The sequence below is a fragment of the Flavobacterium chryseum genome (assembly GCF_004362015.1).
In the GTDB taxonomy this organism is placed as follows: domain Bacteria; phylum Bacteroidota; class Bacteroidia; order Flavobacteriales; family Flavobacteriaceae; genus Flavobacterium.
Map to the genome: position 1 here is coordinate 173,015 of NZ_SNWW01000008.1, position 57,671 is coordinate 230,685.

The following is a 57,671-nucleotide window of genomic DNA, read 5'->3' on the forward strand; positions in this document are numbered from 1 at the left end:
GGTCATCAATTAAATTTGTTTAGCGGGCCGTTGTATTTTTTATATAAAATTATTTCAACGATTAATTTAACGAAAGAATTAAAATCAAAATATCCAACGTATAATTTTGTTCCCATTTATTGGATGGCGACGGAAGATCATGATTTTGAAGAGATTAATTATTTTAATTTTAAAGGAAAAAAATTCAGATGGAATAAAGAAAGTACAGGTCCTGTTGGAAGACTTTCTACCGAAGGTTTAGCTGAATTCTTCGAAATTTATTCTAAAGAATTAGGTTCGAGTACGAATGCCAGTGTTTTGAAAAAGTTATTTGAAGATGCTTATTTAAAACATGATAATCTTGCAGACGCTACTCGTTTTCTGGCCAATGGCTTATTCGCTAATTATGGTTTGGTAATTCTGGATGCTGATGATAAAGATTTAAAACGTGCATTTATTCCTTACATAAAAGAAGAACTGGAGCAGCAAACTTCTTTCAAAGCGGTTCAGGAAACGATTTCACAACTTAAAGATTATACCGTTCAGGTAAATCCACGCGAAATCAATTTATTTTATATTGAAGATGATTTGCGTGAAAGAATTATTTTTGAGAATGATAAGTACATTGTAAATAATACCAGAACTTCATTTTCTAAAGAAGAAATTCTAAAATTATTAGATAGCAATCCCGAAAAATTTAGTCCAAACGTTATTATGCGTCCGCTCTATCAGGAAATTATTTTGCCCAATTTATGCTATATTGGCGGAGGCGGAGAAATCGCTTATTGGTTAGAATTAAAATCTTTTTTTGATGCTGTCAATATTACTTTCCCAATACTTTTAGTTCGAAATTCTGTTCTTTTAAATACCGAAAAACAAGCTAAAAAAGCAGACAATTTAAATTTAAGCTGGGCAGATTTATTTACTAAACCTGATGCTTTAATAAATGCGATCACACATAAATTATCTGATTTCCCGATTGATTTAACACCTCAAAAAGAAACATTAGAAAAGCAATTTGAATATCTTTACGAATTAGCGCAACAAACTGATAAATCTTTTACAGGAGCCGTTAAAGCACAAGAAGTTAAACAGAAAAAAGGTTTAGAAAACCTTGAAAAAAGATTATTAAAAGCTCAAAAACGAAAGCTCGATAATGAATTACAACGCGTTGTAGATTTGCAATGCGAGTTGTTTCCAAATCAAAGTTTACAGGAACGTCACACGAACTTTTCTGAATTTTATTTAGAAAAAGGAGAACAATTGATTCCGCTTTTAATCCAAAAACTAAAACCATTAGAAACTAATTTTAATATCATAACAATATAAAGTTTGCCACGAATTTACACAAATTTATTCGCACAAAATACAAAAAGTAATTCGTGAAAATTCGTATAATTAATGGCAAAAAAAATAAAAATAAAGTAATAATCATCAGAATAAATAACCGCCTCTTCTGAAATTATTGCCTCTCTAAACCAAATAGTAACTTTTAAACAAAAAACTAACCTATTACAAAAACTATGACCAGAGAGCGCTTGATTTCATTAGATGTCTTTAGAGGATTAACGATTTTATTAATGACTATTGTAAACAACCCCGGCGACTGGGGTAATGTTTTCCCTCCACTTTTACATGCTGAATGGCATGGATGTACACCAACTGATTTGGTTTTTCCGTTTTTCATTTTTATCATGGGAGTTGCTGTTCCTTTAGCAATGCCTGATAAAATATACGATGGTACAACTTTTAATAAAATTTTAGTTCGTTCGTTACGCATGTTGTGCTTAGGCATATTTTTTAACTTTTTCGGAAAAATTCAATTATTTGGCCTTGACGGAATTCCACTTCTTATTGGGCGCTTAGCCATAACTATTGCAGTTGGCTATGCTTTAATGGGTAGTTTTAGTTCGAAAGTCAAAAACATTTTAGCTTTTTCAATTCTGTTTATTTATCTGTTTTTAGCTTACAGCGGTATTGAAGCTTATCATGATGTACGTCTTCCGGGAGTTTTACAACGAATTGCCATTGTTTATTTTGTGGTTTCTCTTTTATACTTAAAAACCTCTCAAAAAACTCAAATTGTTACTGGAGTTGTTTTACTATTAGGATATTGGGCGATAATGACTTTAATTCCAGTTCCCGGAATTGGACCAGCAAATTTAGAAAAAGGAACTAATTTAGCTTCATGGCTGGATTGTGTTTTACTCAAAGGACATATGTATCATGAAACTTTAACTTGGGATCCGGAAGGAATTCTAAGTACAGTTCCGTCAATCGTAAATGGAATTATTGGATTGTTGATAGGACAGTTACTTCAACGTGAAATATCTAAAACACAAAAAGCGCAAAAAATGCTAATTATTGGTGTTGTACTTATCATTGCTGGTTTACTTTGGAATATTGTTTTTCCACTAAACAAATCACTGTGGACAAGTAGTTATGTTTTATATACAACAGGACTTGCCACAACATTTTTAGCTATTTTATATTATGTTATTGATATTGCAGATTACAAAAAAGGATTTAAACCATTTTTAATTTGGGGAGTAAATCCTATGATTGTGTTTTTTAGCTCGCAGATTATTCCACAATCTTTAGTAATGATCGAATTTCAAAATCCACATAATACATCTGAAAAAATTAATCTTTTAGAGTATCTATACCGTTTCGGAATTGCACCCTTTTTCAATAATCCAATGGCTGCTTCTTTAGCGGGTGCATTGGTTTACGTTTGTATCTGGACATTTATTTTATGGATATTCTACAGAAATAAATTAATCTTTAAAGTATAAAAATTCATTATATAAAATGATATAAGTTCATTTTAGAAAATACATTAGTTTGCGGAGATTTTATTCACATTACTGTTTAAATGAAATTATGTGACTATATAGTTTAAAAAAGACCTTTTATTAGTTAAAACATCATTCTGCTGTGTTTTAATTATGAATTTATTAAAATCAATTCATAAAAAAGTCTACTTTTGCACAAAATTTAAAAACACAAAAATGGCAACAAATAGAACTTTTACAATGATTAAGCCGGATGCTGTAGCAAACGGACACATCGGGAATATTTTAGCAATGATTACTAACGGTGGTTTCAAAATCGTTTCTTTAAAATTAACTCAATTAACTGTAGCTGATGCTCAGGCATTTTATGCTGTTCACGCTGCAAGACCTTTTTACGGAGAATTAGTTGAATTTATGTCACGCGGACCAATTGTTGCTGCTATTTTAGAAAAAGATAACGCAGTAGAAGATTTCAGAACTTTAATTGGAGCTACAAATCCAGCTGAAGCTGCTGAAGGAACTATTCGTAAAGCATACGCAACTTCTATTGGAGAAAATGCAGTTCACGGTTCTGATAGCGATGAAAATGCTGCTATCGAAAGTGCATTCCATTTTGCTGGAAGAGAGCAGTTTTAATTTATGATTTTAGAGTTCAGATTTTAGATTGCTGAACTTAACAATCACAATAAAAAAATCCATTTCAATTGAAATGGATTTTTTTATGGGATATTCCGAAAAATCTAAAATCTAAAATCTAAAATCTAAAATCTAAAATCTAAAATCTAAAATCAGCGCAGCACTACATCCTTAACCACTTCGCGTCCTAATTCTTCATTAATCATTTTAACTATTTTAGACTTTCCGTGACTCAATTCTTCTCTTAAAACTGCTGATCCAAGCTCAACATAAAGCGTACTTCCTTTCAAAACAACGTTTTTTGTATACGTATTTACACCATTCCCCATTAATTGCCTCCACGCTTCTTTTACATCAATCTGATCCATTCCGGGTTGAAGTTTATTCACCTGAATGATTTGTTGCAAAACAGCCCCAATCGTACTTTCGTTATTTAGTCTTTTTGCCATCGTTTACTATATTTATTGGTCCTGCTTTTTTATAGTGATATTCTTTATTCTGATTGTTTTTTACTACAAATGTTTCATCAGAAATCGAAATTAATTCTTCACTCCACTTTGCATAATCGGTTTTATAATCTAAAAATGTTCCTTTATCTGTAGATCTAACTGAAACATTTTCAAAAGTATTAGTAGTCAAAAAAGTTCCGTCAAGCTGTGCCATAACCTTCGTTCTGGTTCCTTTTGTACCTTTAATTTTAAAAAAATCAAAGTTTTCATTCATTCCGTAAGCCTTCTCTTCTCCTCCATCAAAAACTACTTTTTCAATTTCCCAATAACCATTTAATTTTGCAATGTCAGCAGGTTTAATTTCTTGTTTGCAACCCACAAACAAAAGAGACAAAACCAAAATCATAAAAGTGTTTTTCATAAGTAATAAAATTATAAGGAGACACTTCCACTGTCCACTGTATCTCTTGTTCTGTCAGAGCAGATAAAAAGGATACGGCTGCCATCAGGGCTAGGACTCCCATTTTAAAAAGAAATTTAGTGAACTACAACAAAAAGTATTTCATAATAAAATACGTAAATCAATTATCGCTTCGTACGTAATCGCTGTAAAATTCCCATAAAAAAGAAAATCAATCCTAAAACTAATAAAACGTAGTAAAAAGACAGACTTTTATCTCTCAATACATTGGCTAAAACAAAAGAAATAACGCTCGCGAAATAAAACACAACAGGCGTTATATTTTTTAAAGAAGAAAAACTCATTATAAATTATTTAAAGAAACTATCTACGAATTCATATTTATTAAAGACTTGTAAATCTTCGATTCCTTCGCCAACTCCAATATATTTTACCGGAATCTGAAACTGATCTGAAATACCAATTACGACACCACCTTTTGCAGTTCCGTCTAATTTGGTTACCGCAAGCGATGTTACTTCGGTTGCAGCAGTAAATTGTTTGGCTTGTTCAAAAGCATTTTGACCTGTAGAACCGTCTAAAACTAAAAGTACATCATGAGGTGCATCGGTAATAACTTTCTGCATTACACGTTTTACTTTTGTAAGTTCGTTCATCAGATTTATTTTGTTATGCAAACGTCCGGCAGTATCAATAATAACTACATCGGCATTTTGCGCTACGGCTGATTGTAAAGTGTCGAAAGCAACAGAAGCCGGGTCACTACCCATATTTTGTCTTACGATTGGCACATCTACTCTATCTGCCCAAACCTGTAGTTGATCTATCGCTGCAGCACGAAAAGTATCTGCCGCACCTAAAACCACTTTATAACCTGCTTTTTTAAATTGATAGGCCAGTTTACCAATGGTAGTTGTTTTACCAACTCCATTTACACCAACTACCATTAAAACGTAAGGTTTTTTATCTTTCGGAATATCAAATTCAGTAGCCTCACCCCTATTGGTTTCAGATAATAAACCGGCAATTTCTTCGCGAAGGATTTGGTTTAATTCTTCTGTTCCTAAATATTTGTCTTCGGCAACACGTTTTTCAATTCTTGAAATTATCTTTAGCGTTGTATTTACGCCAACATCTGAAGCCACAAGAATTTCTTCTAAATCATCTAAAACATCATCATCGACTTTAGATTTTCCGGCAACAACTTTGCTTAATTTTGAGAAAAAGGTAGTTTTTGATTTTTCAAGACTTTTGTCTAAAGTCTCTTTTTTATCAGTAGAGAATAATTTTTTAAAAAAACTCATTTTTGTTGATTATTAGATTGTTAGACTTCTAGACTTATTAGATTATCTGAAATCCTAATCTTTAAAGAATGTCATTATTTTTACACTAGTGTTATAGAATCAGTATTCTTTGCTTATTCTGTAAGACGAACAGTAAAGATATAAAGTATAGTACAAATTATTGCTTAAAAACAAGCCAATTATTGTGCTTCTATAAAATTTCAGACAAATATAAAAAATAAAAAAGCTACTTCCGAATGAAAGTAGCTTTTCTATATAATGTGATTGTAATTATTTCTTTTTCAAGAAAGTATCAACTTCTTCAGGAGCCATAATAGATTCTACGAATGTATATGCACCAGTTTTAGGAGATTTCACCATTTTGATGGCTTTTGATAATCTCTTAGAAGATGTTTGTAACGATGCTACGGTTTTCTTTGCCATGATTCAAATGTTATTTGAAGTTTTTATAAAACTCTAATGGCAAAACCATTGAGATCTATAAAATCTCTAATTATTACTTAATTTCTTTGTGAACAGTTACACGTTTCAAGATTGGATTAAATTTCTTAATCTCTAATCTATCCGGAGTATTTTTTTTGTTCTTAGTTGTAATATATCTAGAAGTTCCTGCTACACCAGAAGTCTTGTGTTCAGTACATTCTAAAATTACCTGGATTCTATTACCTTTCTTTGCCATCTTGCTATATATTTATTTAGGAAAAGATTATTTGATAAATCCTTCTGACTGTGCTTTTTTCAAAACAGCAGAAATTCCATTTTTATTAATTGTTTTTATCGTAGATGCTGCTACTCTAAGAGTAATCCATCTATCTTCTTCTGGAAGATAAAAACGCTTTTTAACTAAGTTTACAGAAAATTTTCTCTTAGTTTTGTTCATAGCGTGAGAAACGTTATTTCCTACCATCGCTCTTTTACCTGTAAGGTCACAAACTCTTGACATTATACTTATCTTTTATCGTTATTCAAAATCAGGGTGCAAAGAAAAGAAAAATAAACCATTGTAGCAAAAAATTATTGCACAATTTTTAAAATTTCTTTCTGTAATATTTCCAAACTCTTAATCGTCGCTCTATCTATCACTTTCTCACGTGGTTGGCCAAAATTAAATTCTTCAACAATTATATCATTTGGAGTTGCAACAGCGATAAAAACAGTGCCAATTTCAGCATCTGAGTCACCTTTTGTCGGTCCGGCGTTACCAGTTGTCGCAATTGCATAGTCAGTTTTAAGTATCTCTTTCACATTCAAAGCCATAGCCGAAGCTACTTGCGCACTTACTACCGAATATTTATCTATTAAATCCTGCGAGATACCAAGAACACTAACTTTAGCATCGGTTGCGTACGAAACTACACTGCCTCTAAAGTAGTTAGAAGCTCCTGGAACAGCTGATAAAATTGAAGCAATTTTTCCACCCGTAATACTTTCGGCTGTCGCAATTGTTTTATTTTGCTTTGTAAGCATCTTTCCCACTACAGATTCTATAGTTTCATTTTCTTCGTATCCTACTATAATGTCATGAATTATAGCATCTAAAGATTTTACATTTTCCTCAATTGCTGCTTCTAATTCTTCTTTATTTGTTCCCCTTGCTGACAAACGCAAACGTACTCTTCCAGGATTTGGCAAATAGGCTAATTTGATAAAATCAGGCAAATTATTTTCCCAATCCTCGATACGTTCTGCAACAAGACTTTCTCCTTGACCGTAGGTTAAAATAGTTTTATGAATGATATACGGACGTTTATATTCACGTACTATTTTAGGAATTATCTCTTCTTCTACTAAATATTTCATTTCGTACGGAACTCCGGGAAGCGAAATAAAAACAGTATTTTCTTTCTTCATCCACATTCCCGGTGCGGTTCCCATTTTGTTGTGCAAAACGGTACATTTTGACGGAACTAATGCCTGATCTTTATTTAATTGTGAAATTGGTCGTTTGTAAAAACCTTCTATCAACTCTGTTACATGAGCCAAAACTTGAGGATTTACAACTAATTCATCATCAAAGTAATCGCAGAATGTTTTTTTAGTAATATCGTCTTTTGTAGGACCTAATCCGCCCGTGATTACGACCACATCGACTTTATTTTGCAGTTGTGCGAAAGTATCTAAAATATGTTTTTTATCATCGCTGATCGAAATCATTTCATGAACTTCAACTCCAATGCGATCAAGTGATTTGGCAATAAATGCAGAATTTGTATCTACAATCTGACCTATTAAAATTTCATCTCCAATAGTAATAATAGTTGCTTTCATAGGATAAAATATTTACTTACTCTACTTATTGTATGAGAAGTTATTATTAGAAAGTAGGTTGTTGTGAAACGATTTGCGTGAAGGGCAGAAACAGCATCCTTTTGTGACATACGAAAGATACTTATTAAACAAAAAAACTCTGGAACAAAAGATATAGTATCCCGAAACTTCGGATGACTCTATTTTTTTACCTTAATTTTAAAAGTAAAAAACAGAGTCACACCTAATTAAATATCAAAATCTTTTTTAATTTCTTTGATAGCTTCTTTCACTTGTATTTTAATACTTTTAAAAGTTTCGACAATTTCTTTTTTCTTGCCTTCTGCTTTTGTCCAAGCTTCTACCTGAAGAATTTCTTCAAAAGCTACATTTAAGCCCATTAAATCTAATGTTGGTTTAATTTTGTGCGCATAAGCGTAGGCATATTTATGATCCTTTTTTTTGATTCCTTCTTTGATTTGTTTCAAATCTTCAGGAACTTCTGTAACGAACAATTTAAGAATTTCGTTTACAAATTCAGGATCATTATCTGAAAGTGCATACACTTTCGAAAGGTTATATTTTAAAGCCATTATTTTACTTGTATTCTAAATAATTTTTTATCTTCTAAAAAGCCTTCTAAAACGTCATTTGGTTTTACGGCAGCAACACCTTCCGGAGTTCCAGTAAAAATTATATCTCCTATTTTAAGCGTAAAGAATTGCGAGACATACGAAACAAGTTCATCAATTTTCCAAAGCATGTGACTTGTATTGCCTTTTTGAACTGTTTGCGCGTTGTTTGTGAGCTCAAAACTAAGATTTTCCATTGAAACAAAATCAGTTTTAGGCAAAAAATCTCCAATAACTGCAGAACCATCAAATGCTTTTGCTTTTTCCCAAGGTAACCCTTTTGCTTTTAATTGAGCTTGTAAATCTCTGGCAGTAAAATCGATACCTACGCTAATTTCATCATAATATTTGTGCGCAAACTTAGGTTCAATGTACTTTCCTACTTTATTAATTTTAACAATTATCTCTATTTCGTGATGAATATCTTCAGAAAATTCAGGTATAACGAAAGGATGTTGTTTTAATAAAACAGCTGAATCCGGTTTCATAAAAACAACAGGTTCCGAAGGTCTTTCGTTTTTTAATTCTTCAATATGATTGGCATAATTTCTACCGATACAAAGTATTTTCATTCTTTTTTTGTTGCTGAGTTATTAAGTACTAGATCATTAAGAAACTATGCAGAACACTTAGCATCCTAGAACCTTAGAGACTTAGAACCTTATTTCGTATTTAACTTTCTTAATTTAATAGCTGTTAAGACTTTCTTCGTATACAGCGGAAAATCAGCATTTTGAATCCAACTGAAATAGCCAGGTTCTGATTCTAACACTTTTTCTACTTTTGCACCTTTGTGTTTTCCAAAGGTAAAAATCTCTTCGTTGTCTTTATCAAAAGCAATCATTCCGGCAAAATCTGCGATTTTTTTACGAGTTGTAAATTCAGACAGTACTTTCATATCATTTTCCAGTTCCGGGTAACGATCTAATTGCGCTTTCAAAATTTCATAAGTCGCCATGGTATCTGCTTCTGCAGAGTGCGCGTTTTCTAAACTTTTTCCACAATAAAATTTAAAAGCAGCGCTTAATGTACGCTCTTCCATTTTGTGAAAAATAGTCTGAACATCTACTGAAACTTTATTTTTCATATCAAAATCAACTCCCGCGCGAAGTAATTCTTCAGCCAATAACGGAATATCAAAACGATCTGAATTAAATCCACCCAAATCACTATCCTTAATCATATTATGAATTTGTGGCGCCAGTTCATTAAAAGTAGGTTCGTTAGCTATTTTTTCATCGGTTATACCATGAACGGCTGTTGTCTGCGGTGGAATTGGAATTGTAGGGTTTACTAACCACGTTTTACTTTCTTTGTTTCCATTAGGAAAAACTTTAAATATTGAAATTTCTACTATTCGATCTTTTCCTATATCAATCCCAGTAGTTTCGAGATCAAAAAAGCAAATTGGTTTGGTGAGTTTTAGTTCCATATTTAAGTTTTAAAAGTCTACAAATATAAATTTTAAAGACGAAATTTCCCCGTTTTTTTTACAAAGTTCTAGGATTCTTACTTAGAATATAGAATTATCAGAAAAAGAAAACCCTTTCAACATCTAAAATGTTAAAAGGGTTAAATATTTATAAAATTCTTATTTCTTAAAAGTCTCTATCTATATCAAAAGCTTCTAAATATTCTGCAACACGTTTTACAAAACTTCCTCCCAAAGCACCATCTACGACTCTATGATCGTAAGAATGCGATAAGAACATTTTTTGACGAATTCCGATAAAATCACCTTCCGGAGTCTCGATAACTGCAGGTACTTTGCGAATTGCACCCAAAGCTAAAATTCCAACTTGAGGCTGATTGATAATTGGAGTTCCAAAAACACTTCCAAAAGTCCCTACGTTTGTAACAGTGTAAGTTCCACCTTGTGTATCGTCTGGTTTAAGTTTTCCTGTTTTTGCACGGTTTCCTAAATCGTTTACCGCTTTTGCCATTCCAACAAGATTTAACTGATCTGCATTTTTAATAACAGGAACAATTAAGTTTCCGTTTGGTAAGGCTGCAGCCATTCCTAAATTTATATTTTTCTTTTTAATGATATAATCACCATTAACAGAAATGTTCATTCCAGGAAAATCTTTTAAGGCTTTCGCAACTGCTTCCATCATAATTGGTGTAAAAGTTAGTTTTTCACCTTCTCTTTTTTCGAAAGCTGCTTTAACTTTATCTCTCCATTTTACAATATTTGTTACATCAACTTCAATAAACGACTGAACGTGAGCTGAAGTTTGCACAGAAGCGATCATATAACCTGAAATCAGTTTACGCATTCTGTCCATTTCAATAATTTCATCACCTCCGTTTACAGAAACCGGAACTGCTTGCTGGCTTTTTTGAACTGGCTGCTCTGTAACTTGCGGAGCAATTTGCTGCACAACTTCTGTCGGTTTTGGCGTTTCCTGAGCAACTTTTTGAGCTGGAGTAACTGCACCGGATTTACGATCATCAATATATTTTAAAATATCTTCTTTCGTAACTCTTCCGTCTTTTCCTGAACCGTTAAGATTATCTAATTCGGCAACAGAAATACCTTCTTCTTTTGCTATATTTTTTACTAATGGAGAAAAGAATTTATCTGATTCTGAAAAATTTTGTGGAGCGGCAACAGTTTCCTGAGCTACTTCAATCGTTTTTTCAATTTCAGCAACTTCAGCCGGAGCTGCAGCTTCTTGTGTTGCTTTAGCTACGGGCGCATCACCTTCTGTTTCAATTATTGCAATGGTTTGACCCACCTGAACTAAATCATCTTTGCCAAATAATTGTTCAACTAAAATTCCTGAAACTTCGCTTGGTACTTCGCTATCTACTTTATCAGTAGCGATTTCGAGTACAGCTTCATCAGCTTCAATTTTGTCTCCAACTTCTTTCAACCAGTTTGTAATAGTTGCTTCAGCTACACTTTCTCCCATTTTAGGAAGTTTTAATTCAAATCTTGCCATATTGTTAACCTCAAGGGTGATTTTAATTTTCAGATTGCGAAATTACTGAATATTTTAAATATAAATTACATTTAATATAATTTTTTACTCAATTTTTATAATTTGACCTCGATCATTTCTTGAATCACTTCCAATAATAAAATTTGCCTTTTTGGGTAAAATTTTAAAAGTAATGCTCTTATCTTTAAGAGTTTCTATGATTTTGATACATTTTTTGAATGAAACATATTGATTATCCAAAATTATCTCTGTTCTTTTACCCCCAAAAATCTGAGACGAATTTACTGTTTTTTCTTTTTTGAAATCGAAAATAACCACTTTATTTTTGAAAATCTGAGTCAATTTTTCGGATAATTTTTCATTTAAAGAATACAAAACATAACTTTCCGGTAATGGTTTTGCTTTCGTTTTTCCCTGAAACATTTTAACAAGAGAAAATAATATAATTCCGACTTGAATAAAAAGTTCAAAAAAGAATGATTTTTTAAAATGCTTCTGATAAAAAAACCTCATCGCTTCCTGAAAGCGCTTCATATATTTTTCATCTTTTACGGTGCTTTCACCTTTATAATGAATTACAGTGGTTTCATGAAAATAATAATTTGATTTTTGATTTTGTAAGGCCCGATATGATAAATCGATATCATCGGCATACATGAAGCAATCTTCATCAAAGCCTTTTAAATCAAGATATAAATCTCTTTGCATAAGCATAAAAGCGCCAACTAAAATAGCTACTTTTCCCGTTTCATTTTCAGATAAATGCTGGGCATAATATTGATTAAATAGATTTGATTTTGGAAAAATTTTATATAAACTAAAAAACTTAGTAAAAGCAATCCAGGGCGTTGGAATTCCACGCTTACTTTCCGGCAGAAAATTTCCTGTTCCGTCAATTAATTTGCAGCCAATGATTCCGAGATCAGTTTGTTTTTCGGCGAAAGCCAAAACTTTATTAAAAGTGTCTTCTGCAACGACTGTATCCGGATTTAAAATACAAATATATTTTCCTTGTGCTTCTGCGACTGCAATATTATTTCCTTTAGGAAAACCGTAATTTTCTTTGTTTTGAATAAGTTTAATTTTTGGAAATCTTTGCTGCATCATTAAACAGCTATCATCTGTAGAATTATTATCGATGACAATAATTTCAGCATCTAGTTCCGCAATTGCTTCCTGAACACTTAAAACGCATTGTTCGAGAAAGTAACGAACATTATAATTTAGAATAATAACCGATAACTGCATGAAAATTTGGACTGTGGATTTTGCCGAAAGTTAGAAATTTTCTGCTAATCCTAACCGTAATGACCAATCGTTTTTGCTAACACCAAAATCCATAGCTAAATTGCTCTTGTTTTATTTATTCCATTTTATGCGGATTCAAGTTCTAACAGCAGTAATCTATTTCTAAACTGATAGAATTTAATTTTGAAATTCATAAAAAACGGGTAAAAGAACAAGACCCTATAAATGTAATTGAATCTTATATTTATTACATAATCGCATCACAAATAACATTATAGTAGAAAACACTAAACTCCAGATAATTCCGGGAGTTCCTTCTCTAAAATAATCCGGAATAATTTGAATTTTAAAAGCCAAATTGAAATAATAAATAATGCCGGGTAAAATATAAATCAATAATGGATTGGCTGCCGCAGGCATGAAAAAGTCACTCCATTTTGTTTGTTTTTTAACTTCCATCAACCAATAAAGAAAATAAAACAAGACAGTACAAATTCCTGCGGAAATCATTGTCCAGGATGGAGTTCCTTTTATTTTTGAAATTCCGTAATAAGGTCTTAGCCAAAAACCTAGGGCAAAAAACAAAACCGCAAATGCAATAACTCCCCAATTGATTTTAAATGTCATTTTTCGATCAAAAAACAATAACGAAATAATTACTCCTGCAGTTACCAATGAAGCATGCGTTAAATGTCCTGCTATAAAATTAAAAGCGGATAATTGTTGGATTGCAATTCCTTCTGTTAAATTAATACAATTAGCAATAACAGACACAACCAAAAAGACAATCATTGCCCACAATTTTCCTGAAACAAGCCAATAGTAAATTACGGTAAAAAGATATGCCCAACCTATTAGGCCAAGAATTCCCCACCATTTTGGTGTCATCCCAATATCGCCGGTTTCTTCCTGAACATATAAAAAACAGAGCGCCATTAATACTAACATCCCGCCATATTGAAGTGTGTATTTTAACCAAATAGGAAAATCTTTAGGATATTTATTCCAAATTGGAATTGGCATCACATAAGCCAAAAGCCCCCAAAATGCAGGCGTAATTATCATTTTTGAAGCGTCATAACCATATTCAGCATTTACCATAAAAACTCCAATTATGATTAGTGCCAATGCTCTTTTTAAAGTATGTGTCCAAATTGTTTTTACACTATCGCCTTTAAGTAATCGCGCATTAAACGCAAATGGAATCGACATTCCGACAATAAATAAAAATGCAGGAAAAACTAAATCTACAAAAGTCATCGCATCTGCATCTGCCGGCATGTGTTTCATCCATTGTGGCACATTTTTGACACTTGCCAACTCGTTAACAAAAATCATTACAAAAATTGTAATTCCACGTAAAGCGTCTATTGAAACAATTCTTTGATTATATAAATTATCTTTAATTTTCATAAATTATTACATTTTTTTGCAATGCAAATTAAAATATAATTAATTAAATGCAAAATTATCTTCCATTTACTATCTAATATTAATTCTTGTAAATAATACACTAATCAGTAAGAAAATCTCTGCCAATTTAATTACTTTTGTCAAATGCTGTCATTTTTTAAATCAAAACCGTACTTAAAAGATCTTCTGTCTGGCGATTATACAGATATTCATTCTCACCTTTTACCAGGAATTGACGATGGTGCACGAACTATAACTGAAACTACAAAACTTGTTAAAGCGCTGAAAGAAATTGGTATTTATCAATTTATAACCACGCCACACATTAGTCATTATATCTGGAATAATTCACCACAATCCATAATTGCAAACCATTCTGAAACTAAACTTTTATTAGACGATCATAATGTAGAAGTTCCTCTAAATGCTGCCGCAGAATATTTCATGGATGACTGGTTTGAAAATCATTTTAAATCTGAAAAACTACTCACTTTAAAAGATAATTACGTTTTAGTGGAAATGTCCTATATGAATGCTCCAGTTCAATTGTACAAAATACTTTTTGATTTGCAAGTTGCAGGATATATCCCGGTTTTAGCACATCCTGAAAGATATTTGTTTTACCATAAAAACTTTAGTGAATATGAAAAACTAAAAAAAGCAGGATGTTTGTTCCAACTAAATTTATTGTCTTTAGTGGGTTATTATGGGGAGAGAATCACGAAAGTTGCCGATCAGCTTTTAAAAAATGGTATGTATGATTTTTCCGGTTCTGATGTTCATCATAATAATCATATCGCAGCATTCAGTCAAAAATTAAAAATAAAAAATATTGCTCCTTTGAAGGAAATTATAAAAAATAATCAGTTTTTTAAATTTTAAACAAAACTTTTTAAACTCAAAATAATGCATAAAAAAAAAACGGTTCAATTATCTGAACCGTTTTTTTTTTATGCATTATTTTAAATTGACTAAGAAAAAAATTTCTTGTACCAAGGCTTTTTTTCTATTGTACTACCATACCCATACCCGTACCCGTAAGCATATACACTTGACGAGTTTGTATCATTAAGAAGGATACACATATTTGGTAATTTTTTTTCTCTATGAAATGTATTTGCAATAGATATCATACGTTTTTCTAAGACATTGGCACGCATTACGTATACAAAAGTATCAGCATTTTTAGCAATTAATAAAGTATCTGTAACTAAACTAACAGGAGCTGTATCTACAATAATATAATCATAATCCTTTTTTAATGTTTCAAAAAGTTGGTCTACTTTCTTGCTCATTAACAATTCAGCAGGATTAGGCGGAACTATACCTGACGGAAGAATAAAGAAATTCTCGTAACCCGGATGTTTTATGATAAAATTTTCAACATCATTATCACTTGATGATAAATAGTTTGTTAATCCTAAAGCAGGAAGATTAATATACTCACCAAATTTTGGATTTCTAATATCCATACCAATTAATAAAACCCTTCTACCCGAAAGAGCAAATGTTGCAGCTAAATTCACAGATATAAATGTTTTACCTTCTGATGGAAAAGTTGAAGTAACAAATATAGTTTTAGCAACTCCATCGGGAACCTTATTGAGCATAAACTCAAGATTGGTTCTCACAATTCTAATCGCTTCTGCAGAACTCGTTCTACTTTCAGATTTTATTAATTCTCCAATATCTTTGGATGTAGGTATATCACCAATAAAAGGAATTTGTGTTTTTCCCTCTAAATCTAATTTACTTTTAATTTTTGTATCTAATAAATCATCAGCATAAATAATCCCAAAAGGAATTAATAATCCAAATAGCAATCCAGCTAAGTATATTACTTTTTTCTTAGGACTTACAGGAAATTTTCCACCTTTAGCAACATCAATCACACGAGCATTTGGTTCTGTAGCAGCTAATGAAATAGCGGTTTCTTCTCTTTTTTGCAATAAATACAAATATAATTCTTCTTTTACTTTCTGTTGTCTTGCAATTACCCTGAATTGACGCTCCTGAACTGGGATTTTACCAATTTTACTATTCAAAATTCCTTCCTGATTTTTGATATCACGATTTTGAATTTGTAAGTTAGACTGTAAGCGTTTTAAACTTGCAGCCATATTTAATTTTAGGGAAGAAATCTGCTGATCTAATTTTATTACGGATGGATTTTCAGTTGTTGCTGATTTCAAAATACGATTACGATCTAAAACCAACTGATTATAAGAACTGATTAATCCTCCTGCATCACCACTATCAGTAATTAGATTCGTTGGCAATAAATCTGAATTTGTGCTTTTTTTTATAAATTCTAACAAGGACGACACTACATTCAACTGAATTTCAGTTTCGACTCCTTTTTTATCATATTCATTTGAGCCTTCTATAAAAAGTTTTGCTTCTGATTCAATGTCTGTTAATCTGTTTGATTTTTTAAAACTTTCAACATCTTGTTCGACTCCGTCTAATTCTTGTGCTATTAGGGCCAGTCTGCCTGCTATAAACTTGGAAGTATTCTCAGAAATAAAATTTTTATCCTGGGCAGCATCTTCATTATAAATCTGTATCATATTATCTAAAAAGGCTTCTGCCCTTTTTTTGACCGGATCAGAAATAGAAATATTTACTACACTACTAGTCTTACTTATAGGTTCGACTTTTAACCTGTTTTTGTAACTTTCAGCAACATTTTCAACAGGATTTAATAAGATACGAATAGCCTTGTAATTATCTTCAATTACATCGGTTTTATTTATGATTAAAATACCTAAGGTAGTCGGTATTTTTTCACCGTATTTAAATGCTTTTTTAGTTGATAAAATTACATTTTTATCCTCTGATTCATTTGTCAATTCAAAGGTATCATTTTTTAAAAAAATACATTTTAAAACGGCTGTAGCATTGTTAAACAAATCTGTTTTACCAATAAAATTGACACTTATTGGTACATCTTTATAAACATCTCTATCAACTACATTACCTTCAATGACTAAAGCAATATTAAGGTTTAATTTTTTTACAGTACTTTCTACAATAGTTCTCGATCTTAATATTTCGATTTCATTATCTACATTATTTACAGATCCTCCTCCAAGTCCTAAATCTGAAAATGCGGATAATTCTGAAAGCATCCCTCCTTTTTTTTCATCTTTAACTAATATAGTAGCAGTCGCTTCATAAATTGGTGTAGTGTAGCGTAAGTATAGGAAAGCAATTATTAGACAGATGACGATACTCAATAAAAACCATCTCCAATGAATAATATATTTATTTAACTGCTCTCGAAAATTTAAATCTTCAATCTTATCAACTATATCATCATTATAAAAATCTTGTTGTTGCATTTACTATTTAATTTTTATTTAAAGATTAAAACAGAAAGTGAGATTAAAATAGAGATGGCTGATATAATAACAGAAGTATTAGGTCCTACAGCAGATGCATTCACTTTAGTTCTATTAGGTTCAATATACACTACATCATTTTGCGTAAGATAATAAAAAGGTGAACTTATAAAATCAGATTTTGTAATATCTACTCTGTTATACGATTTAACACCATCAATCTCCCTTATTATCAATATATTATCTCTTCTACCATAAATCGTTAGATCTTTTGCCATACTTAAAGCTTCGATCAGAGTGACTCTTTCTGATGTGACAGTATAAGTACCGGGAATATTGACTTCACCTTGTAGGGAAATCTTAAAATTCATGATTCGGATGTTGATAATTGGATTTTTAATGTAAACCTCAATTTTCTTTTTCAAAGTATTTAACACTTCTGTCCTGGTTAAACCTCCTAAATGTAATTTTCCTAAAACAGGAAATTCAATGTTTCCGTCTCGATCCACCAAATACGACTGAATTGTATGTTGGCCTGTTGCAAGTTGTAAATTCGAATTATTTGGTGTCGTAATAGTGCTTAAATTAAAAGGAATAGCAATTTCAGGATCTTCTGCAGAAACAATAATCATCAATAAATCATCGGGCTGAATTTTTACTTCATAAGAATTAGCATTTTGTTGTGCAGCCATAGAATCAATATTTTGATAGTATACTATCTCTTTTCTCGAAGCACAAGAAAAAAGCAAAAACAAAAATGAGAAAAGACATATTGTTTTAATAAAAATAGACAATTTATATTTCATTTGGTTTGTAATTTGACTTTAATAGAAAAGATTAAGAGATTGATTATAATTGAGTTATATTATTTTACCTAAATTAATAAGCGTTTTCTTCTCCTTTAAATATGTTAATAACAGTTTTTATTATAATTCTAATATCTAATAAAAGACTCCAATTTTCAATATACCAGATATCAAATTCTACTCTGTTTTCCATATCAATAATTTCTTTTGTTTCACCACGATAGCCATTTACCTGAGCCCAGCCCGTAATACCCGGTTTTGCATATTGCCGCACCAAATAATTATTAATCAGTTCACTATATTGTTTGGTATGATTAATCATGTGCGGTCTTGGTCCGACTACAGACATATTGCCAATGAAAACATTAAAAAACTGAGGTAATTCGTCTATACTGGTTTTGCGAATAAAGGATCCGAATTTTGTAATTCGATTATCTCCTTTTCCGGCTTGTTTAGAATCAGATAAAGAATTAACACGCATGCTTCTAAATTTCAAACATGAAAAAGCTTGATTATCACGTCCGGAACGTTGCTGCTTAAAAAAAACCGGCCCTGGAGATTCTAATTTTATAATTATTATCACAATCGGAAATAACCACGGAAATATTAATAAAATAACCGCTAGAGAAAAGCAAAAATCAAATACGTGTTTTATTATTCTATTTACCGTGTACTCTAATGGTTCTCGTCGAAACATTAGAACCGGAGTATTATCATAAAATGAAATTTCGACTTTGCTTGATTTTGTATAAAGTTGAAAATCAGGAATGAATTTTATTCGCACCATATTGTGCTCACATATTCGTATTAATTTATTAATGACTGAAATATTTTCAATGTGCAGGGCTATATACATCTCATCGACTTTCCTTTTCACAATGAAACCTTCAAGATCATCAAAATCACCTACAACAGGGCCCGAAATAAAGGCAAACGGATCTACTTTTTCATCAAAAAATCCTAAAAATCGGTATCCGTAAGTAAGATCTTTTGCTAACATTTTACGTATTCTTTCTCCAGTATCATTTGCTCCAACAACAATAAAGCTTTTAAAATTATATCCTTTTGCTCTAATATATTTTAAAAGTTTTATCGATAAATAGCGCGAAATCATTAGCAACAAGAAGAAAAAGGAATAAAAATATAGTAGACAAATTCTTGAAATATCTGTATAATTTAAGAAAACAACAAAAACTGTAATCAAAGCAGAATGTACAATGCATTTTTTTATTGTTCGTTTTAATATCGACTCTATAGGTTCTATTCGTATAATTTTAAAAGAATTATTATACAAAAGCAAAATGATCCAAATTAAATTAGTTAAAAGAGAAATTGTCTGTACTTGCGTTAAAAAAAGTCTATCCAAATTGTCATACCCAATTAATGCAGACAATACAATAGCTATATTTAATAAAACAATATCCCATAGTATGAAAAAAAGTTTGAAATACCTCGAAAAATGGTATTTGGATAATTTATTTAATGTTTTCATTTGTAAAAAATCTTATAATTTTTCATATTATTTTAAATACTGAACGAATGCTAAAATTTTTTTCTGAAAAACAGCTTTTAAAGCTGAAATTTTATGGTATCTGTAGATTCTGTAATCTTCAGACAGTACTTGAAATACTCTTTTATAATTAGTGCTCAAGCCTCCCATTCTCATCTTTACTACATATTCATTTAAATAGATAATATTTATTTTGTGTTTGAATAAATAGCGTAGTAAAAATTCGGTATCTGAAGCTATTTTGAAATCTAAATTGTAATAACCATATTTTTCAACAATGGCTTTCTTCATATAAACAGTAGGATGTAATGGTAACCAACCTGATTTCAGCTTTTCGAAATCATATTGCCCTCCAATTCTGTTTCGAACTATTTTTTCTTTAGCATCATTTGTAACATAAATACCATTTCCATAGACAGCATCGGCAGATGATGTGTTTTTAAAAGCATTTACAATTTTAGTAACCACTGTCGAATCATAAAATACATCATCAGAATGCATTAACCCAACTATATCTCCTGTCGCTAATTGTAGTCCTTTATTAATTGCATCATACATACCTTTATCTGGTTCAGAAATGTGTTGAGTAATTTTATCCGAATAGGATTCGATAATATCCTTGGTACCATCTGATGAATTACCATCTATAACAATATATTCTATATCATCATAATCTTGACTCAAAACGCTTTCGATTGATTGTGCCATGGTTGCTTTTCGATTATAGCAAACCGTAATTAGGGAAACTTTCATAAATATTTTATTATCTGAAAAAAAACAACTTAGTTATTCTTTTTTTGTTTGAGGAGTTCTTCACTTTTTAGAACAATGAAGTATTCGTAAATTGATTGTAAAGTAGCATAGGTAAAACCAGCACTTCCGTCTAAAAATGCTCTTCTTATAATTACCATATAAAACCATTTAATTAAAGGTCGGCCAGGTAACTTGTAAAAAATTCCTTTTTGATGATACCGTTTCTCGGCAAAATTGGAACTAAAGAGGGCTTTCTTTAGAGAAAAAGAAACGCCGCTATCTAAATCTTTTACCCTTGTCAAGGCTTCCATGTCAGCATAACTTAAATGCCGCTGAATCCAAAATTTAAAACCTTTGCTAAAAGGATAATGATCTAAAAAACCTTCAATTTTGCCTGTTGGACCATCAGGTATTGAAACAGGATTGACTAATCTTTCATAATGCATTTTATCCGGACGAAATAATCGTAAATAAAAAGGAGACATTTGTGAATATTTGAGCCATTTTCCGTTCCATGCAAAATCTCTTCTCTGAAGTTCATAAGCCACCATTGAGGATTTATTATCTAATTGTAGCGTATTTATAGCATTTACTAAAGACTCTGAAACTCTTTCATCTGCATCAATATAAAGTACCCAAGGATATTTGAATTTTATATTTTCTAAACCCCAATTTTGATGTGCTGACCAATTATCGAATACACGCTGCGTTATGTTAGCACCCGATTTTTTAGCAATTTCTAATGTGCTGTCCTCACTAAAAGAGTCGAAAACATGAACGTCATCACTCCATGCTACTGATGCTAAGCAACCTGGCAAATCTTGCTCTTCATTTTTAGTAAGTATTAATATTGAAATCATAATTTTCTGTAAGTGTTTAATTTTGCAGGGGAAAAATCAATCTTTTATTATTCTATTTTTAATAAACTTAGCAGGATTTCCGCCAACCATTGTCCACGGTGACACATCTTTTATTACGACAGCTCTGGCACCTACAATTGCTCCTTCTCCAATTACAGTATCAGTCATTATAAATGCTTCAGCTGCAATCCATGCAAAGTCTTCAATAACTATTTGACCTGAAATAAAAGGAAGGTTTATTGAACTTGTGTCGTGGGTAGCACTGCAGAGATATGTTCTTTGCGAAACAGTAACTTTGTTTCCCACAATTGTTTTACCAAAATGTAACTTTACCTGAGGTCCTAATGTGGAATGAACTCCCATGCTTAAATTTCTAGGAGATGGAATATAAACAGAAGCATAAACATTGCAATATTGTCCAATTTTAGCCCCAAAAATTTTTAATAAAAAAATACGCCAACTGTTAAAAAAAGGCAACGAAAATGGCTTGAACAAAAATAATGACGTTAATCTCCAAGCTAATCTATATATCTTATCTGATTTTGGAATCGTATCAATATATTTTGGGATTTGATATTTCATTAATTACACTGATATTAAAATTAATTAACAATCACTGGTTTATTTCGTACGTTTTTTAATAATTCCCCATCTAACATATTTAAATGCGTTGATTCATCATCAAAAGAATCAAAACGTCTTCGTAAAAACTTGGCAGGTATTCCTGCAACAATAGTAAATGAATCTACATCTTTTGTCACGATCGAACCCGCTGCGATGATACTTCCATCCCCAATTTTTACGCCTGCCATTACAATGCTATTTGCTCCAATCCAAACATCTCTACCAATTGACGTTTTTTTTAAATTTGGTCTGCCTGAAAATGTTGAGGGTATACCAGGTATATTATAGTTATGATCTGCTCCTATTATTTGAACATTTTGTGCCAGCATAGTATACCTTCCTATTGAAACACCAGGATATATCAAACAGTTATTTCCAACGTAGGAATACTCACCCGCTTCAAAATCTTTGCTTATTTTACATTTTCCACCTATGTTAAATGTTTTATGTACGTTTTTTAAACCATATATATACTTAATAAAAAGCCTTTTAAAAAACCTGTATACAAAAGCTAAGTGGTTATTTTGCTTTAATTGAAAAATAATATCCATTTACATTTGTTTATCGCTGCACAATACTGATTCAAAAATTTTTAATTGGTAGTCCGGATTATAATAATCATCAATAATTTTATAACAGTCGTCTATAAGAGACTGATTCTTAATGGGTTTTTCTAACAACCAATTTCCAATAACATTTGCCAAATCCTCTAAACTATTATACTTGTACAAATCTCCATTAACTCCCTTATTAATAGCTTCTATTTCCGGCATTTGAATATTTAGATTATCATGAGAAATGACCGGAGTACCATATGCCAGACTATGAATAGCTGTTAATCCAATTTCTCCAGGTGTAACACAAAGATCAGCGTACATTAATGCTTGACTATTTATTTCTTCATCATAAATGGCTCCTAAAAAAGAAACATTTTTTCTTAAATCATTTTGGCCAACTAGCTTTTCGAGTCTTTGCCTTTCTTCACCATCCCCTATTATAAGAGTATTAAAACAGTTTTTATTATGTTTTATTTTGAGATAATTCTGAGCTTCAATTATCATATCAAGACGTTTAATAGAATTCAATCTTCCTATAAAAACAACTACCGGAGTATCCTTATCGTTAAAATATTTAACCCTATAATTACAAATATCTATTTCGCTGATAACTTTTCTAAATTGAAGGCTTTTTTCATAATCTAAAGAATTATAGATTATATGAATATTGTCTTTTGGCTTAACTTTATACTTATTTAATACATTGTATGCTCGTCTTCCGTATAAAAAAAAACCATTAGCTATTTTATAAAAAACAAATAATTTGAGGTAATCAATAAAGGTAATTTTATCCTTATATACTCCATGCATCCAATAAAACACTCTCTTTCTCCTTAATCTTGCCACAACAGCAGCGAACCATGTAGAAATATGATATGGCGATCCTAAAAAAATAACAGAATCATAATCACTCTTGCGCATTAAGGTGATTAATCCGGATTGCCAAAGTAATTTATTTTTTAAAAACCATCTGTTTTTTAAATAAACCCAACGTAATCCTCCCTCATCTATTTTTTTTAAGGAAACATCAGTATCTATTTTTTTTATTTCAATTTCACTTTCTGTTCCTGAATACAAGGAAAATTCAATTTTCTTTGATTGCATAAGTTTAGTAAATACAGGTTGTCTGTATGATGCCAGATAGTGATAAACAATTGTTGTCTTATGCATTTATATTTATAGGTTTTCTAATAATTATACTTTCTAAGCCAGTTTTTGTTGGGATAACAAAAGCCTTTTTTCTTAAACTCAGTGTAAAGGCTAAAAAAACCACAGGAATGTGCTTCATATAGATATATGGATTACCTGAACTAATAGATGCCATGATATTGTATACACAAAGCAGGAAAGCAAAAAGTACAAGACTATTATTTATTTTGAAGTAGCTTTTGATTGGAAAAATCAATATTGATATTACATACATAACGAAACCAAATATGCCCATATCCAGATAAGATTGTAAAAGAGGGTTATCAATCCATCGGGTCATATAACCTGCTCCTACGATATAATTAAAAGCGTCAAAATTATTATCTATATAATTGTAAGCCCATTCTCTGTTTCTATATCTTGCAATCGCGGAACCTGAAGTGTCTCTAATATCTGTGTTTCCAAATATATTAAGTACTCCACTGTAAAATTCATATGTAAATTTATCAATGGTTTTTTGCAAAATTTCAATATTAGTATAAGCAATAATAAACCCAACAATAATTAAGAGCAGAATCTTAAAATATTTAAGAACTAAAGCTTTATTTAGAGAACTAGTTCGATATAAATATAATATTGCTATTAGTATAGCTATAAATACAGGTGTTCTTTTAGTAGACATAAATAGAACATATATATCTAATGCAAATACAACAAATAATAAAATCTTAACCAATCTATTTTTGGAACGTAGACATAAAACACTCGTATAATTAATTATAGCACCATTTGCAATCGTAAAGGCTTCAAGTGCATAATCTTGTTGGTCTTGTCTTAATTGCCAGGCTTCTTCTCCGGTTACAAGACCTTTCCAAATAAAATAAGCCCCAAGAAAGGTGCACAATGATGAAATGCAAAAAGTAAATAATATAATTTTGTCGTATGAAACATTATTTTTATTACTGGCTAAGGCAAAAGCTAGTAAAATAACATAAATATTAAAGCTTAAATATTGAAAAGTTAACTTATCAGAAGATAGACCATAAAAAAGCATTAATAACTGAAAAGCAATTAGAATGGTAAACCATTTATTATACGATGGTAACTTTCCTAAAAATAAATTCTTATATGATACTATTAAAATTACCGATAAAAACATAAATATCGGGGACCACTTAATAAAAGGAAACAAATAATTGAAATACATACCTAACGGCACTCCAATAAGAGACAGCGCAATGCCTAGATAAGTAAAATTTTCTTTTTTTGTCATTTAAAAATCCAATTCGATAATGGGGAAGAAGAAAAAGTCAACAGTATTTTAAGGAGCCAATTTGGTAGATGACATCTGATGATTGAATAAACTCTAATCTTTCAATTCTTCTGTTAATTTCTATTAGTATCGGCTTATTTATAAGAACTCATAATGTTTATAACTGATCTATCTTTTGACCATCGTACATGTTTTTCAATCTTGAATAAATATTATTTGTAGAAAAATTAAAAAACATATGCTTATAAACATTCTCATCATTATTTTGCTTAAGAAGTTTTACTATCTTTTTGCCAATATCATCTATACTATATGGGTTTAAGATTTCTACTGTTTTAATATTAGGATAATATTCTACAGGCCCCTTAAGGTTAGTTATTGCAATATTACATCCGTAAACAGCAGCGTCCATGGCAACTATACCCACTCCTTCATTTAAACTAGGAAGTGCAAAGACTTTTGCCTTTGAGTATATTTCTTTTAATTCTTCATTAGAGAGAAATCCTAAAACCTTTATATTTGTTGCATCACCTATTGCTTGTTGAATTTTTAAGAATTCATTATCAGTACCTTTATTACCTGCAAGTACAAGTTCAAATCCATATTTTTTTGCAGCTTCAACTAACCTAATTACATTCTTTCTTTCCTGATAAAGAGAACTTAAATGAAAACAAAAATTTTCTTTTCTTTCTAAAACTTCATTAATATTTTCTGGCGCTTCTACACTGTAAGAAAGTGGTATGGTGAAAATTTTTTCAGAATTAATCCCAAAAGACTCTTTGTAAAATTTTGCTTCATGTTCACTTCTTGCGCACACTCCTTTTACTAATTGAAGCGCTTTGCGCAGTGCATAATTATTACTGTATAATCTTAATTTCTCAAAACCATTAAATGTTGCCCATTTATAAAGAAAATATGGCTTAGTAGAATCTATAATGGGTGATATAAATATGTTGGGGTTTTTAGATGATAATGCCTTAATAAAAGTATGTATTGCAGTGTCGTAACCATAAATATGAATTGCATCAAACGATTTCCAATCATAATGTTCCCATACGTTTATTAAAATACATTCATCACCAAGTTCGTTTAAAATGTTATGAGTTGATAATGCCTGGCTCCTTACGCCATTAGATCTACCGGATAATACACCAAACTGGTACAAAATAAAGGCAATTTTTCTTTTCGCCATATTCAAAAAATATTTTTTTTGAGTAATAGATCTACAATCTGATCCGCGCCATAAATAGTCATATGGTCATCATCAAACATATATGGTACTTTATTTACGGCATCATAATGCTTAATTGTATTGTTTAAAAAAATATCAATATAGTTTTCTGATGGAATTTGTTTTTTTAAATCATTATTTAATACTACTGATTCCTGATTTACATAACTCTTTCCAAGTTTTTTTTCTAAATTAAATGCAACAACTCTCGGATAGTCAATATTATATTCTTCTCCCTGGCCAATGACGAAAACTTTTTTAATGCCCATTTTTTTCAACCTCTTAACTGTAGCATCAACATCATTAGCTAGTTCCTGATTAGACACATATCTTCCAGAATTAGGATAATTCATCCAATTACATGATAGCAAGATCACATCAATATTGCTTTTATGGTCTACAATAAATTTATTAAATATACTTTTGAATTGTGCAGATGCTCTTTTCTCTCCGTGTGCATTGAGCAATGGGAAATTCCCAACAACTGTATGTTCCATAAAGTGAAATTTTGTACTATCTAACTTTTTTCTAAAAGAAAGCGAAAATTGACCAGCATGACTATCACCCAACAATAAAATATTTTTCTTTTTTATGTTTATACACAAGCATTTTTTATAATTTATTTCACTAACATTATGGCATACACCAGAATTGAATTGTTTTCTCCTGGTTTCATCATAATGCTCTTTGTATTCTGAAAGTAGTACTGCATCCTTAGAAAACAAGTTTTTATTTGGAGTTAAGAAAACTCCAATCAAAGAAATAAGGATGACAAATGAAGAACCTATAATCATCTTTTTTAAAGAAATAAGTTTAGATCTTTTTTCAATAAGTTCATATGATAATCCAGCTAACAGTAAAGAAATACCCATTAACAATGCTGTCACCTCAACACCTTCATAATCAAAGTATTTTGCTATAACATATACTGGCCAATGCCATAAATACCAAGAGTAAGAAATGTTTCCTATATACTGTATAGTTGGATTTTTATAAAAATTATACTCTTTATTTAAGGCTATCACAAAAAAAGAAGCAATAACGGGTAGTAGGGTTAAAGCTGAAGGCCATGCATAAGTTTCATTAAAACAAACAATACTAATTCCTATAACAATGATACTGATAGTAATTAAGACATTTTTAAAAAAATCTGATATTTTATTTTCAAAAAAATCTTTGTACAGGAATGCTATCCCTCCAAACATCATTTCCCAAGCCCTGTGAGTAAAAGAAAAAAAGCTGATTTTGCTGTAGGACGATGGGAAAAAATTATTAAACACAATTACTAAAAGAAAAGATAACAAAGTAATAGACAAAAATATAACATTAAACTTCCTTTTTCTTCTAAGATAATATTCTTTAAATAGCGATAAAAAAACTGGGTAGATTATATAAAATTGCCATTCAACAGATAGTGACCAAGTGTGTAATAATATATTAGATTGTGAAGATGCATCAAAATAATCTGAATTAAATAAGTAATAATAATTTGATAAAAATAAACCTGAAAAAAATGTATATATTGAAACTCGTTTTAAATCTACAGGAAAGTAAAGAAAAAAGGTTATTGCTAAAACACAAATCATCATAACTGTAAGTGCAGGAACTATTCTTTCAAAACGCCTTACATAAAATTCTTTAATAGAGAAAAAATCTCTGTCAAAGCCTTTTAAAATTATACTAGTCATAAGAAAACCGCTTATAACAAAAAAAATATCAACCCCAATAAAGCCACCCTGAAAAAACGGTATTTTATAATGAAAAAAAACCACTATAAAGACTGCTAATGCTCTTAGGAATCCAATATCATATCTAAATTTCATTTATTTATTTTATTTAGTAATCTACTTATAAATCGATGATCAATTTAACTTCTTATTTCTTTAAAACTAATTAGTGAATTTTTGTAATACACTGAATGGAGCTACAGCAATAAGTTTGTCCTGAATAGTTTTTAAATCTCCATTAATATTAGCTACTGCAAAATTTCTTCTAACATTATCTATTTCTCTATCTACATCAAATGAGTCACTTTCTTTCAAAGGAAATGGTTCATATTCATTAATACCAACAGAAGAAAAATAATCTAAGAATTTAATGTTTTCACCATGCCATTTTATTTTAGGATATTCATACCACAAAGCTGGAATTTTATATGCATGCGCCACAATAACACCATGAAGAGATGAAGAAATAATAGTTTCACAGCTTGCAAAATCATCAATTATAGATTCAACATCGCCTATTAAGTTTATAACTTTTATACCAAATTTATTTTCAAAATCAGCAAAATGGTCAAATTGAGTATGGTGAGGCACCAATCCTAATTTATATTTTTTCGTCAAAGTAACCTGATATACTAGGGGTAAAAGTAAAGCTGGATCACCAAAAACTTCCGGATAATCATATCCTAATTCTTTTAATCTATCTTGAGTATACTTACCTCTTACTGCCAAAAATGTTCCATTATCAATTTTTGCATTTGAAAATAAAATACCACTTCCCCAAACTATTCTTTTTCCACTACCCCAACCAATTATACTCCCAACAGATATAATATATTTTCCATTTAAGAATAGTGTTTTTAAAACAGATTTAAAAATATCTATACTGTGATATTTATAAATAACTGCTTTAATATAGGCCAGAATTAATTTAATTGAACTTCTTGGTATTGGTATTTGATAAATTTCTTTGCCTGAAAGCTTACGTATAATATAAGGTCCTAATTCATCTCCAAAATTTCCGAATTTCCCTTTTTTATTAAACCAATATAAATAAATTTTACTCATTCTTTATTTCAATATTTTTTCAAAAAATTATGACACACAACTTTAATTTTTTCTTTAAACTACTGGTATTCCAAATTTTATTTTCTTAAAAAAAGTTTCTTTAAAGGTGCCCCAAAAAGATCTTTCTCAAATTTATTCATACTAAATATCCAGAAAAGTGGTATATAAAAAACACTAAATAGCACTATCCCTAAAGATAAATCCAGAATTGTTTTAATAATGAAAAGTGTAGATAAATAATATACAAATCCTCCTAAAACAAAGGGAACGACAGACATTTTAGCAATCTCTTTCCAAAAGAAAGGGATGTCAATTTTTTGTTTTTTATAATAATAAATGTTCATTATTAATATTTGTCCTAAAAACAAACCTGATGAAATACCTATTGCTACACCTATTCCTCCATATTTTTTCGCTAGCAAAAATTGAACTGCGAGACTACAAAGTGCAATCCCTATATAGAGTAAAGACCTGAATTTCATCTGATTTCGGGCTTGTAAAATGGTAATCCCAACTGTTTGTATTAAAGGAATGGTTAAGGGAATAAAAAAGAATAATGCTATTATGTAAGCCTCAATATAGCTTTTACCAGCCCATAAAATAACAAATTGTTGTCCAAAGACAATAAACCCAACCAAAACAAATGAAATAATAATAAATTGAATTCTGCCAGTCTTTATAAACAAATCTGAAATGACTTTTTCAGACTGTCCTTCAGTAATCATTTTAGTTATTTTTGGTAAAAATACATTTGCAATAGAAGCTGAAAGACTCATATACATATTTTGTAAAGAAATAGCTATTGAAAAGATAGCAATTGCGGCTGTGCCGACATACATACCCAATATAAATTGTCCCGTACCCCAATAAATACGGTCCATTATCATACTTAAAAAGATATAAAATGAATATAATGCAACCTCTTTTAAGAAATCCCAATCAACTTTGTGGAAGTATATCTTTATTTTTATTTTATATCTACAATAAAAATAATTAACCAATAATGTCACTAAATTGAAAATAGTCGTAACAATTACGATACCTATTGCCTTGTAACCAAGCTTTAACAATACTACCATAACAATTGTATTGAGTATTATTCTAACAATCTGTATAACTCTTTGAAAAATAAAATCTTCATAAGCAGTAATAATAGCGCCAAAAATACTTAATGGAAATGTAAATGCTATATTAAAAACCATCAAAAGCATCATAATTTTAGCCTTACCTAATTCATCAATTGTCATTGTTTTACCGAACATAGAATCTACATTATAATACAAACACAATCCTGCAATGAAAGCAATTACTCCAATAATGGAATATAAAATTATAAACATTCCAAACATAGAAAATTGCTCAGTTAATTTACCCTGAGCTCTAAATTTAGAAGTATACCTGATAATAGCATTTCCAAATCCAAAATCTAATATTGTTAAATAGGCTATAACGGACGCTACTAAAGAATATAAACCATATTCACTCTGGCCCATCATACGAAGCATAAATGGAGTATATGCAAGTCCTACTACATTATTTAGGATAAGTACAACATATGATAATAATGCACCAACCTTTAATTGATTTACTGCCATAAATAAAAACCGAGCATTAACATAAATCTTAAATAAAACACTTTTTCGGTAATTATACTACTCAAAATAGTTTAACGTTCTGTAGCCACCATCTTTTAAATACTGGTCTTTTTGCATTAATTTTAAATCGCTTTGCATCATATCCTGAATCAAGGATTGTAAATCATATTTACATTGCCATCCTAATTTTGTTTTTGCCTTAGTTGGGTCGCCAATCAATAAGTCAACTTCTGTTGGTCTGAAATATTTAGGATCAATAGCAAGAACTTCTTTACCAATTTCTATTTGAAATTCCGGATTGTTGCACGCTTTTACATAACCTTTTTCATTAGCGCCTTCGCCTTTAAATTCAAGCTCAATTCCTGCTTCGGCAAAACTCATACGCACAAAATCTCTTACTGCTGTAGTTTTTCCCGTTGCAATTACCCAGTCTTCTGGTTCATCGGCCTGTAAAATCATCCACATCATACGAACATAATCCTTAGCATGTCCCCAATCACGTTTGGCATCTAAATTTCCCAAATACAATTTATCTTGTAAACCCAATGCAATTCTGGCAGCTGCTCTTGTAATTTTTCGAGTTACAAAAGTTTCTCCACGAATTGGCGATTCGTGATTAAATAAAATACCATTACAGGCATACATTCCGTAAGCTTCTCTATAATTTACTGTAATCCAAAAAGCATACATTTTTGCTACGGCGTAAGGCGAACGCGGGTAAAAAGGTGTTGTTTCAGATTGAGGTATTTCCTGAACTTTTCCATATAATTCAGATGTTGAAGCCTGATAAATACGAACTTTTTTTTCCAATCCTAATAAACGAACAGCATCTAAAATACGTAGTGTTCCTAATCCGTCTGCATTCCCAGTATACTCAGGTGTTTCAAAAGAAACTCCCACATGGCTCATCGCTGCTAAATTGTAAATTTCATCTGGTTGAATTTCTTTAATCAAACGAATTAAATTCGTGCTATCTGTCATATCGCCATAATGCAAATAAAAATTACGGTGATCTACATGTGGATCTTGATATAAATGATCAATTCTTTCTGTATTAAATAGTGACGAACGTCTTTTTAAACCATGAACTTTATATCCTTTCTTTAGTAAAAATTCACTTAAATAGGCGCCGTCTTGTCCTGTTACTCCGGTAATAAATGCTACTTTCATATTTTTTTATATCAAGGATTCTAAAAAATCTATTATAATTTTACTTGCTTAAAGTTTTCTATATTTTCTAGAAACCAATTATATGTTTGTTGAATTCCATCTTGTAAATTAACCTGATGTTTCCATCCTAACTCATGCATTTTAGAAACATCCATTAATTTTCTCGGTGTTCCATCCGGTTTGGTTGCATCCCAAACGATTTCTCCCTGATGACCGATAATTTTCTGAATAGTTTCTGCTAATTCCTTAATTGTCAAATCTTCACCAGTTCCAACATTGTATAAATAATCCGGTAATTTATTTTCTAAAGCAAAAACTACTGCTTTTGCCATATCATCTACAAATAAAAATTCACGCATTGGCAAACCACTTCCCCAAAGAGTTACAGGAGCATGATTATTCTCTTTTGCTTCATGAAATTTTCGGATCATTGCAGGCAAAACATGAGAGGTATTTAAATCAAAGTTATCGTATGTTCCGTAGAGATTGGTCGGCATAAGACTTACATAATCTTTTCCGAATTGGTTTCTAATTGCCTGGCATGTTTTCACACCGGTAATTTTAGCAATTGCATACCATTCATTTGTAGGCTCAAGAGTATCTGTGAGTAAATATTCTTCTTTTAAAGGTTGTGGAGCTAATTTTGGATAAATGCAGGAACTCCCCAGAAAAATAAATTTATCTACTTGGTTTTGCAAGGCAGAATCGATTAAATTATTCTGAATTTGCATATTTTCCATAATAAATTGATATGGGAAATTATTGTTCGCTAAAATTCCGCCAACGCGTGCAGCCGCGTCTATAATAACCTCAGGATTTTCTTTAACGATAAAATCTCTTACAGCTTGCTGGTTTCTAAGATCTAATTCTTTACTAGATACTCCAATTAAATTACTAAATCCTTTTTCGGTTAATACTCTCCAAATGGCGCTGCCCACCATTCCATTATGACCCGCAATATAAATTTTCGTATTTTTATCCATCTTCGATTTTAAGGTTATTTGGCTATCGACATTTCTCTAAATGCAACTTCTTTACGTAAGCCGCTGCTTGAAAAACGATGATCGCGTACATTGTAAAATAATTCAATTCCTTTTTCTTCGCAATAAGTACGTCCGGTAAAATCCTTTTCTTTATACTCATCACCTAAAACACGAACATCAATTTTAAAAGATCTTAAAATATCATTTAAATCTTGTTCTGTTGCATAAGGAACTATTTCATCTACAAATTTACAGCCTTTAAGTTGAATATATCTTTCGACAACTGTTTGGGTCGGACTATTTTTTTCGGGACGGTCTAATGTTGGATCTGTCTGTAAACCGACAATTAGATAATCACATTGCTGTTTTGCCTCTTCTAACATTTTAATGTGACCGGCATGCAATAAATCGAAAGCGCTAAAGGTGATTCCTATTTTCATAATCTTACATTTTATTATTAAACAATTTAAATAAAAACCCTATGCACAGCTTCGCTGTTCTAACTCACATCATTTGAGTCAGAAATTGCAATAAAGAGATCAGTAAATTGAAAAACATTGATTAAATCTTAGGCAATTTACTAAAAATCAAACAAATACATATCATTTTCTACGAAGATACGCTTTATTTTTTTGCAAAAGTAATATTTAAAATTAGTTCAAATCAAGCTAAAATGAAGGAAATGTCTTATTTTGATAGAATAAAAACGTAATCCTTTTATTTCCGTTAATTTTTTATATGAAAAATATCATATTGAGAAAATATGCCCAATTCTTACAAAATAAAAAAAAATAAAAAAAAAGTTTACTTTTATAACTATTACGAACTAAGCATCAAATAATGAAAGAAATTATATTATTTTTCTTTATAATAATTACCTCAACTTACGCTCAGTTAAAGGGCTGCAACGATTCTTTATCTAAGAATTATAATGCAACCGCAACATTAAATGACGGAAGTTGTATTTATGAGTCTTTTAAAATAAAACCTGACTATTCTATTATACTGAGTGATTCTATTAAAGAAACTTCCGGATTAATATCTTTTGATGGTTTATTTTGGACCCACAATGATGATCATGATAAAACTATTTATGGATTGGATTCTTTAGGGAAAATCAGGAAAAAAATCATTTTGGAGAATGTAATAAATCACGATTGGGAGGAAATCTCACAAGACAGTTCCTATTTATACATTGGCGATTTTGGAAATAATTTCTCAGGAAGCAGGGCTAATTTGCAAATTTTAAAAATCGAGAAAAAAATCATTCGTAAAAGGAAATCCAATTATAGATACTATTTCTTTTACTTATTCTGATCAGGCAGATTTTAATTTAAAAAAACAAAACACGACTAATTTTGATTGTGAAGCTTTTATCGTTTCAAGAGACAGCATTTATTTGTTTACCAAACAATGGAAATCTTCTAAAACAAGTATTTATACATTATCTAAACAATCTGGAATTCATATTGCTAAACTTAAAGATACTCTTAATGTAAAGGGACTCGTAACCGGCGCTACTTATCTTGAAGAAAAAAAGCTTATTGCTCTTTGTGGTTATTCTAAAACGGGAAAGCCTTTTATATATCTTTTATATGATTTTAAAAATTATGACTTTCTATCGGGAAATAAAAGAAAAATTGATCTTCAGCTTTCTTTTCATCAAATAGAAGGAATAGCTACAAAAGATGGCTTGCATTATTATTTATCGAATGAATCTTTAATTCGAAAACCTGTATTGAATGTTCCGCAGCAAATTCATTATTTTGATTTAAGTCCTGTCTTGAATTCTTATCTCCATAAATAATTCGCAAATCGGAAGATAATAGTTTACTTTTGCAAAAAGTTATGTTTTAAAACATTCATAACTTATAATTTATAACTTTATAATTTACAAAGTGAATTACTTATCTGTAGAAAATATATCGAAGTCATTTGGTGAGAAAACATTGTTTGACAACATATCATTCGGAATCAATAAAGACCAAAAAATTGCTTTTATTGCCAAAAATGGTTCTGGTAAAACAACCATTATGAGCATTATTAATGGTTTAGACGAGCCTGATACGGGACAAGTAGTTTTAAGAAAAGGTATTAAAATGGCCTTTCTTTCTCAAAACAACAATTTGCAGGAAGAATTGACTATTGAGGAAAGTATTTTTGCTTCAGATAATGAAACTTTAAAAGTTATTGAAAAATACGAAAAGGCACTAGAAAATCCAGACGATGAAGAAGCGTACCAAAAAGCTTTTGATGGAATGGACCAGCATAATGCATGGGATTTTGAAACGCAATACAAGCAAATTCTATTTAAATTAAAACTGGAAGATTTTAAACTTAAAGTAAAAAACCTTTCGGGAGGACAAAAAAAACGCCTTTCATTGGCAATTATATTGATCAATCGTCCTGATTTATTGATTTTGGATGAGCCAACCAACCACTTAGATCTTGAAATGATCGAATGGTTAGAAAGTTATTTTGCAAAAGAAAATATTACATTGTTTATGGTAACGCACGACCGTTTCTTTTTAGAGCGTGTTTGCAATGAAATTATCGAATTAGACAACGGAAAATTATATCAGTACAAAGGAAATTACTCTTATTATTTAGAGAAAAAAGAGGAAAGAATTACTTCTGAAAATGCCAGCGTTGACAAGGCTAAAAACTTATTTGTAAAAGAATTAGAATGGATGCGTCGCCAGCCAAAAGCGAGAACCACAAAATCGAAATCGCGTCAGGATGATTTTTATGTAATTAAAGAAAAAGCACAAAGCCGTCGTCGTGAAAATAAAGTCGAGCTTGAAATTAACATGGAACGTATGGGAAGCAAGATTATCGAGCTTCACAAAATTTCCAAAAAATTTAAAGATCACGTTATTCTGGACAATTTTAGTTTCGATTTTCAACGTGGAGAACGTATTGGAATTATTGGTAAAAACGGAACTGGAAAATCTACATTTTTAAATCTTCTTACCGGTACGCTTCCGCTTGATAGTGGTCGCGTTGTAAAAGGTGAAACTATAAAAATTGGTTATTACACGCAATCGGGAATTAATCCGAAACCCAATCAACGTGTTATTGATATTATTAAAGAATACGGAGAATTTATTCCGCTTGCAAAAGGCAGAATGATTTCGGCTTCACAATTATTGGAGCGTTTTCTTTTTGATGCCAAAAAACAGTATGATTTTGTAGAAAAACTAAGCGGTGGCGAATTGAAACGTTTGTATTTATGTACGGTTTTAATTCAGAATCCAAACTTTTTAATTCTGGATGAGCCAACAAACGATTTAGATATTGTAACGTTAAACGTTTTAGAAAGCTTTCTTTTAGATTATCCCGGATGTTTATTGGTAGTTTCTCACGACCGTTATTTTATGGATAAAATTGTCGATCATTTATTTATCTTTAGAGGAAATGGTGAAATTGAAAATTTTCCTGGAAACTATTCTGATTTCAGAGCGTATGAAGATAGTGCTGATGTTGCTCAAAAGGAAGAAAACAAAGCTGAAAAGAAAGATTGGAAACAAAATAATCCAACTGGAAACCTAACTTTCAATGAGCAAAAAGAATATCAAAAACTGGAACGAGAAATTAAAGATTTAGAAATAGATAAAACTAAAATCGAACAATTATTCTCTGAAGGAAAAGTACCGGATGCTGATATCGAGAAAAAAGCAAATGAATTGCAAAATATCATTAACAAAATAGATCAAAAAGAAGAACGTTGGTTTGAGCTTTCAGCAAAGATTGAAGGATAATATTTTTTCTTATTTAAAATCAAATCCCAATATTGAGTGTATAGCTTAATATTGGGATTTTTTTATTTTGCATAATAATCAATAAAAGTGTCAGAAATTTTACAGAATGTTAAAATCAGTATGTAAGAATTTGGAATAATTATATAAATATAACTAAAGTGGTTTGACGAGCTTTGTATTAGTGGAAACGAATTCACAATTTAAATATATACAAAAATGGAAAATTTACATAACCCAGACGGTAATCAACGTACAATGTTAACAGGAATGTTTTCTGATCGCGAAAGCACAGAAAAAGCATACAACACTTTAAATGACAGAGGATATACAAAAGACGATATTAATCTTATTATGTCTGATGAAACCAGAAAAAAACATTATTCAGACAAAGACGATCATTCTGAATTAGGAACTAAAGCAGCTGAAACTGCCGGAACAGGTTCTGCAATTGGTGGAACTATTGGTGCTATTGTTGGCGTTATTGCCGCTTTAGGAACAAGTCTTGTTATTCCTGGATTAGGATTAATTATTGCAGGTCCGCTTGCAGCAGGATTAGCCGGTGCAGGCGCAGGAGGAATTACAGGTGGATTAATTGGAGCTCTGGTAGGATCAGGAATTCCTGAAGAAAGAGCAAAAGTTTACGAATCAGGTATTAAAGATGGTCATGTTGTTTTAGGAGTTCACACTCGTAATAACGAAGATGCTGAATACTTTGAACAAGAATGGAAATCAAATAAAGGCCAGAATATCTACAGATAATACTGCCATAGTTGATAATAATCAATATAAAAAGCCTAATCTTTTAGTGAGATTGGGCTTTTATATTTTAAAAAATGATTTAAAATTGAACACTAATTAGTTTTCTATTTATTTACACCAAATAATTCCTGATTCGTATCTTCGCATTTTCTTGTAAAAATCGTTATGCTGTTTCAAATAAAATCATATCTAAAATTCTTGTGGCATTCTAAAAATGAACACGCCGTACATTCGCCATTTGTTTTTAATTTACTAACGAAATGTTTTTACGATAAAAAACAAAAACCTGAATATTCGATTTTAAAGAATTACAGGAAATCGCTATTAGAAAATAAAAATTTCATTGAAGTAACTGATTTTGGTGCAGGTTCAAAAGTTTTTAAATCAAATAGAAGGCAAATTTCAAAAATTGCCCAGACAGCCGGAATCTCTCCTAAACGAGCTGAACTATTATTCAGAGTTTCAAATTATTTCAAACCTTCGACTATTTTAGAAATTGGAACTTCATTGGGCTTGGCAACTTCTGCTTTGGCCCTAGGAAATACAAACGCAAAAGTAACCACATTAGAAGGTTGTCCGCAAACAGCAAATGTTGCTATAAATCAGCTGAGCAAATTTGATTGTAACAATATAGAAAATGTAATTTCAGAATTTGGATCATTCTTAGTTTCGGAAAATCTGCAATCTACAATCTACAATCTAATATATTTTGACGGAAATCATTCTAAAAAAGCAACCTTAGCTTATTTTGATCTTTTATTGCCAACTATCGACAACGATTCTGTCTGGATTTTTGATGATATTCATTGGTCTACAGAAATGGAAGAAGCCTGGGAAATAATTAAAAACCATAAAAAAGTAACCGTTACAATAGATACTTTTCAGTGGGGATTTGTCTTTTTTAGAAGAGAACAAGAGAAGGAACATTTTATTATTCGGGCATAAAAAAAAATGACAACCATTTCTGATTGTCATTTTTAAAATCTAATTTTTATTTTTAACCTTATTTTTTAGCTGCAGCTGTTTCGTCAGATTTAGCTCCCATTCTGTTTACAGTATACATTGGAGCAAATTTAATTTTCAAACCTGCAATTTTTCTGTTGTCTTCAGATGAAAGACCTTCTTTTTCAACTGTATTTTTACGGTTGTCAAGTGCTTCATACATTAATTTAATTTCATCCCAGTCTTCACGAGAATAACTGTCTTTGTTATTTTCTACAGTATGAACAAATTGTTGATACACATTATGAATATTTTGAGCATTTACCCAAGCAAAACTCATATCATCACCAATTTTTCCTTCACCAAATAATGCATTACGCAATTGTTGTTTTGGGCTTACAGGTGGTGCAAGAGTTTCAGCCATACTATTTTTAAATTCTTCATATTTAACTTTAGTAGAATTTATTTTTTCAGTCTCTGCTGTATTGTCTTTAAGATCTGCAAGTGCTAATTGTGCATTTGCTGCTCTTCTTTCATATTCAGCATCAACATCTTTCCAGTCTGCTTTCAATTCGTCAGCTTTTACATTTTTTACTGAATCAACATATGTTACATATGCGTCGATAGTTTTTTTAGCTTGTTCTTGTTTTTCGTCTTTACATGATGTAAAACTTAATGCAATTAATGCAATTCCTGATAAAATTTGTATGTTCTTCATAATTTTGATATTTAAAGTTATAGGGCAAATATAGTTAAAAAATTGAATAATCATAAATAATAATTAAAAATTTAATACTTAAAATAAAAATAATTTAATAAAAATTACAAAATATGATAATTATGTAAAAACATTTTGAAATCATATAACATCTTTTTCTTTTCGATAGATTATAATTTTTAAGAAAAAATAGTTTTGCTGAATTTTGACTTTCAAAACGCTCTAAATATGTAACAAAAATCTATTAAGCACTACTTATTAAATTATTAAAAAGTGTTTCGTACTTTTAAATCCAAAATTGTAAAACAAAATGGCAGATCCATTAATTAAAATAACAAACATCAAACGAGATTTTGTTTTAGGCAACGAAATTGTTTATGTCTTAAAAGGTATAGATTTAGAAATTAAAAAAGGCGAATATGTAGCTTTAATGGGGCCTTCCGGATCCGGAAAATCAACTTTAATGAACTTATTAGGTTGTTTGGATACTCCTACTTCAGGACATTATGTTTTAAACGGAAAAGATGTCAGCCAAATGAAAGACGACGAATTAGCCGGAATTCGAAATAAGGAAATTGGTTTTGTTTTTCAGACTTTTAATCTTTTACCAAGAACTACTGCCCTGGACAATGTCGCTTTGCCAATGATTTATGCCGGACATTCAAAATCAGAACGCAACGCACGCGCCATCGAAGTTTTGACACAGGTAAATCTTGCCGATAGAATGGACCATCAACCCAATCAGCTTTCAGGTGGACAACGCCAACGTGTAGCAATTGCACGTGCTTTGGTTAACAAACCTTCTATCATTTTAGCCGATGAACCAACAGGAAATTTAGACAGTAAAACTTCTGTAGAAATTATGAAACTTTTTGGAGACATTCACGAACAGGGAAATACTGTAATCCTTGTTACTCACGAAGAAGATATTGCAGCATACGCACATCGCGTAATTCGTTTAAGAGACGGATTGATTGAAAGTGACACCAATAAATAATTTTAGATTTTTGATTTTAGATTATAGATTATTTCCTAAATCCAGATTTTGAGTTACCACTTTTCAATCTAAAATCATAAATCTACAATCTAAAATAACAATGAAGGTATATACAAAAACCGGAGATAAAGGAACAACAGCTCTTTTTGGAGGTACGCGTGTTCCTAAAGATCATATTAGGATTGACAGTTACGGAACTGTTGACGAATTGAACTCTTATATAGGTCTTATCCGCGATCAGGAAATTGATTCACACTATAAAACGATTTTAATAGAAATTCAGGATCGGTTATTTACCGTAGGTGCTATTTTAGCAACTCCGGCAGAAAAAGAGGTTTTAAAAAACGGAGAGCTTCGGTTAAAAAACCTTGGAATAATTGACACTGATATTGAATTACTTGAAAACGAAATAGATAAAATGGAAGAAAGCCTTCCTAAAATGACTCATTTTGTTTTACCAGGCGGGCACCCAACCGTGTCACATTGTCATATTGCACGCTGTATTTGCCGTCGTGCAGAGCGTTTGGCAGTACATTTAAGCCATAATGAACATGTTCCGGAAATTGCAATTCAATACTTAAACCGACTTTCTGACTACCTTTTTGTCTTGGCACGGAAGTTGTCGTCAGACTTAAAAGCGGATGAAGTGAAATGGATTCCCAGAAAGTAAAATTTTAGATTTTAGAGTTCAGATTTTAGATTTTGTAGCATTCTAACAATCTAAAATCAACAATCTAAAATCTGCAATTATAGAGACGTTCTTAAATTTTCCTAAAATAAATCAAAATTTACTTGTCTTTTTCAGTAAAAAATTTATTTTTGCACAAACTAAACAGATAACAGATGTATTGGACATTAGAATTAGCATCTTATTTAAGTGATGCGCCATGGCCTGCTAACAAAGACGAACTTATTGACTATGCTATTAGAGCTGGTGCTCCTTTAGAAGTAGTAGAAAACCTTCAGTCTATTGAAGATGAAGGGGAGATATATGAATCAATGGAAGAAATTTGGCCTGATTATCCAACAGACGAAGATTATCTTTGGAACGAGGATGAATATTAAAAAATAAACCAAAGGAAAAAGTCTCATCTCAGAGGCTTTTTTTTTGGTTCTAAATACAACATTTACATAAATAGAAATACAACAAATCATGAGTTTCATAAACAGTATTATAAAAGTCTTTGTAGGTGATAAATCACAGAAAGATGTCAAAGCTTTACAGCCTTACTTAACAAAAATTAAAACATTCGAAACTAGCTTAATGAGTTTGTCTCACGACGAATTGAGAGCTAGGACCGCATATTTTAAAGAAAAAATAAAAGAAGCAAGAGCTGATAAAGATGCTAAAATTGCTTCGCTTAAGACTGAAGTAGAGAACATTGAAGACATCGACAAAAGAGAAGATCTTTATGATGCTATTGACACTCTTGAAAAAGAAGCTTATGAAATTTCAGAGAAAACTTTATTAGAAATTCTTCCTGAAGCTTTTTCTGTTGTAAAAGAAACAGCACGTCGTTTTAAAGACAATTCTTTTATCGAAGTTACTGCAACTCCAAAAGACCGCGAATTTTCTGCTTCAAAAAGCTACATCACGATTGAAGGTGATAAAGCAATTTGGGCTAACAAATGGAATGCTGCCGGTAAAGAAATTACTTGGGACATGATTCACTATGATGTTCAGTTAATTGGAGGAATGGTTTTGCACGAAGGTAAAGTTGCCGAAATGCAAACAGGTGAAGGTAAAACTTTGGTTGCTACACTTCCGCTTTACTTAAACGCTTTAACTGGAAATGGTGTTCACTTAGTAACTGTGAATGATTATTTGGCTAAACGTGATAGTACATGGAAAGCACCTTTATTCGAATTTCATGGTTTATCTGTAGATTGTATTGATAATCACCAGCCAAGTACAGAACAAAGAAAAAAAGCATACGACGCTGATATCACTTACGGAACCAATAATGAATTTGGTTTTGACTATTTAAGAGATAACATGGCACATTCGCCAAGTGATTTAGTGCAAAGAAAACATAACTACGCTATTGTCGATGAGGTCGATTCTGTATTAATTGATGACGCAAGAACGCCGCTTATTATTTCAGGACCAGTTCCGCAAGGAGATCGTCATGAATTTAATGAGTTGAAACCAAAAATCGAAAACTTAGTAAGTCAACAACGTCAGTTAGCAAATGGTTTCTTAGCCGAAGCTAAAAGACTTATCAAAGAAGGAAATACTAAAGAAGGCGGATTCTTATTACTAAGAGCTTACAGAAGTTTACCTAAAAACAAAGCATTAATTAAATTTTTGAGTGAAGAAGGAATCAAACAATTGCTTCAAAAAACCGAAAATCAATACATGCAGGATAACAATCGCGAAATGCATAAAGTAGATGAAGCGTTGTATTTTGTAATTGAAGAAAAAAACAATCAGGTTGAATTGACTGACAATGGTATTCAATACCTTTCAGGAGATACTGATGCTGACTTTTTCGTACTTCCGGATATCGGTACTGAAATTGCAGCTATAGAAAAACAAAAACTGGATAAAGATGCTGAGGCTGAAGCTAAAGAAAGATTATTTCAGGATTTTGGAGTAAAAAGCGAGCGTATTCACACTCTTACTCAGCTTTTAAAAGCATATGCTCTTTTTGAAAAAGATGTAGAATATGTGATCATGGACAACAAAATTATGATTGTCGATGAGCAAACAGGTCGTATCATGGATGGTCGTCGTTATTCTGACGGTTTACACCAGGCGATTGAAGCTAAAGAAAATGTAAAAATCGAAGCTGCTACACAAACTTTTGCAACTGTTACATTACAGAATTATTTCAGAATGTACAGCAAATTAGGTGGTATGACAGGTACAGCGGTTACAGAAGCTGGCGAGTTATGGCAGATTTATAAATTGGATGTTGTGGAAATTCCAACAAACCGTCCGATGTCAAGACAAGACAAAGAAGATTATATCTACAAAACGACACGCGAGAAATTCAACGCTGTAATTGAAGATGTAACACAATTATCTAATGCAGGAAGACCAGTATTGATTGGAACAACTTCTGTAGAGATTTCAGAATTATTAAGCCGAATGTTGAAAATGAGAGGCGTTACACATAACGTTTTGAATGCAAAAATGCACAAACAAGAAGCTCAAATTGTAGAAGAAGCAGGTAAAGCCGGAGTTGTAACTATTGCAACAAATATGGCTGGTCGTGGTACCGATATTAAATTATCTCCAGAAGTAAAAGCTGCAGGAGGTTTAGCAATCGTGGGTACTGAGCGTCATGATTCTCGTCGTGTTGACAGACAGTTACGTGGTCGTGCAGGACGTCAGGGAGATCCGGGAAGTTCTCAATTTTATGTTTCTCTTGAAGATAACTTAATGCGTTTATTTGGTTCTGAAAGAGTTGCTAAAGTAATGGACAGAATGGGATTGCAGGAAGGTGAAGTAATTCAGCATTCTATGATGACTAAATCTATCGAGCGTGCTCAGAAAAAAGTAGAAGAAAACAACTTTGGTGTTCGTAAACGTTTATTAGAATATGATGACGTAATGAACTCTCAACGTGAAGTAGTGTACAAACGTCGTCGTCACGCCTTATTTGGTGAGCGTTTGAAACTGGATATTGCAAACATGCTTTATGATACTTGCGAACTAATTGTAAGTCAAACGAAGCCTGTTAATGATTTCAAAAATTTCGAATTTGATTTGATTCGTTATTTCTCTATCACTTCTCCAATTTCTGAAGCTGATTTTGCAAAATTAACTGATATCGAAATCACAGGAAAAATATACAAAGAGACTTTAGCTTTCTATACTGAAAAAACTGAAAGAAGCGCACGAGAAGCTTTTCCAATTATTAAAGGCGTTTACGAAGAGCCAAACAATCATTTTGAAAGAATTGTAGTTCCTTTTACGGATGGAATTAAAACTTTGAATGTAGTTACTGATTTGAAAAAAGCTTATGATAGTCAAGGAACACAATTAATCGCTGATTTTGAGAAAAACATCACACTTTCTATTGTTGATGAGGCATGGAAAAAACATTTACGTAAAATGGACGAATTGAAGCAATCGGTTCAATTAGCCGTTCACGAACAAAAAGATCCATTGCTTATTTACAAATTAGAAGCTTTCAATTTGTTTAGAGGAATGTTAGACAACGTAAATAAAGAAGTTATTTCATTCTTGTTCAAAGGTGATTTACCGGCTCAAAACGTTACTTCTGAAATTCACGAAGCAAGAGAAGTTCGTCAAAAAGAGAACTTCAAATTAAGCAAAGACGAAATTGTAAACAGCGAAGACATCAATCGTGAAGCCGGAGAAACACAACAACGTCAGGTTACAGAAACGATTGTAAGAGATATGCCAAAAATCAACCGAAATGATACTGTAACAGTTCAGGAAGTTGCAACCGGAAAAACAGAAACAATGAAATTTAAAAAAGCAGAAACACTAATCGCTAACGGCGAATGGGTTCTTGTTAAATAATTAATACATAACATCTTAAACCCGACAGGTTTTAAAAATCTGTTGGGTTTGTCAAATCGAAAATCCGCAGTTACATTGTAATTGCGGATTTTTTATTGCAAAAAATTTATTTTTAATTCTTTCTAAAACGAATAAAATGTATTTTTGCAATCGTAAACAACGAAACAACTTGAAAAAGTATATTATCATATTTCTTTCCTGCATGCTTTTACTGCCCTCCTTTGGCAGTTTCTTTGTTTATACTTCTTTCAAATTAAATCAGGAAGAAATTTCAAAAACGATCTGTGTACAACGCAAAATGGTTTTTAATTCCTGTAACGGCCGATGCGAGCTTCAAAAAAGCTTGAAAAAATATGCCGATAATGAAAAAAGAATGCAAAACAATCTTAAAGAAAAAGCAGAAGTTGTTTACATTCAAAATACCACTACAACTAATTTTAAATTAGTAACATTAATTGAATCAAAGGCGAAAATCTTCGCTTCTTTTGATAAAAAACCAATTTCGGTTTCGAAAGCTACTTTTCGTCCTCCATCCAATTTTATATAAATTTCAGTCACACTTTTCAATTCGTTTGAAAAGAATTTTTCTTGTCGTTAAGTCAGGAAAAAACACATGTTACTTTTAAAATTTATATAATCTAAAATGAAAAAAATATACTTTATCCTATTAATCATAGGACAATGTGTTTTGGCGCAAAACAAAGTAGAGAAAGACACCACAAAATCGCAAGAACTTGAAAACGTTTTTATAACAGCTAACAGAACAGCTACTTTACGAAAGGAAACTCCTGTTGCCATTAGTAAAATAACTGCCAAAACAATTAACGAAACTAAAGCGACGGCCGTTTACGAAATCATAAACAAAACTCCGGGCGTTTTAATGGTAAATTTAGGAAACGAACAACACATGATGTCGATTCGTCAGCCTATGACGACTAACGCGTATTATTTATATCTGGAAGATGGTTTACCAATTCGTCCTATGGGAATCTTCAATCACAATGCTTTACTAGAAATTAATCAGTTTAATTTGCAAAGTATAGAAGTGGTTAAAGGACCTGTTTCTTCTTTATATGGTCCGGAAGCTGTGGGCGGGACAATTAATTTAATTTCACTAAAACCACCTGTTGATCCTGAATTTAAATTTGGAGTTCAGGCAGACAATTATGGTTACAGAAGATTTCAGGCTGCCGGTGGCGCAACAATTGGAAAAGTTGGCTTTCATATTGCAGGAATTTCAAGTTTGCAGGAAAACGGCTGGATGACCTATTCTGATTACAACAAAGATAATCTAAATGCAAGAATCGACTATAACATCTCACCATCTACCCGATTGATTAGCAATACCATGTATGGAAAATATTATTCGGATATGAGCGGAACTGTTAATGAAGATGCGTTTAATAACAGAACTTATAAAAGCTCATCTGATTTCACCTATAGAAAATCTGACGCTTTAAGAACACGACTAACTTTAGAGCATGATTGGAATACTAATTCAAGTAGTTATATTACAGCTTATTTGAGAGACAATAAGTTAGGACAAAATCCTTCGTACGGAATAAAATGGAGTCCGACTGTAAATCCTACTACAGCAAAAGGTGAAGTAAATTCAAACAATTTTAAAAGTTACGGAGCCATAGGGCAGCATACTCAAAAATTTGATTTCCTAAACACTAAAATTGTTGCGGGAGCTTTATATGATTACTCTCCTGTAACTTATTGGTCGTATGTAATTGATTTGAAAGCTAATCTGAATCCGGGAGAAGCTGGTAAACAAACCGTAAATTCTTATGAAATTATTGCAGAACATCCAGAATCAAAATTAGCCGATTATACTGCCGATATTTTCAATTCTGCAGGATATGCGCAATTGAGTTTTAATCCAATCGAAAAACTAATTATCACTTTTGGTGGGCGTTACGATAATATGAAAGTGAATTATGATAATGCTTTAGACCAATCTACCGGAAGTAAAGTTTATGACAAGTTAACTTATAAGGCAGGTATAAATTACAATCCGGTTGATTTTGCCGGTTTTTATGGCAATTATTCACAAGGTTTTGCGCCTCCGGGAATTACATCGATCTTTAGAACAAAACCCGGAACTGGCGGAACAACCGGAGTTCCTGCAGATTTTTATTATAATTTAGAACCTGCTACTTTCGACAATTATGAAGTTGGCGGATGGCTTTCTTTCTTTCAAAACAAATTAAATTTCGATTATGCGTTGTATTATATGGAAGGTGAAAATGAGCTTTTAAGCATCAAGCTTCCTGATAATTCAACAGATTATCGCTCGGCTGGAGAAACACGCCATAAAGGAGTTGAATTTGGAGCTTCGTATCGTCCATCAAAACAATTCAATATTCGTCTTGGAGGAACTTATGCACAACACACTTATATTGATTTTAAACTTTCTGACAAACGAACAGATCCTGTTCAGGATTTAAACGGAAAAGAAATGCCGGCAGCGCCTAGATGGTCCGGAAATTCTGAGGTAAGTTATTATCCAAACTGGCTTCCAAATTTAAGAACATCTCTTGAATGGCAGCTTGTGGGAAGTTATTACCAAGATCAGATTAATACCATAAAATATGACGGTTACAATATATTTAACGCCAGAATTGGGTATCAATGGAAGGGAATTGAAATTTATGGAAACGTACTAAACCTAACTGATAAATTATACGCTTATAATGTTTCGAGAGCTAACACAACAAATGCTCAACCAACTTATACCGCAGCAGCGCCAAGAACTTTTGTATTTGGAATACAATACAACTTTTCATTAAAAAAATAGGCAAAAACAAAAAGTTAGACAATCATAAAAACTCAAATATGAGCAAAGAAATAAATAAAGAAAAAAAGTCTAAGAAAAAAGATTCAAAGTTTGTCAAGAAGATCAAACAGCACATGTACAAATGGCATCGTACAATTGGTTTAATCACGATTATTCCAGTAATTTTTTGGACATTATCAGGATTGATGCATCCGTTTATGGCGCATTTTTTTAAACCTGAAATTGCACACGAAAAATTAGAACCGCAAACAATTGATAAAAATAAATTGCACTTTTCTATTCAGGAAGTTTTGGAAAAAAACGAAATCAGCCAATTCAAGAATTTTCGAATCGTTTCGTTTAACAACGCTACTTTTTATCAGATCAAGACAATCTTTGGTGAACTTATATATTTTGATACTTCGAATGCTAAAAAACTGCAAAATGGAGATCAAAAATATGCTGAATGGCTTTCTCGCTATTTTTTGGATGACCAAAAAAGTGCAGTAAAAAAGAGTGAGGTTGTTACTGAATTTACCTCGCAATACAAATATGTAAATCGTTATTTACCTGTTTATAAACTTACTTTTGACCGTGAGGATGCAATGCAGGTTTATTTAGAAACTTCTTCAGGCAAATTGGCAACTTATAATCCTACATCAAGACAGGCTTTTATATGGTTTTTTGATACTTTTCATAATTGGTCTTTTATTGATGCCATAACAAATAATAGTATCCGAATTATTACAATGATTTTTTTATTGTCAATCATTGGATTTTCTGCCTTGAGCGGAATTTTAATCTATGGTTTATTGTGGAAACAATTCAAAAAAACAGATAATGTAGCGCCTAAAAAAGGGCTTAGAAAATACCATCGCCAAATTGGAATTTGGGTTTCGCTTTTTATACTGACATTCGCTTTTAGTGGCGCTTATCACGCTACAACGAAGTGGACCCCCTATACCTTATCGCAAATGGTTTATGAGCCGACTTTCAAAACTAAAGAAATTTCGACAGCCAATAATGCATTGAATTTAGATTGGACTCGTTTTCAAAATGCCAGTATTATTACTTTAAACGACACGACTTATTTCCGTTGTCAATTGCTTCAAAAAGGAAAATTCAAGACTTCAAAAGCAGATTCCAATTCAAAATGGAATAAAAAAGCAGATGCAAAATCAGAGGTAATTTACATTAATGCTGCAACTAATAAAGTGGTACCAAATATTGATCTTCAATATGCTGAATTTCTGGCTTATTATTTTACTGATGGAGCACCAAAAGCCGCTTGTTGCGAAATGGTCGAAAGTTCTGATGAACCTCAAACTTCATTAGAAAATGTAAAATTATTAGAATCGAAAGTTTTAACTGATTTTGAAAGCAGAGAATATGGCTTTGTAAACAAAAGACTGCCAGTCGTAAAATTGGTTTATGATACGCCGGAGAAAACTACCTACTTCATCGAAACTGCTACTTCAAGATTAGCAGCCATTGTTAAAAGTTCGGATATGATTGAAGGATATTCATTTGCAATCTTACACAAATTCTTATTTATGGATTGGGCCGGAAAAAACATTCGCGATCTTACAATGGTTTTGGCGGCATTGACGATTTTGATTGTTAGCATTCTGGGTTTTATTTTATTTTTGAAGAAGTAATTTAAAGCTACTGAGATCTAAGTTGCTAATGGATAGGTTTTTCTTAGCAACTTAGTCTATTATAACTCATCGAGGATTTTCTTCGAAATAACGAGCTTCAATTCGTTTAATATCTTTTATAGAATTTTTAGCCCAATGCAAACGTTTCTCCAAAATTTCTTCATCTGTCAATTGCCAGTTTACATCAGATTCTCTTAATCTGTTTGTCAGGTTTTGAATAATGATTGCTGCTGAAACCGAGATATTTAAACTTTCTGTAAAACCAACCATCGGAATTTTTAGAAAACCATCTGCTTTTTCCAGAATTTCTTCCGATAAACCGTCTCTTTCCGTTCCGAAAAATAAAGCGCTTGGTTTTGTAATATCAAAATCCTCCATCAAACAATCGTTTTCATGAGGCGTTGTGGCAATAATTTGATATCCTTGATTTTTTAAAGTCGAAATACAATTGGTAACCGAATCGAATTTATTAATATCAACCCATTTTTGAGCGCCCATAGCAATTTCTTTATCAATTCGTTTTCCGTAACGCTGCTCGATAACGTTAAGTTCCTGAATTCCAAAAACTTCACAACTACGCATTACGGCGCTTGTATTATGCATCTGGAAAATATCTTCGACAACAATTGTAAAATGTTTGGTTCGGTTTCCGAGTACTTTCAGAAATTTTTCTTTTCGGTTATCAGTTAATATATTTTCAAGGAAAGCGAGGTAATCTAAATCAATCATTTTAAACTTATTTACGACAAAAATACATTTTAAAAGAAGTATTTCGATTGCTTTATTTCGATTTTTTATTAAAAATACCCTCTACAGCATCTTCAAAAATAGCTTCGCCAATGCTTTTCTTTTTGCTCCCACCCGGCATTGGTTCCGGTTCTATATTACTCATTTCCCTTTTAAGCAATAAATTAGTATTTGCAAAAGAATAATATTTTTGCGATTCGATTTTATAAGGATTAAAGCCGGGTTTCGGATTGTAGATAGAAAACTGAACAGGAAAAATCAGGTATTTTTGATAATTTATAAAATAATTGTCTTTCTGTGAAAATTCAAAATTTGCAATAGAACTATTGTTATTAAATGCAATTATTTTATCTGTTTTAGCTTGAGCGGATAAAACAGTTGTTGCCAGAAACACGAATATTAAAATTAGCTTTCTCATGGGATAAAAATAATATATAAAGGAAGAAAAAAACATACTTCAGATTAAAACATTAAAACTCGCTCCTGTTTTTACAAAAATAAAACTTATAGCTTAGCATTCTAAATGTTTGTATAGAGTATTATTCAGTTTTTCGTGCAAAATAATGAGTCTTGTAAAATCTATTTGTAAAGACTCTTCTTTAAAAAGATCTCCGGTAAAAATGGCCTTTTCATTTTTTGAATGTTTTTGTAAGCGATCATACATTTTGTCCAATTCGGTATTAGAATATTTGGTGTTAATGAATGATAAAAATTGCTCAACAACTTGTTTCATTCCTTCATTATAATTAAGAACTGTTACATTTTCATCGCTCTCATAAAAATCCAGAAATCCCTGAAAATATTTCTCCAAAACTAATGCACCATATTGCTGAAAACTTATTTCATCAATTTCTTTCGCGAAAATCCCAAAAACATTTGGTGGCAACAGGTTAGGTACCATATGCATTCCCATTTTTTTCTGATGTGACTTTAATACTTCTGTCGGATTTCTGTACAGCAAAGCAAAAGGTGTTTCCTGAAAAATTGATCTTAAAAATGAAGCGTTAAAAATATGCCAGGCATCGAGTTTTATAATCAAATGCTGTTGCTCCGTAAATCTTTTTTGGCCTAATAATTTTAATACTGATTTTATAAGAACCGTTTTTTTCTCCAAACTAAAAATGTTGCTTCTTAAAATTTGATCAATAATTGGTGCTTCAGAAATCATTATATTTTCTGCAGAAGTTACCAAAGACTGACTCAGCATTGTAGAACCGCAGCGGGAAACATGAAAAAACAATGATTTTAATTCAACTGAAATTAGTTCTTCAGACCAATTTATCAGATTTTCTACAGTACTTATTACCTTAAATGATTTTGAATTATAAGTAAGGCTTCGGCATTTCGAAATAGTTTCTTCAAAAAAAGGTTCGGCATATTTTAAATCAGCCAGATAAAACCATTCAAAATATATCTGATTATCTTTTTCTACCAAATTAATCGGAATCCAATTAAAGAGTGGATGGTTTATATTTTCCATTTTGTAAATTATTTTGTTTGAAGTTCTGCAATAATTTTAGCTGTTGCATCTGATGGATTTCGGGAAAGTTCAGCAATTATTTGTTGTTTTACTTCGTCTGAATATTCAGTTTTATTTGGAGAATAATGAACATCAAAACCCATTTTAGAAAATAATTCATCAGACCAATCGTTTCTTATACAATCAATTGTAAAATGAATACGCGGTTCAGCACTTTTGTTTTCTACGCTATGCGGCAATTGAAAATTAGCATGCCAGCATTCTCCCATTTTCATCGGAACCAGTTTTTTATCTACATAAAAATATACTTCTGAGTTTGTGATAATAGGTATATGAATTCTAAAAAAACCATCTTCATACGAAGTATCATTATCTACATGTTCTTTAATCTCACTTTGCGGATCTAAACGAAGTAATCTGACCGCTTCTTTTTCGCATTGAAACCAATCCATAATTTCTTTAAAATAATGACATTGATCCAGTAAACTTGTGTCTTTATATTCCTTGTTAGCAAAAGACATGATATCGTTAACCAAACCAGATTGCGATCTTAAAGAAACGCTTGTCCAGTTTCCTTCGTATCGGTTTGTATTAAAATGCGGTGTCCATAAATTATTTTCGCATATAATAAGATCATTTTGTAATTTATCAACAGAAAAAGAAATCGGAAGTTTACTGGAAGAAGGATTCATAATATTCTTATTTACAAATTAGATTTTAATTCTATAGTACCTGAATTTACATAAGACACATTCTCAATAATAAATTCATAAAGCTTGTTCGTAGAAAAAGAAACGGTTTCAGAATCTGTTTTCAATATTAAATCTGCTTTTGTCGGAATCTCAAAAACATCGCTAATTCCCGTAAAATTTTTAATTTTATTACTATCGTTATCCGGAAGTAAAGCTTTTTTGTAAAGTCCTTTTGGATCTCTTTTAATGAGATTTTCTATTGAACAATCTAAAAATACAGTTCGGACAAATTCATAGTTTCTTAATTCATTTCGGAGATTTTCGTACGGATTTATTACAGACATTAAAACGATTGTATCATTTTCAATAAAATTTCGTCCAACATGAAACAAACGCCTGACATTTTCGCATCTGTCATCTTTAGAAAATCCTAAATCCCTGCAAATTGTTTTACGATAAACATCTCCGTCAACTATTTCGGCTTTGTAACCATTTTCAATTAGCAAATAGCGAACATTTTCTGCCAATGTCGTTTTTCCCGATCCTGATAATCCTGTAAATTGTACTAAAATCATTTAGAATTTCTTTTCTTTTATTACCCATTAAAATTAAAGAATTCGCAAAAGCCTGACAATACGTATAACTACGCTAAATTGCTATCAAAGTTCTAAAAGAAGAATTGTTTAAGTCTTACTTTTTTAATGGAATTAGATAAGTAAATCACTATTTTTATCTTTTAATTTAATAAAATGAAAAAGAAACTTGTTGTTTTAACCGGCGCCGGAATTAGTGCCGAAAGCGGAATAAAAACTTTTCGTGACAGCGATGGTTTATGGGAAGGTCATGATGTAATGGAAGTTGCAACTCCCGAAGGCTGGCATAAAAATCAGGAACTGGTTTTAGATTTTTACAACAAAAGACGCGAGCAGCTTAAGGAAGTGAAGCCGAATTTAGGTCATCAGATTTTAGCCGAATTAGAACAGGATTTTGATGTATATATTATTACTCAAAATGTCGATGACTTACACGAACGTGCCGGAAGTACCAAAGTTTTGCATTTGCATGGCGAACTATTAAAAGTAAGAAGTACCCGAAACCGTGATCTAATTCTCGATTGGCATGACGATTTATTTACAGGAGATTTTGACGAAAACGGACACCAACTACGCCCGCATATTGTTTGGTTTGGCGAAGATGTTCCTGCTCTTGAAGAAGCCATTGAAATCACGGAAACTGCAGATTATTTTGCTGTGATTGGCACTTCATTGCAAGTTTATCCTGCAGCAGGATTAATTTCATATACTGATCGAATTACGCCTGTTTTTTATATTGATCCAAAACCAATTTCGATTCCGAATATTCAAAATAAAGTGGAAGTTATTGCCAAACCGGCGTCTGAAGGCGTTGCAGAATTAAGAGAAAGATTAAAATCTATTCAATAAAATCAAATACAAATTTCACAAATTTACACTAATCATTGCTGTTTTAAATTGAAAAATAAATTCTTTCTAATTTATTTGAAGTATTAGAAAAGGTTTTTTTCGTGAAAATTTATGAAATTTGTGTTTCCTTAATTTGCCTGTTTTAATCCGCAAATTCTGTTTATATTTGCACCTTTCGAACAAACAACATAACAATGACTACTTTAAACGAATTGAATGCTATATCGCCAATTGACGGAAGATATAGAAGCAAAACCCTTTCATTAGCACCTTTTTTCTCTGAAGAAGCTTTAATCAAATACCGTGTATTGGTTGAAATTGAATACTTTATTGCCTTGTGCGAAGTGCCATTACCACAACTTTCTGGCGTGAACCCAAATTTATTTGACAGTTTGCGTAATATCTATAAAAATTTCTCTAACGAAGATGCACTTTGGATTAAAGAAACAGAAAAGGTAACCAATCATGACGTAAAAGCGGTTGAGTATTTTATTAAAGATGCTTTTGAAAAATTAGGTTTATCTCAACATAAAGAGTTCATTCACTTTGGGTTAACATCTCAGGATATTAATAATACTGCTATTCCGCTTTCTACAAAAGATGCTTTTGAGCAGGTTTATATGCCATCTCTAATTGCTTTAATTTCGAAATTAAAAGAATTAAGCGTAGAATGGAAGGACATTCCGATGTTAGCGCGTACGCACGGACAACCGGCCTCTCCTACCCGTTTGGGCAAGGAAATTTTGGTTTTCGTAGAACGCCTAGAAGAGCAAATGCGTTTGTTGTTTAATATTCCGTTTGCTGCTAAATTTGGTGGTGCAACAGGAAATTACAACGCACATCACGTAGCCTATCCACAAATCGACTGGAAACAATTTGGAAGTAAATTTGTAGAAAATGAACTTGGTTTACACCATTCTTTTCCAACAACACAAATAGAACATTACGATCATTTTGCTGCATTTTTTGATGCTTTAAAAAGAATCAACAATATCATTATCGATTTAGACCGTGATATCTGGACGTATGTTTCTATGGATTATTTTAAACAAAAAATCAAAGCGGGTGAAATTGGATCATCGGCGATGCCACATAAAGTGAATCCAATTGATTTTGAAAATTCTGAAGGAAATTTAGGAATGGCAAATGCTATTTTCGAACATTTATCGGCGAAATTGCCAATTTCAAGATTACAACGTGATTTAACTGACAGTACGGTTTTGCGTAATATTGGAGTTCCGATGGGACATACTATTATTGCTTTTGAATCTGCGTTGAAAGGTTTAAACAAATTGCTTTTAAACGAAGGTAAATTTGCAGAAGATTTAGAAAAAAATTGGGCGGTTGTAGCAGAAGCAATTCAGACTATTTTACGTCGTGAAGCCTATCCAAATCCATATGAAGCTTTGAAAGGTTTAACAAGAACTAATGAAGCTATTGACAAAAAAGCAATTCACAATTTTATTGCGACTTTAGATGTTTCTGATGCCATTAAGCAAGAATTAATGCAGATAACACCTGCCAATTTCACAGGAATCTAAAGGAAACCTAAAATATTTTCTCAAAAAAAGCTATCTTTAACGATAGCTTTTTTTATTCTCATTAAATCCGATTGGAAACTAGCCCAGATTGCAATGAAAAGCCTTTTGCGAAAAAAACTATATTTTTTTGCAGGAACAGAGCGACCGGAGGAAGCTCCTGGTACTGCTTTAAAAATATGTTTTTTGAGTAAAAGCTTGAAATGAAAAGCTGGATTAGCTCCTGAACAAAAAATACCACTTATGATTGCCTTAAATGCCGTTGCAGAAACTACGCACCACTTAGAACCTTTAATTAGCGACTTGGGATTAATCCTGATGACTGCCGGAATTGCTGTATTGTTATTTAAAAAAATGAAACAGCCTTTGGTTTTAGGATATCTAATTGCCGGGTTTTTAGCAGGTAATCATTTTGATTTTTTCCCTTCAATAACAGAAATGAAAAGCGTTGAAGTCTGGGCAGAAATTGGAGTAATTATCCTTTTGTTTAGTTTAGGTTTGGAATTTAGTTTTAAGAAACTGATGAAAGTGGGCGGAACGGCTTCGATTACCGCTTGTACGCAAATTATAACAATGGTTGCTATTGGCTATCTGGTTGGAAGATGGATGGATTGGTCGCAAATGGATAGTATTTTCCTGGGGGTAATTTTATCGATTTCTTCTACAACCATCATCTTAAAAACGTTTGATGAGCTTGGTGTTAAAGCGCAAAAATTTGCCGGAATTGTTATTGGTTCCCTAATTGTACAAGATATTGTGGCCATTTTAATGATGGTTTTACTTTCTACGATTGCGGTAAGTCAGCAATTTTCGGGAAGCGAATTATTAATGTCGGTTTTAAAACTCGTGTTTTTCCTGACAGCCTGGTTTTTGGGCGGAATCTTTTTTATTCCGACGCTTCTTAAAAAAGCAAAACATTTACTGACAGATGAAATGTTGCTTATTATTTCGCTGGCATTATGTCTTACGATGGTTATTTTCGCTTCGAATGTTGGTTTTTCTCCAGCTTTAGGCGCTTTTATAATGGGTTCTATTATTGCCGAAACAACTCAGGCAGAACATATCGAACATTTGGTAAAACCGGTAAAAGATTTATTTGGCGCTATATTTTTCGTTTCTGTCGGAATGTTAATTGATCCGAAAATGTTGTACGAGCATGCCCTTCCGGTCGCCATTTTAACGGTTATAACCATTCTGGGACAATCGGTGAGTTCTACCATTGGCGCTTTACTGGCCGGACAACCGCTTAAACAATCGGTGCAAACCGGAATGAGTTTGTCGCAAATTGGTGAATTCTCGTTTATTATTGCCACTTTAGGAATTACTCTTAATGTTACAAGTTCATTTTTATATCCCGTTGTTGTGGCTGTTTCTGCAATCACAACTTTTACCACACCTTTTATGGTGAAATATGCTGTGCCTTTTTCTCATTTTCTGGAGCAGAAATTACCTAAAAAATGGGTTAAAAACATCAACCGTTATAGTTTAAACGCACAAGCGATAAAATCGGTAAGTATTTGGCAGAAAGTACTACATGCTTATGTAATTCAAATTATTCTGCACACTATTATTATTGCTGCCATTATTTTATTATCATCTAAATTTATTGCGCCCCTGGTAGCTGATACAAGATTTGGAAATACTTTGGCTGCACTTATTACATTAATTGCAATTGCGCCTTTTTTATGGGCATTATCGCTGCGACGCGTTGCAGTTGATGAAGTTGAATTACTTTGGGAAGAGCGTAAATATCGTGGTGCTCTTTTGATGATGATTTTAATCAGAATGAGTCTAGGATTATTTTTTATCGGATTTCTACTGAACATTTTCTTCTCGCCTTTGGTTGCTTTTGTTGCCTTAATAATTGCTATCGTGGTGTATCAAATATTCCCTAAAAAGCTGAACGAACAATATCACAAAATTGAAAATCACTTTTTAAAGAATTTCAACGATCGTGAAAACAAAAAAATCGACAGACGTTATGCCAATTTAATGCCCTGGGATGGTCACATGTCATTTTTTGAGATTGGGAAAGAATCGAATCTGGCTGGTAAAACATTACAGGAATTGCGTATTCGTGAAGAAATGGGAATTAATATTGCTTACATAAAACGTGGCGAAGTAACAATTCCGATTCCGACTAAAACAGAACGTTTGTTTCCGGGTGATGAAATTTGCGTGATTGGTACAGATGCTCAGGCAACCGAGTTTACAAAATATTTGAATCTGCACGAAACCGAAGCGGCTAAAACTGTAGAAGAATCTCAAATTGTATTACGCCAATTAGAAGTTGCTAACGAGGAATTTATACAAAAAAGTATCGGACAATTTAGAACCAAAACCAACGGAATGGTAGTTGGATTAGAACGAAACGGAAACAGAATTTTAAATCCGGAATCGCATTTGGTTCTGGAAAAAAATGATATTATCTGGGTTGTTGGCGATAAAAAAAGAATGAATGAGTTGTTTGAGAAGAAAGGTGCTAAGGAACTAAGGCACTGAGGTTCTAAGATTTTAAACTTGGTAACTTAGAACCTCAGTACCTCAGAACCCTTATTTGTTAGGTTGCGGTGTCATTCTCAAATATGGTTTTATCGGAGTATGCCCTTTTGGGAATTTTGCCGGAATATCACTATCAGGAACTGCCGGAGTAATAACTACATCTTCTCCATCTTTCCAGTTTGCAGGAGTTGCAACGCTATAATTTGCAGTTAATTGCAAACTATCAATAACACGAAGTAATTCTTCAAAATTTCTTCCTGTAGAAGCTGGATAGGTTAATGTCAATTTTATTTTTTTATCAGGACCCACTACAAAAACCGAACGCACTGTAAATTTCTCACTTGCATTTGGGTGCAACATATCATATAAAGTCGCTATTTTTTTATCCTCATCAGCAATTATCGGAAAATTAACTGTTGTGTTTTGAGTTTCATTA

General features: G+C 31.7%; 55 protein-coding genes (2 of these 55 running past the window's edge). 19 read left to right on the top strand and 36 right to left on the bottom strand.

Translation table 11 applies throughout. The annotated features are described in order from the left end of the window. The 3 genes from bshC to EV143_RS16085 form a co-directional block, all read left to right on the top strand. Positions 1-1,308, top strand: the 3' portion of a protein-coding gene (bshC, locus tag EV143_RS16075) for a bacillithiol biosynthesis cysteine-adding enzyme BshC (RefSeq protein WP_133508961.1). 282 nt of this gene lie to the left of the window's left edge; 1,308 of the gene's 1,590 nt are visible here — the last part of the coding sequence; the start codon falls outside the window, past its left edge; the stop codon is at positions 1,306-1,308. Positions 1,309-1,502: 194 nt separating this feature from the next. Beyond that, a complete protein-coding gene (locus tag EV143_RS16080; protein ID WP_133508962.1) occupies positions 1,503-2,774 on the top strand; it encodes an acyltransferase family protein in 1,272 nt (423 codons plus the stop codon). 216 nt (positions 2,775-2,990) lie between these two features. Further along, complete coding sequence (locus tag EV143_RS16085) at positions 2,991-3,410, top strand: nucleoside-diphosphate kinase (RefSeq protein ID WP_056196211.1); 420 nt, start codon at positions 2,991-2,993, stop codon at positions 3,408-3,410. Positions 3,411-3,562: 152 nt separating this feature from the next. Here the strand turns inward: EV143_RS16085 and EV143_RS16090 are convergent, their stop codons facing one another. The 13 genes from EV143_RS16090 to EV143_RS16155 form a co-directional block, all read right to left on the bottom strand. Next, a complete protein-coding gene (locus EV143_RS16090) occupies positions 3,563-3,859 on the bottom strand; it encodes a DUF721 domain-containing protein (RefSeq protein ID WP_115846842.1) in 297 nt (98 codons plus the stop codon). Further along, positions 3,840-4,280, bottom strand: coding sequence for a hypothetical protein (locus tag EV143_RS16095; protein ID WP_133508963.1), 441 nt, complete (start codon positions 4,278-4,280; stop codon positions 3,840-3,842). Before EV143_RS16095 ends, EV143_RS16090 begins: the two co-directional genes overlap by 20 nt. A gap of 350 nt (positions 4,281-4,630) precedes the next feature. Then, positions 4,631-5,584, bottom strand: a complete 954-nt coding sequence (gene ftsY, locus EV143_RS16105; protein WP_133508965.1) for a signal recognition particle-docking protein FtsY — start codon at positions 5,582-5,584, stop codon at positions 4,631-4,633. A gap of 270 nt (positions 5,585-5,854) precedes the next feature. Further along, positions 5,855-6,007 carry a DUF4295 domain-containing protein gene (locus EV143_RS16110; protein WP_007805819.1) on the bottom strand — a complete coding sequence of 51 codons (153 nt, stop codon included), beginning with the start codon at positions 6,005-6,007 and terminating at the stop codon, positions 5,855-5,857. Positions 6,008-6,080: 73 nt separating this feature from the next. Next, positions 6,081-6,263 carry a 50S ribosomal protein L33 gene (gene rpmG, locus EV143_RS16115; RefSeq protein WP_017495179.1) on the bottom strand — a complete coding sequence of 61 codons (183 nt, stop codon included), beginning with the start codon at positions 6,261-6,263 and terminating at the stop codon, positions 6,081-6,083. Positions 6,264-6,290: 27 nt separating this feature from the next. Beyond that, entirely contained in the window at positions 6,291-6,527 is a 237-nt protein-coding gene (rpmB, locus tag EV143_RS16120; RefSeq protein ID WP_007805815.1) for a 50S ribosomal protein L28, read from the bottom strand. A 71-nt stretch (positions 6,528-6,598) separates the two neighbouring features. Next, positions 6,599-7,852, bottom strand: coding sequence for a CinA family nicotinamide mononucleotide deamidase-related protein (locus EV143_RS16125; protein WP_133508966.1), 1,254 nt, complete (start codon positions 7,850-7,852; stop codon positions 6,599-6,601). 227 nt (positions 7,853-8,079) lie between these two features. Then, positions 8,080-8,424 carry an Hpt domain-containing protein gene (locus EV143_RS16130; protein WP_133508967.1) on the bottom strand — a complete coding sequence of 115 codons (345 nt, stop codon included), beginning with the start codon at positions 8,422-8,424 and terminating at the stop codon, positions 8,080-8,082. After that, entirely contained in the window at positions 8,424-9,035 is a 612-nt protein-coding gene (locus EV143_RS16135; protein WP_059116509.1) for a fumarylacetoacetate hydrolase family protein, read from the bottom strand. Before EV143_RS16135 ends, EV143_RS16130 begins: the two co-directional genes overlap by 1 nt. Before the next feature lie 89 nt (positions 9,036-9,124). Then, on the bottom strand, positions 9,125-9,895 hold the full coding sequence (locus tag EV143_RS16140) for a 3'-5' exonuclease (RefSeq protein WP_133508968.1): 771 nt from the start codon (positions 9,893-9,895) through the stop codon (positions 9,125-9,127). Positions 9,896-10,061: 166 nt separating this feature from the next. After that, entirely contained in the window at positions 10,062-11,411 is a 1,350-nt protein-coding gene (locus EV143_RS16145) for a dihydrolipoamide acetyltransferase family protein (RefSeq protein WP_133508969.1), read from the bottom strand. Between the two features lie 84 nt (positions 11,412-11,495). Further along, entirely contained in the window at positions 11,496-12,659 is a 1,164-nt protein-coding gene (locus tag EV143_RS16150) for a glycosyltransferase family 2 protein (RefSeq protein WP_133508970.1), read from the bottom strand. Between the two features lie 219 nt (positions 12,660-12,878). After that, the gene (locus tag EV143_RS16155) at positions 12,879-14,072 is read right to left on the bottom strand and encodes a DUF5009 domain-containing protein (RefSeq protein WP_133508971.1); all 1,194 of its coding nucleotides are present in this window, start codon (positions 14,070-14,072) and stop codon (positions 12,879-12,881) included. 144 nt (positions 14,073-14,216) lie between these two features. On the opposite strand from EV143_RS16155, the gene EV143_RS16160 reads away from it, so the two are divergent. Next, positions 14,217-14,954 carry a tyrosine-protein phosphatase gene (locus EV143_RS16160; RefSeq protein ID WP_133508972.1) on the top strand — a complete coding sequence of 246 codons (738 nt, stop codon included), beginning with the start codon at positions 14,217-14,219 and terminating at the stop codon, positions 14,952-14,954. Between the two features lie 89 nt (positions 14,955-15,043). Here EV143_RS16160 and EV143_RS16165 read toward each other — a convergent pair whose 3' ends face one another. The 16 genes from EV143_RS16165 to EV143_RS16240 form a co-directional block, all read right to left on the bottom strand. Next, positions 15,044-17,416, bottom strand: coding sequence for a GumC family protein (locus EV143_RS16165; protein ID WP_133508973.1), 2,373 nt, complete (start codon positions 17,414-17,416; stop codon positions 15,044-15,046). A 14-nt stretch (positions 17,417-17,430) separates the two neighbouring features. Further along, positions 17,431-18,222, bottom strand: a complete 792-nt coding sequence (locus tag EV143_RS16170) for a polysaccharide biosynthesis/export family protein (protein ID WP_133508974.1) — start codon at positions 18,220-18,222, stop codon at positions 17,431-17,433. Positions 18,223-18,295: 73 nt separating this feature from the next. Continuing rightward, positions 18,296-19,714, bottom strand: a complete 1,419-nt coding sequence (locus tag EV143_RS16175) for an undecaprenyl-phosphate glucose phosphotransferase (protein WP_133508975.1) — start codon at positions 19,712-19,714, stop codon at positions 18,296-18,298. A 27-nt stretch (positions 19,715-19,741) separates the two neighbouring features. Further along, positions 19,742-20,485 (bottom strand): glycosyltransferase family 2 protein, encoded by a 744-nt coding sequence (locus EV143_RS16180; RefSeq protein WP_133508976.1) that lies wholly within the window; start codon positions 20,483-20,485, stop codon positions 19,742-19,744. A 29-nt stretch (positions 20,486-20,514) separates the two neighbouring features. Then, positions 20,515-21,345: a glycosyltransferase family 2 protein gene (locus tag EV143_RS16185; protein ID WP_133508977.1), complete on the bottom strand. Its 831-nt coding sequence runs from the start codon at positions 21,343-21,345 to the stop codon at positions 20,515-20,517. 36 nt (positions 21,346-21,381) lie between these two features. Next, a complete protein-coding gene (locus EV143_RS16190; RefSeq protein WP_133508978.1) occupies positions 21,382-21,927 on the bottom strand; it encodes an acyltransferase in 546 nt (181 codons plus the stop codon). A gap of 20 nt (positions 21,928-21,947) precedes the next feature. Continuing rightward, complete coding sequence (locus EV143_RS21520; protein ID WP_166638170.1) at positions 21,948-22,520, bottom strand: CatB-related O-acetyltransferase; 573 nt, start codon at positions 22,518-22,520, stop codon at positions 21,948-21,950. Next, positions 22,521-23,630, bottom strand: a complete 1,110-nt coding sequence (locus EV143_RS16200; RefSeq protein ID WP_166638171.1) for a glycosyltransferase family 4 protein — start codon at positions 23,628-23,630, stop codon at positions 22,521-22,523. 58 nt (positions 23,631-23,688) lie between these two features. Then, the gene (locus EV143_RS16205) at positions 23,689-24,948 is read right to left on the bottom strand and encodes a hypothetical protein (RefSeq protein WP_133508980.1); all 1,260 of its coding nucleotides are present in this window, start codon (positions 24,946-24,948) and stop codon (positions 23,689-23,691) included. Positions 24,949-25,105: 157 nt separating this feature from the next. After that, positions 25,106-26,140 carry a glycosyltransferase family 4 protein gene (locus tag EV143_RS16210; RefSeq protein ID WP_133508981.1) on the bottom strand — a complete coding sequence of 345 codons (1,035 nt, stop codon included), beginning with the start codon at positions 26,138-26,140 and terminating at the stop codon, positions 25,106-25,108. Positions 26,141-26,142: 2 nt separating this feature from the next. Then, positions 26,143-28,002, bottom strand: a complete 1,860-nt coding sequence (locus tag EV143_RS16215; RefSeq protein WP_133508982.1) for an acyltransferase family protein — start codon at positions 28,000-28,002, stop codon at positions 26,143-26,145. Positions 28,003-28,068: 66 nt separating this feature from the next. Next, positions 28,069-28,971: a polysaccharide pyruvyl transferase family protein gene (locus tag EV143_RS16220; protein WP_133508983.1), complete on the bottom strand. Its 903-nt coding sequence runs from the start codon at positions 28,969-28,971 to the stop codon at positions 28,069-28,071. Between the two features lie 77 nt (positions 28,972-29,048). Then, positions 29,049-30,566, bottom strand: coding sequence for an oligosaccharide flippase family protein (locus tag EV143_RS16225; RefSeq protein ID WP_133508984.1), 1,518 nt, complete (start codon positions 30,564-30,566; stop codon positions 29,049-29,051). A gap of 57 nt (positions 30,567-30,623) precedes the next feature. Next, positions 30,624-31,736, bottom strand: coding sequence for a GDP-mannose 4,6-dehydratase (gene gmd / locus EV143_RS16230; RefSeq protein ID WP_133508985.1), 1,113 nt, complete (start codon positions 31,734-31,736; stop codon positions 30,624-30,626). Positions 31,737-31,768: 32 nt separating this feature from the next. Beyond that, on the bottom strand, positions 31,769-32,719 hold the full coding sequence (locus tag EV143_RS16235; protein ID WP_133508986.1) for a GDP-L-fucose synthase family protein: 951 nt from the start codon (positions 32,717-32,719) through the stop codon (positions 31,769-31,771). 14 nt (positions 32,720-32,733) lie between these two features. After that, positions 32,734-33,159, bottom strand: a complete 426-nt coding sequence (locus EV143_RS16240; RefSeq protein ID WP_133508987.1) for an adenylyltransferase/cytidyltransferase family protein — start codon at positions 33,157-33,159, stop codon at positions 32,734-32,736. Positions 33,160-33,559: 400 nt separating this feature from the next. On the opposite strand from EV143_RS16240, the gene EV143_RS21835 reads away from it, so the two are divergent. From EV143_RS21835 to EV143_RS16260, 5 genes are all read left to right on the top strand, one after another. Then, on the top strand, positions 33,560-34,036 hold the full coding sequence (locus EV143_RS21835) for a hypothetical protein (RefSeq protein WP_243739889.1): 477 nt from the start codon (positions 33,560-33,562) through the stop codon (positions 34,034-34,036). Positions 34,037-34,118: 82 nt separating this feature from the next. Further along, positions 34,119-34,526 (top strand): hypothetical protein, encoded by a 408-nt coding sequence (locus EV143_RS21840; protein ID WP_243739890.1) that lies wholly within the window; start codon positions 34,119-34,121, stop codon positions 34,524-34,526. A 91-nt stretch (positions 34,527-34,617) separates the two neighbouring features. After that, the gene (locus EV143_RS16250; protein ID WP_133508988.1) at positions 34,618-36,480 is read left to right on the top strand and encodes an ABC-F family ATP-binding cassette domain-containing protein; all 1,863 of its coding nucleotides are present in this window, start codon (positions 34,618-34,620) and stop codon (positions 36,478-36,480) included. A gap of 216 nt (positions 36,481-36,696) precedes the next feature. After that, a complete protein-coding gene (locus tag EV143_RS16255; protein ID WP_133508989.1) occupies positions 36,697-37,239 on the top strand; it encodes a hypothetical protein in 543 nt (180 codons plus the stop codon). A gap of 165 nt (positions 37,240-37,404) precedes the next feature. Then, complete coding sequence (locus EV143_RS16260; RefSeq protein ID WP_133508990.1) at positions 37,405-38,184, top strand: O-methyltransferase; 780 nt, start codon at positions 37,405-37,407, stop codon at positions 38,182-38,184. A 58-nt stretch (positions 38,185-38,242) separates the two neighbouring features. Here the strand turns inward: EV143_RS16260 and EV143_RS16265 are convergent, their stop codons facing one another. After that, entirely contained in the window at positions 38,243-38,899 is a 657-nt protein-coding gene (locus EV143_RS16265; RefSeq protein ID WP_133508991.1) for a DUF6565 domain-containing protein, read from the bottom strand. 310 nt (positions 38,900-39,209) lie between these two features. Here EV143_RS16265 and EV143_RS16270 point away from each other — a divergent pair, with 310 nt between their 5' ends. From EV143_RS16270 to EV143_RS16300, 7 genes are all read left to right on the top strand, one after another. Beyond that, on the top strand, positions 39,210-39,896 hold the full coding sequence (locus tag EV143_RS16270; RefSeq protein WP_133508992.1) for an ABC transporter ATP-binding protein: 687 nt from the start codon (positions 39,210-39,212) through the stop codon (positions 39,894-39,896). A gap of 100 nt (positions 39,897-39,996) precedes the next feature. Then, positions 39,997-40,566, top strand: coding sequence for a cob(I)yrinic acid a,c-diamide adenosyltransferase (locus EV143_RS16275; protein ID WP_133508993.1), 570 nt, complete (start codon positions 39,997-39,999; stop codon positions 40,564-40,566). Between the two features lie 173 nt (positions 40,567-40,739). Then, complete coding sequence (locus EV143_RS16280) at positions 40,740-40,961, top strand: DUF2795 domain-containing protein (RefSeq protein ID WP_007138072.1); 222 nt, start codon at positions 40,740-40,742, stop codon at positions 40,959-40,961. 88 nt (positions 40,962-41,049) lie between these two features. Then, entirely contained in the window at positions 41,050-44,394 is a 3,345-nt protein-coding gene (gene secA / locus EV143_RS16285; RefSeq protein ID WP_133508994.1) for a preprotein translocase subunit SecA, read from the top strand. A 343-nt stretch (positions 44,395-44,737) separates the two neighbouring features. After that, positions 44,738-44,941: a hypothetical protein gene (locus EV143_RS21845; protein ID WP_243739891.1), complete on the top strand. Its 204-nt coding sequence runs from the start codon at positions 44,738-44,740 to the stop codon at positions 44,939-44,941. Positions 44,942-45,037: 96 nt separating this feature from the next. Further along, on the top strand, positions 45,038-47,197 hold the full coding sequence (locus tag EV143_RS16295) for a TonB-dependent receptor (RefSeq protein ID WP_133508995.1): 2,160 nt from the start codon (positions 45,038-45,040) through the stop codon (positions 47,195-47,197). 38 nt (positions 47,198-47,235) lie between these two features. Next, positions 47,236-48,834 (top strand): PepSY-associated TM helix domain-containing protein, encoded by a 1,599-nt coding sequence (locus EV143_RS16300; RefSeq protein WP_243739892.1) that lies wholly within the window; start codon positions 47,236-47,238, stop codon positions 48,832-48,834. 66 nt (positions 48,835-48,900) lie between these two features. Here the strand turns inward: EV143_RS16300 and EV143_RS16305 are convergent, their stop codons facing one another. The 5 genes from EV143_RS16305 to cysC form a co-directional block, all read right to left on the bottom strand. Next, complete coding sequence (locus EV143_RS16305; protein ID WP_133508996.1) at positions 48,901-49,563, bottom strand: TrmH family RNA methyltransferase; 663 nt, start codon at positions 49,561-49,563, stop codon at positions 48,901-48,903. Positions 49,564-49,615: 52 nt separating this feature from the next. Then, entirely contained in the window at positions 49,616-49,999 is a 384-nt protein-coding gene (locus EV143_RS16310) for a hypothetical protein (RefSeq protein WP_133508997.1), read from the bottom strand. Positions 50,000-50,092: 93 nt separating this feature from the next. Further along, a complete protein-coding gene (locus EV143_RS16315; RefSeq protein ID WP_133508998.1) occupies positions 50,093-51,061 on the bottom strand; it encodes a sulfotransferase family protein in 969 nt (322 codons plus the stop codon). 8 nt (positions 51,062-51,069) lie between these two features. Continuing rightward, positions 51,070-51,753 (bottom strand): aspartyl/asparaginyl beta-hydroxylase domain-containing protein, encoded by a 684-nt coding sequence (locus tag EV143_RS16320; RefSeq protein WP_133508999.1) that lies wholly within the window; start codon positions 51,751-51,753, stop codon positions 51,070-51,072. An 11-nt stretch (positions 51,754-51,764) separates the two neighbouring features. After that, on the bottom strand, positions 51,765-52,328 hold the full coding sequence (cysC, locus tag EV143_RS16325; RefSeq protein WP_133509000.1) for an adenylyl-sulfate kinase: 564 nt from the start codon (positions 52,326-52,328) through the stop codon (positions 51,765-51,767). A 174-nt stretch (positions 52,329-52,502) separates the two neighbouring features. Here cysC and EV143_RS16330 point away from each other — a divergent pair, with 174 nt between their 5' ends. The 3 genes from EV143_RS16330 to EV143_RS16340 all read left to right on the top strand — a co-directional run bounded on the left by EV143_RS16330 (position 52,503) and on the right by EV143_RS16340 (position 57,235). Next, complete coding sequence (locus EV143_RS16330; protein ID WP_133509001.1) at positions 52,503-53,195, top strand: SIR2 family NAD-dependent protein deacylase; 693 nt, start codon at positions 52,503-52,505, stop codon at positions 53,193-53,195. A 194-nt stretch (positions 53,196-53,389) separates the two neighbouring features. Then, positions 53,390-54,736, top strand: coding sequence for an adenylosuccinate lyase (purB, locus tag EV143_RS16335; RefSeq protein ID WP_133509002.1), 1,347 nt, complete (start codon positions 53,390-53,392; stop codon positions 54,734-54,736). Between the two features lie 240 nt (positions 54,737-54,976). Next, positions 54,977-57,235: a cation:proton antiporter domain-containing protein gene (locus tag EV143_RS16340; protein ID WP_133509003.1), complete on the top strand. Its 2,259-nt coding sequence runs from the start codon at positions 54,977-54,979 to the stop codon at positions 57,233-57,235. 51 nt (positions 57,236-57,286) lie between these two features. Here the strand turns inward: EV143_RS16340 and EV143_RS16345 are convergent, their stop codons facing one another. Further along, positions 57,287-57,671: the 3' portion of a peroxiredoxin gene (locus tag EV143_RS16345; RefSeq protein ID WP_133509004.1), read on the bottom strand. Its footprint extends 254 nt past the window's final position; the window shows 385 of its 639 coding nt (coding positions 255-639); its start codon lies off the right edge, out of view; the stop codon is at positions 57,287-57,289.

Coding starts and splice junctions, on each gene's coding strand:
- EV143_RS16140 (WP_133508968.1), bottom strand. CDS start 9,895: ATGGAACTAAAACTCACCAAACCAATTTGCTTTTTTGATCTCGAAACT.
- EV143_RS16240 (WP_133508987.1), bottom strand. CDS start 33,159: ATGAAAATAGGAATCACCTTTAGCGCTTTCGATTTATTGCATGCCGGT.
- EV143_RS16170 (WP_133508974.1), bottom strand. CDS start 18,222: ATGAAATATAAATTGTCTATTTTTATTAAAACAATATGTCTTTTCTCA.
- cysC (WP_133509000.1), bottom strand. CDS start 52,328: ATGATTTTAGTACAATTTACAGGATTATCAGGATCGGGAAAAACGACA.
- secA (WP_133508994.1), top strand. CDS start 41,050: ATGAGTTTCATAAACAGTATTATAAAAGTCTTTGTAGGTGATAAATCA.
- EV143_RS21520 (WP_166638170.1), bottom strand. CDS start 22,520: ATGGATATTATTTTTCAATTAAAGCAAAATAACCACTTAGCTTTTGTA.
- EV143_RS16200 (WP_166638171.1), bottom strand. CDS start 23,630: ATGCAATCAAAGAAAATTGAATTTTCCTTGTATTCAGGAACAGAAAGT.
- EV143_RS16295 (WP_133508995.1), top strand. CDS start 45,038: ATGAAAAAAATATACTTTATCCTATTAATCATAGGACAATGTGTTTTG.
- EV143_RS16275 (WP_133508993.1), top strand. CDS start 39,997: ATGAAGGTATATACAAAAACCGGAGATAAAGGAACAACAGCTCTTTTT.
- EV143_RS16210 (WP_133508981.1), bottom strand. CDS start 26,140: ATGGCGAAAAGAAAAATTGCCTTTATTTTGTACCAGTTTGGTGTATTA.
- EV143_RS16095 (WP_133508963.1), bottom strand. CDS start 4,280: ATGAAAAACACTTTTATGATTTTGGTTTTGTCTCTTTTGTTTGTGGGT.
- EV143_RS16185 (WP_133508977.1), bottom strand. CDS start 21,345: ATGATTTCAATATTAATACTTACTAAAAATGAAGAGCAAGATTTGCCA.
- EV143_RS16225 (WP_133508984.1), bottom strand. CDS start 30,566: ATGGCAGTAAATCAATTAAAGGTTGGTGCATTATTATCATATGTTGTA.
- EV143_RS16085 (WP_056196211.1), top strand. CDS start 2,991: ATGGCAACAAATAGAACTTTTACAATGATTAAGCCGGATGCTGTAGCA.
- EV143_RS16265 (WP_133508991.1), bottom strand. CDS start 38,899: ATGAAGAACATACAAATTTTATCAGGAATTGCATTAATTGCATTAAGT.
- EV143_RS16155 (WP_133508971.1), bottom strand. CDS start 14,072: ATGAAAATTAAAGATAATTTATATAATCAAAGAATTGTTTCAATAGAC.
- EV143_RS16190 (WP_133508978.1), bottom strand. CDS start 21,927: ATGAAATATCAAATCCCAAAATATATTGATACGATTCCAAAATCAGAT.
- rpmG (WP_017495179.1), bottom strand. CDS start 6,263: ATGGCAAAGAAAGGTAATAGAATCCAGGTAATTTTAGAATGTACTGAA.
- EV143_RS16255 (WP_133508989.1), top strand. CDS start 36,697: ATGGAAAATTTACATAACCCAGACGGTAATCAACGTACAATGTTAACA.
- EV143_RS16270 (WP_133508992.1), top strand. CDS start 39,210: ATGGCAGATCCATTAATTAAAATAACAAACATCAAACGAGATTTTGTT.
- EV143_RS16315 (WP_133508998.1), bottom strand. CDS start 51,061: ATGGAAAATATAAACCATCCACTCTTTAATTGGATTCCGATTAATTTG.
- gmd (WP_133508985.1), bottom strand. CDS start 31,736: ATGAAAGTAGCATTTATTACCGGAGTAACAGGACAAGACGGCGCCTAT.
- EV143_RS16080 (WP_133508962.1), top strand. CDS start 1,503: ATGACCAGAGAGCGCTTGATTTCATTAGATGTCTTTAGAGGATTAACG.
- EV143_RS16125 (WP_133508966.1), bottom strand. CDS start 7,852: ATGAAAGCAACTATTATTACTATTGGAGATGAAATTTTAATAGGTCAG.
- EV143_RS16090 (WP_115846842.1), bottom strand. CDS start 3,859: ATGGCAAAAAGACTAAATAACGAAAGTACGATTGGGGCTGTTTTGCAA.
- purB (WP_133509002.1), top strand. CDS start 53,390: ATGACTACTTTAAACGAATTGAATGCTATATCGCCAATTGACGGAAGA.
- EV143_RS16110 (WP_007805819.1), bottom strand. CDS start 6,007: ATGGCAAAGAAAACCGTAGCATCGTTACAAACATCTTCTAAGAGATTA.
- EV143_RS16330 (WP_133509001.1), top strand. CDS start 52,503: ATGAAAAAGAAACTTGTTGTTTTAACCGGCGCCGGAATTAGTGCCGAA.
- EV143_RS16215 (WP_133508982.1), bottom strand. CDS start 28,002: ATGAAATTTAGATATGATATTGGATTCCTAAGAGCATTAGCAGTCTTT.
- EV143_RS16145 (WP_133508969.1), bottom strand. CDS start 11,411: ATGGCAAGATTTGAATTAAAACTTCCTAAAATGGGAGAAAGTGTAGCT.
- EV143_RS16305 (WP_133508996.1), bottom strand. CDS start 49,563: ATGATTGATTTAGATTACCTCGCTTTCCTTGAAAATATATTAACTGAT.
- EV143_RS16235 (WP_133508986.1), bottom strand. CDS start 32,719: ATGGATAAAAATACGAAAATTTATATTGCGGGTCATAATGGAATGGTG.
- EV143_RS16310 (WP_133508997.1), bottom strand. CDS start 49,999: ATGAGAAAGCTAATTTTAATATTCGTGTTTCTGGCAACAACTGTTTTA.
- EV143_RS16320 (WP_133508999.1), bottom strand. CDS start 51,753: ATGAATCCTTCTTCCAGTAAACTTCCGATTTCTTTTTCTGTTGATAAA.
- ftsY (WP_133508965.1), bottom strand. CDS start 5,584: ATGAGTTTTTTTAAAAAATTATTCTCTACTGATAAAAAAGAGACTTTA.
- EV143_RS16340 (WP_133509003.1), top strand. CDS start 54,977: ATGATTGCCTTAAATGCCGTTGCAGAAACTACGCACCACTTAGAACCT.
- EV143_RS16175 (WP_133508975.1), bottom strand. CDS start 19,714: ATGAAAACATTAAATAAATTATCCAAATACCATTTTTCGAGGTATTTC.
- EV143_RS16150 (WP_133508970.1), bottom strand. CDS start 12,659: ATGCAGTTATCGGTTATTATTCTAAATTATAATGTTCGTTACTTTCTC.
- EV143_RS21835 (WP_243739889.1), top strand. CDS start 33,560: ATGAAAGAAATTATATTATTTTTCTTTATAATAATTACCTCAACTTAC.
- EV143_RS16130 (WP_133508967.1), bottom strand. CDS start 8,424: ATGGCTTTAAAATATAACCTTTCGAAAGTGTATGCACTTTCAGATAAT.
- EV143_RS16205 (WP_133508980.1), bottom strand. CDS start 24,948: ATGACAAAAAAAGAAAATTTTACTTATCTAGGCATTGCGCTGTCTCTT.
- rpmB (WP_007805815.1), bottom strand. CDS start 6,527: ATGTCAAGAGTTTGTGACCTTACAGGTAAAAGAGCGATGGTAGGAAAT.
- EV143_RS16180 (WP_133508976.1), bottom strand. CDS start 20,485: ATGAAAGTTTCCCTAATTACGGTTTGCTATAATCGAAAAGCAACCATG.
- EV143_RS16165 (WP_133508973.1), bottom strand. CDS start 17,416: ATGCAACAACAAGATTTTTATAATGATGATATAGTTGATAAGATTGAA.
- EV143_RS16160 (WP_133508972.1), top strand. CDS start 14,217: ATGCTGTCATTTTTTAAATCAAAACCGTACTTAAAAGATCTTCTGTCT.
- EV143_RS16300 (WP_243739892.1), top strand. CDS start 47,236: ATGAGCAAAGAAATAAATAAAGAAAAAAAGTCTAAGAAAAAAGATTCA.
- EV143_RS16280 (WP_007138072.1), top strand. CDS start 40,740: ATGTATTGGACATTAGAATTAGCATCTTATTTAAGTGATGCGCCATGG.
- EV143_RS16260 (WP_133508990.1), top strand. CDS start 37,405: ATGCTGTTTCAAATAAAATCATATCTAAAATTCTTGTGGCATTCTAAA.
- EV143_RS16220 (WP_133508983.1), bottom strand. CDS start 28,971: ATGAGTAAAATTTATTTATATTGGTTTAATAAAAAAGGGAAATTCGGA.
- EV143_RS16135 (WP_059116509.1), bottom strand. CDS start 9,035: ATGAAAATACTTTGTATCGGTAGAAATTATGCCAATCATATTGAAGAA.